Raw genomic sequence first — 57,671 nt, 5'->3', positions numbered from 1 at the left:
TCCATACAGTCGAGGATATCGCCTATACCGAGGCTTGGTTGAAAGAGGCCGGCTGGGACGACGAGCAGAAACGTTAGATTTATCATGACGAAACAGCCCCATTATCTGGTGACCGGCGGTGCCGGTTTTATCGGCTCGCATCTGGCGCAGGCGCTGGTGCGCGATGGTTGCCGTGTGCGGGTGCTGGATAACTTAAGTGGGGGATCGCTCGATAACCTAGCGGAAATAAGTAGTGCTATCGAATTTGTAGAGGGCGATGTTCGCAATCCGGAGGTGGTTCGGGATGCAGCCCTTGGTATTGATGGCATATTTCATCTGGCGGCGCTGGTTTCAGTACCTCGCTCGCTTGAATATCCTGAAGAGAGCTTCTCCAATAATATCGCGGGCAGTTTTAATGTGTTCGAGGCGGCGAGACTGAGCGACAATATTCCCGTTGTGTTCGCCAGTTCTGCAGCCGTTTACGGTGATAATGATGCTTTGCCGCTCTCTGAGGATGCCACATTAAAGCCGCTGACGCCTTATGCCTGTGATAAGGTTTATGCTGAAACACTGGCTGCGACCTATGCCGAGAGCTATGGCCTGCCGTCGACCGGACTTCGCTTCTTCAATGTCTACGGCGAACGGCAGGATCCGGCATCCTCCTACTCGGGGGTGATCTCTATCTTTATCGACCGGATGCTGCAGGGGGAGCCGTTGCAGGTGTATGGCGATGGGGAGCAGAGTCGCGATTTCGTCTATGCCGGAGATGTGGCCGATGCGATGGTTCGGGCCATGCAATGTTCAACTCTCGGATTTTCACGCTTTAACGTCGGCTCGGGAACACGAATCACGATAAATGAACTGATCGAACTGCTTGGGCGGTTGCAGGGCAAGTCTGCCGAGGTGCGTTATCTTGAACCGCGCAGCGGCGATATCGTTCATTCTCAAGCCGATATTTCGGCGATTTTCAGTGCTATTGATTGGCGGCCTAAGACTTCAAACGATACTGGTCTCGCTCGTCTGATGGCCTGGATGAACGATGCCATCTGAGATTACGAAACAGGTGGATGCACTGATGCATCGCCTCTATCGCTATTCGGCTGGACAAATGATCCAGCCGCTGCTGGCCACCTATGCCGTGGCCGATCAATGGCGCCATCACCTTCAGCCCGATTATGCGGTGAGTGACAGGGCAATTGTGCGCATGGCGGAGAGCAGCTGGAAGATGTTACTGCCGCTTGGATTTGCCACGGCCCTGCGGCTGAATTTTATGATCTGGTTTTTCGTCGGGCTACCGCTGTTGGTTCGTCAGTGCCTGCGGATGCAGGAGCAGCTGTTTTCCGGTGAGCGGAATCGTAAAATCCTGTTACTGCGCACCGGCGTCTCCAACGAGCCCAATATCGCCGGCTGGCTGTCGGATAAGCATGGTGGCGAGGCCGTGTCGATGCTTGCCATTAACGAGCAGGCCGGAGCCAAAGTCGCTGCGCTGCGCCATCTTCCCGGACTGATATACCATTATGCCGGGCTTGCCCGGGCGCTGACGGGCTCGATTCTCGAAATGCAGCGAAATGGCGAGATGAATGATGCCATCTGCCGGGTGCTGCCGCCTGTATGGTTGGTTCTTCTGGCGCGCACAGCACCAAAGATGTGTATCTATCGCCGCTGGGCGGAACTCTATTTGCAGCCGCAATCGCAGCTAACGCATCTCTATTTCACCATGAACTCGATGCTAGAAGCGTCGTTTATGGCGGCACTACCGGATATTCAGCACGCCTATGTCGAGCATGGCTTTCCGCGTCGCGATATTCCGCCTTTGGCCTGCAAGCAGTATGTTTATGGCAAACAGTATGCTGATTATCTGCGCGCCTTTGATGCGACCATTGAGATCGAGGAGCTCGGTATCGACTACTTCCCCAAAACAGAGATCGGCGAGAAGCAGCGAACGATTGTCGTTGCCAGCTTGCAAGACTGGCCGCAGTGGGGTATCTCCCGCGTGGCGGATCGATTCAATGCCGCACTGGCCATGGCCAAAGCGCAGGGTTGGCGGGTCGTTTTTCGTGGTCGCAACTACGATGAGGATGCCTTTGCCCGGGGATTGCAGTGCGGCTGGGATGAGATGAGCATCCCGAAGCAGGAGACCTTCGCTGAATGTCTGAGTCGCCTGAAGCCGGCCATGGTCTGGACGTCATGGTCCACGGCCGTGCTTGATGCCGAGGCGATGGGTGTGAAAGGCGTCTGCTTTATCGACAGCTCTCTGTATGATTATTTTATTCCAGCCTTTGGAAGTTCTACTATCGCCGTGTCATCCGAGGAAGATTTGAAATGCATCCCGCTGACCTGATGAATATCAACCTTCTGGCTGCCGCCGGAATTCTGTTTTTGCTAATAGAGCTGGGATTGCGCATGGTTCTTTATCTTTCACGTAGGGGCACTGGAAGGTACAAGCTCGAGTATCTCCTGTACTGCCCCGTCAGCTGGACCAACAGATACTCAAAAACCAACTACTACCAGTCCCACCCCTTCCTTTCTTATACAAAAAAGGATAATTGCGACTCGATCAGATACCCATCGAACAGCCTGGGATTTGCAGGCAGAAAAGAGATCGACCCGAAGAATCCCCGGGGATACCGGATTTATGTCTGTGGTGATTCGAGTGTAGAGCAAAACGATTACGATATGATCTCGCCCTTTGATCCGGAATTAACCTGGCCTTCTGTTATGGAGACAGAACTGGAAAAAATGACCGGAACCCCTGTCGAGGTTATCAATGCAGGAGTTAGCGCCTATACATCCATCGAAAGCCTGATCGACTTTCAGCTTAAGGGCCTGCCTTTGAAACCCGATATGGCGATATTCCACCAAAATCTTACCGATGCATGGCTTTGCCAGAGTGTTGCTGGATTTAAACCGGATTACTCGCACAATCGGAAATCCGTCTGTTTCGAGCAGGGTATACACCTTCCTGATATCAGGGTGTCATATGTGTATCAGTATCTGAAAATGCGCCTGTCATCAGGTAGCGGAGCTCTGATTTCATATCTAGTAAAAAATATGCATTTCAAAAGCAATCTTGAGCTGACTGAAGAGCATTTCTCGACATATCGAAACAATCTCCGATCCTTCTGTGCCCTGAGTGTTGAAAACGGGATCATTCCGGTTCTTTCATTGTATTGTTATGACAAGGATAACGTGACCTCTCCTCTTGGCCACGACCTTGATGATAATGAGATCATTAGATTCATAGCTCTTTTCGAAAAAAACAATGAGATCATTCGTGAGGTATGCCGGGAGTTTTCCCAGGCATTATTGCTGGATCCGGGGCGGTTCGATGGATCGCAATACAGAACTGGAGACTGGATGCACTGGTCTAAACAAGGAATCCAAGCCATGGGCAAGAGGGCAGCAGAAGGAATTGTTGAAACAGTTAAGGGCGCCAAGGAGCATGCGTTTCATGAAAGTACTAATTCCTAGGCTTGTCGATGAAAGCAACCATAATGCTCAAAATCTCAATGCTCGCGCATTACTAAAGGCGTGGGCTCCTTCTGATATCCAGTTTGCCGCTTTCGCTGACTCGGATGATATCCGGCCGGAGATATCGAGACACCATATTTTCCGGCTTATTGAAGGCCGTTTTTGGCAGTGGGATTGTCTAATACGATATCTCGGAAGTTACGACGCGATTTTTTACCCCGGACATCAATGGTTCGATGCATGGGGGATAAGACTAAGAAAACTGATCGCCAAAAAGGTGCCGGTGATTGCCACTCTGGAAGGTATTCCATGGATGCCGCCAGAGACAAAAATGGAACTTGAAAAAAAGGTAGGGCATGAGATTCACACTCTCTCATTCGAGGCTAGTAAGCACTATGTAAAAGTGCTCGCTATGGCAGATCATGTGGTTGCCATCAGTCCCTTCCTTGCTGAAATCGGGAAATTTCTTTTCGGGGATAAATTCTCGGTGATTCCTCTGGGGGTTGATACGGAGGTGTTTTATCCTGCTGTTGGTTCCCAGAAGAGGGAACGTATCACGGTCGTATGCGCTGGCACTGCTTATCCGCTGAAGCGCCCGGAGCTTTTTCTGGCCTTGGCCAAGGCTATTCCCGATGCCGATTTCAAGTGGTATGGCGGAGACCGCGATGGACTGCTCGAACGATTAAAAGCCGAGCAGCGGATGCAGCGGATTACCAACCTCGAATTTGTGGGTGGAGTATCACCTGAAGAGCTAGCCGAAGCCTTCCGTAAGGCCGATCTTTTTGTCTTGCCATCGCTCTCTGAAGGTGTGCCAAAGGTGGCGCAGGAGGCTGCAGCTTGCGACTTGCCATTGATTTTATTCGGGTTTTACGAGGCGCCGACTCTTATCGATGGAAAAAATGGTGTGGTTGTATGGGATGACGATGAGTTGATTTCAACGGTTGGAACGTTAATTAGAGATAGAGAGAAACTGAGTTGCATGGCCATGTCTAGCAGGGAGATGGCAAAGGCATGGGAGTGGTCATTGATTTCCGTGCAGTGGCTTGAAGAGCTTAGAGAAAACATGAGAGCCGGATCAGCTACATGAGCTCTCATATCACTATTGCCAAGCAATCATCCTATTTCCTGATTGGCAATGTTTTTACCCTTGTCGTCGGCTTTGCATTCCAGGTTTATCTCGCCCGAGTTCTTGGGGCGGAAGGCTTGGGCACATTCGGCCTGATTGAATCGTCGATAGCTATTGCCACAGCGATCCTTGGATTAGGTATTGCACCGACAGTTCTCCGCTTTCTTCCCGCCCATATACGAAAAAAAGAAACAGGTAAGGCGAGAGCGTTAATAAGAAAGGGATTGATCTATCTGTTTTGGGTGGGTGCTGGCGGTATGCTTTTTGTCTTGCTGCTCACGCCATTGATCACTAAATTGGTGCCGCAGTTGCAAGGCTACGAAGCTGAGATCCGCTGGATGGCGTTGATGATTCCATTGGGGTTGCTGATCTTCTGTTGCTCGCAAATTTTGCGTGGGTTCATGGATATTCGCTATTTCGTGATTGCCAACTCTTTTGTGCGCCTGATTGCCAAGGTTGTTGCCACAATCGGGCTCTTTTATATCGGCTACGGCTTGATCGGATATGTGTGGGCGGTGGTGATATCATCCATCGTCGCACTGCTCTGGCTGCTGTTTGGTGTCAGGAAATATTTGCGCAATTTGTCGATTGAGGACCAAGCACCGAAATCGACCCCATCCGAATGGAAAGCTTATGCGAAGGTGATGTATGGCAATTCAATGTTGATGTTTTGGGCCAACCCGTTGCAGCGCTTTGCTGCGGCGGCGTTTGTCGACAACAGTGCAGTCGGTGTATTGATGATTGCGCAGACCTTGTTTTCCCTGCCTGCGATGTTTTTGCAAATGTTTCTCTCTATCGCTGCACCTATGCTTTCGGCAGCGCATGCCAATGAAAACAAGGAAGAGATAGCCCACCTCTATCATATGACCACAGATTGGCTGGTTCGCCTCTCCTTCCCACTGCTGCTGTTTCTTGCCTGCTTTGCCCACGATGTATTGCTCTACTTTGGCGAGAAGTTTGCTGATGAGGGGACTCGGTTGCTGCAGCTGTTGTTGGTCGCGCAACTGGTAAATACTGTGTGCGGCCCCTTGGGGAATGTACTGAATATGTGCGGCCTGGAAAAAGAGAAGTTCCGGGCGACGATTCTTTCTACCATCGTGGGGGCGATTATTCTGTTGATTGGAACAAAATTCCTCGGCTTGGTCGGGGTTGGCCTGGGAATTGTTTCCACCATCTTTCTGGGCAATCTGTTCAGCCTTCTGATTGCAAGGCGGAAAATGGGTCTGTCCTGGTGGGATGTGCGATTCAAAAAATGGTTGCTGCCGATGTTGGTGTGCGTCATTTCAACTGTGGCGGTCAACCTGCTATCTTCCGGGCCTATTGATGCACTCTCTTTGATCGCGCTGCTTATAGGTGTTTATGTGCTGTTCCATGGTATCCACCTGTTATTGGGGATCCATGAAGATGATCAAATGATTCTGGATGCGGTAAGGAGAAAGCTTGGTGTCGTTAAATAACAACAGTCAGCATGGTCCGATATTCGTGGTGAGTGGATTGAGCCGTTGCGGCACGACACTTCTTAGACTGATGTTGACTGCTCATTCCAGAATTTCGATTCCCCCGGAATCTACGTTTATTCACCGGTTGTTGCAGAACAACTTAGATGAAAGGACGATTATCAATGACTCAAACAGGCAGTGTTTTCTTGATATTGTTTGGGACGAGAAGGATTTGAAGCTTCCAGAGTGGAGGCTTGATCGTAATGAAATTGATAAGAAGTTGCGCGCAATGGGTGAAATACCGCTTGCCGATGCGATTGCTGAGGTCTATTGGGCTTATGCCAAAAAGTGTCACCCTGATGCCGATGTCTGGGGTGATAAAAATCCGGCCTATCTGTGGGACATGGATGCGATCCGAAAAATTTTTCCGGATGCTCGTTTTGTTGTAATTGTCCGTGATATTCGGGATGTGTATCTCTCAATGTTCAAAGTTAATTCCAGCAATTGTTGGAATATTCGCAATATCACTAATGTATGGAATGAGGTGATTGATCTCATTGAGAATAGCGTAGCAGATGATCATGTGGCATTTCTAAAGTATGAGGAGTTGCTGACTAATCCCGAAACTGAGTTGCAGAAAGTGTGTGATTTTCTGAATCTCGAATTTGAAGCTTCCATGCTCCAATACCATACCATGAATAAGCAGAAGGAACTGGTTCCTCATAGTCGGGTTGAATGGGGGCATCAAAATACGCTTTCACCTGTAATGAAGAATAATTTCAATAAATGGGCGCGTGAACTTGCTCCCGAGCGAATTGAACTTATTGAATGTTTCTCAACCAAACAACTCGAACGCATGGGCTATCAAAAGCAATTCCAAGGTCGACGTCTATCTACCAATGCTCTAATTCTGCTAATGAATAATTTCAGTCGGTTAGCTTGGATGAGATTGACAGGGAAGAACGTAAGATGAAGTCGATGATTGAATTTTCGCTTCCTGATTCATTAAGGAGCCGCATCGCTGATATGCGAGGTCGAGGAGTATACAGTGGTTATGCCGATCGCCATCGATGCATTTTTATTCATATCCCCAAAGCTGCTGGTACCAGTGTGGCTCAAACCCTATTTGGTGAGGGTTCGCGACACTTGCGATACAGCGAATACGAGCAGGCTAACCCACGTAAGTTCAGGGAGTACTTCAAGTTCACCTTCGTGCGCAATCCCTGGAGTCGTCTATACTCTGCCTATAGTTTTCTCAAAAAGGGGGGGATGAATGAGATGGACAGAACATGGGCAGCTGAGCATCTGGCTGGACTCTCCGATTTCGATAGCTTCGTGAAAGAGTGGGTGACGCCTGAGAATATTCGAAGCTGGATCCATTTCTATCCGCAGCACTACTTTGTTTGTGACGATGCTTTGAATCTAAAAATGGATTTTGTGGGGCAATTTGAAAGCATGGACTGCGATATAGCTTCTGTTCAGGAGAGGTTGAGCTTGCCGATACAGCCTTTAAACAGGATAAACGTCACTCATAAATCAGAGTCGAGCAGAGTCCCCGTTTATAGTGAAGAAAGCGAGGAGATTGTTAGGCGTGTCTATGCCAATGATATTGAGCTGTTCGGTTATGAGTTTCCAGAGGGTATGAAGTGATTTCTTTAGCTGGGGATATTGATTTTGATGAGATGAACCGGCCGGTGATTGTTGCTTCTCATCCTAGGTCAGGCACTCATTTGACGATGGATCTACTTAGACGGCAGTTCTCGGCTTGCGAAGTAAATAAACGGTTATTCTCTTTCCGCGACACGCCATATATTAACTTGGATGAGTTTCTCTCTAAGAATACCAAAGTCGATTCCCGTGAAGTCAAATGGTTTAATAGAGCAAAGATTCCAATTATCAAAACGCATCGGTTGCCCTCATTCGATGAGCCTTTCCAATATTTGAATCCTATCCCAGAGTCTCGTGCTGAACTTTCCAAGTATCTTGAACAGCATGCATTTAAAATATTTGTGCATCGAAATATCAAAAGTACGATGGTTTCGTTGTATTATTTTGTTCCTGAATCAGATCGCGGTGGATCAATTCATGAGTTTATTAGACAGGTGCGAGGCAAACGGCAATTAAGCCGGATCGGCTTCTGGGCCTACCAGATGGCACGGTGGCTGGAACGCGATGATGTATTGTCGCTAGATTATGATGAATTGCTAAAGAGTCCCGAGAGATTTTTGCCCAGTATCGGCAGTTTTATCAATCAAAGGCCACTGTTGAGGATGCCGTTACTACCTGAAGCTCCTAAAAGTCTGCTCTCCCGAAGAGGTGCGATGTTCTTTTCCAGAAAGCCCACAAGTACTGCGATTATGTCCTATGAATCCAGACGCTATACAGTGGACAGTTTTAACAACGAAGATGACCAGTTTATACTTAAAGAAGTTGAGAAAGTTGCCCCCGGCTTAAATAGTCAAATCAAACTCTTTTGATTGATTATACAGCCTCTAAAGCTTGAGCTAGTGTTGATGAAAAACGAATTCTCATTATTGTATTCATGCTGCAAGAATCGGCCGTTGGGAGGGCTATTGTGTTGAAATTTCTCAATAAGTTGAGAGGAAATTACTTATTCTCGCTGGTGTCATCTACTTTGCTGCTTCCTGTGCAGTGGCTATGTAGTACTTTGGATCGACAGATTCGCATGAAAGTATGGGTTAATGGACGTAAAGTCGTTTATGACAATGTTCCGCTTAAGTTTCCTCAGGATGTTGGTTTGTATATCTCAAGTGGTGTCTATTGGAATGGTGTACAGGGTTTCGAACCACATACTTGGAAAACGATGAGACATTTTCTTGAAAGGGTTGATGCCTTCGTGGATGTTGGATCAAACATAGGTTTCTATTCAGTATTGGCTAGTAAGGTGAATTCCGGGCTTTCTATTGATGCCTTTGAACCAATCCCTCAGATATACTCTAAGAACCATGAGTTTATGAAAGAAAATCACTCCAGCTACGAACTGCATCATGCGGCACTGAGTGACAAGAATGGCGAGTTTGAAATTTTTCTTCCGGTAAGATCTTCCGGGATAGAAGAAGAGGCAACTGCAACGCTTCGGGAAGATTCGTGGCAACAAAGGTCTGCATCCAAAATATCCATGACCGTTAAGACAGTGACACTAGATGAGTTTGGTCTTTCAAAGTATACAAAAGGTGACAGAGTCTTGATTAAAGTAGATGTTGAGGATTTTGAGGCCTCGGTGTTTTCAGGAGGAAGGGCCTTTATGAGGCAACTTCGCCCGATTGTGATATGTGAGATGCTAAGGCGGGAACACGGAAATCAGGAGACGGTTAACATTATTGAGGAACTGGATTACGCTATTTATGCAGTTACACCTGCAGGGTTGTTCAGATTCAGTCGAGATGATTTCTTTAAGCCGAGACCTTTCACAGATTTTCTGTTTGTGCCCAAAGAGCAGTTGAAGGGGATTCCGAACTTTCTCAGTTATGCCTCATTGCAGAACGATGTGCAGTTCGTCTCCCTCACGAAGGTGGATGGGTGACAATGCAATGAGTGGAATCTTCAATGTTTTAAGTGCGATCTTAGAGGGGAATAGAGGATTTGACTGTGTGGTCTACCTCATTAAGGGCATGCAGTGGCAGCTTCGCAAGAGGCTTGGTCACAGCTTTGTCTGTAATTTGGATAATGGAGCGGCAGTGCAGGTTCACCCTTCAACGGCCTACAGCGGCATCTTCTACGCCCGTAATCCGGAAGGCGATGATATGCTGTTTCTCCGCAAGCATTGCGCCCTGACAGACACATTTGTCGATGTTGGAGCCAATGTCGGTCTTTTTTCAGCCAGTCTGTTCGATTGCTTCAAAAAGGTAATCTGTTTCGAACCGGCACCATCATCCTTCAGGGCACTATCGGAGACCTGCGCGCTCAATCCGCAGGTGGCGTGTGAACTGCACAATATCGGTGTTGGGGCGGAGCCGGGAGAGCTCTATTTCGATGATCAGTATGATTTTTCCACCACCAGTCGTTTTGTGCCTGAGGCCGGAGAGAATACCATCCGTGTTGCCATTGATACGCTGGACAACGTACTTGGTGTCGATGGCGAAAGTCTGGTAATGAAGATCGATGTGGAGGGGTTTGAGGAGCAGGTGTTTGCCGGAGCGGATAAACTGTTTGCCGCACAGCGGGTGAAACTGTTGATGTTCGAGCGCTTGGGACGAACCAATCTCGAAAGTGTGCGCGGCTTTCTTGAACAACGTGGCTATACCATTTTCCGTGTCATCAGCGGTCTCCATACGACAACCGATGAGGCGGCGATTGCCGAGCCCTGTATCAATCTCTTCGCCTGCCCTGCAGAGCTCTATCCGGAACTGGCTTCCTGATATCCGATGGGCAGGGAGAAGCAAGCAATAGCCGATAACGGCTGGCATCAGGTTGATGCCAATGCGTGGGATCACAGGTTGGCAAGACTGTCCGGTCACCCTCTGCAGTCGGCCGCCTGGGGCGAAGCCCGGCAGCATGTGGACAGGCTGGAGAGCATCTATCTGATCAGTGAGCAGAATGGGATGCCGCACGGCATGGCGCGAGTGGAAACCCGGCGCCTGCCATTGCTCGGTAAGGTGGCCTGGATTCCGCGCGGTCCTGTCGTGGCTGGTGATGCTAGTGAAGCGATGCAGCAGTCGCTGTGCAGGGAGCTGAAACAGCGCGGTTTTGCAGTCGCCATTTTCGATCACTACCGGCCGGCCGAATCCGAATCGTCGGTGCATACGATCTGGATCGACCTGACACTCGGCACCGATGGCCTGAAGAGGCGGATCGACAAGCAGTGGATGTACGGCGTGCGCCGGGCCGGGCGCGAAGGTGTGGAGGTGGTGCGAGCCACAACGCCCGAAGAGGTAACCGAGTTCTTTCGCATGTGTGCACAGATCAGCCAGGACAAGGACTTTGAGCTTCCCGGTTCTGAAGTGTTAATGCAGCAGCTTCTCCTTTCGCCACAAACCGATGGTTGTGAGATGCAGCTGTTCCTGGCCAAACACGAAGGCAAGATCGGTGCCGGTGCATTTGTTGCCCGTTCTGGTGAACATCTGCACTACTTCTGGGGCGCATCTGATCGCGAACTGTCGCGTCAGCGTGTCGGTGAGGCAGTACAGTGGGCGGTGATCGAGTGGGGCATTGGTATGGGCTGCAGCCGCTATGACCTTGAGGGGATCGATCCAATCAATAATCCGGGCGTTTACGCCTTCAAGAAGAAGATGGGCGGCGAGGAGGTCTCACTTGCCGGAAAGGAGTACATACCGTTGAATAGGGTTGGGGGATGTGCTCTGAAAATTGGTAAAGTTTTGGGGAAAATATGAAAGATTTATTGAAACGCTTCTGCGGTGTAACCGGTATCCCGACATATTTTCTTCGGAATCTGTTTTTTGAAGTCAGAATGATGTTCATTCGACTGTACGGTTGGCTGCCAATGTTCAGGAAACGCTTGTCCACGGCCATGCTGAATGACGAGCCGGCAATCGTGTTTGGCTGTGGCGATACAAGTTATCCGGGCTGGACCCACATGGACTGCTTTTTTGCTGACCATGTTGATCTGGTGTTTGATTTAAGGCGCAGGTTGCCGTTTGAAAACCAGTCCATTGCGCGCTGCTATTCAGAACATTTCATGGAGCACCTGCTACCGGTTGAGGCGAAGCAACATCTGAGCGATGTATATCGCGTGCTCAAACCTGGTGGGGTTTACAGGGTGGTGGTGCCGGATACGGGTAAGTTTATGCGTAAATATGCTGAAGGCGACGTCGATTTTATTGCGTTGGCGCATCCGTGGGAGGAGCACGCCATTGACGCGATCTATTCGATTGTGAACTGGGGCGGAGATCACAGAAGTATCTATGACTTTGAAACCCTGGAGCGTTACGGGCGTGCTGCCGGTTTTGAGAAGGTGGTGTTATCGGCAGTAAACAGCAGTGATGATGCATCGTTACATATTGACAGGGATGACGAGCACCGGATTGCCGAGAGCATTTATGTCGAAATGGTCAAGGCAGGCTAATGCCGACCCTTCTGGTGGATGCAACTACGCTTAGCGTCAACCCCAAAGGTGTTGGCAAGTATGCTTATGAGGTGATTTCTCGCCTGGATCGCATGTTGCCGTCATCATGGATGATCAGACTGATTGTGTTTCGGGAGGTTATGCCGCCCCTGAACTGGTCGGCGCGGTTAACGAAAATCGAGGTTGAGCATCAGTCAGATTTGCAGCTTGGTTTGATTACGGTTCCCGCAGTGCTACGGAGCGGTGGAGGCGATCTGTTCCTGAGACTATGCGATTGCGTAGGCAGAAAATATCCTGTTCCGACAATCACCGTTTGCCATGATATCAATGAGTTGATTGCCCGGGCTCAGAAAACGCCTTTGTCGATACCGCGAAAAGTGATCTATGGCGTTAAGGAGCATTTTCGGATTAGAGCTATTCAGGCCAGTGACTTTGTTGTCTGCAACTCGGAATTCACCAGACGTGAATGCGTTTCGCGCTATGGCATCTGTGATGAGAAGAGTGCAATCGGTTACTGTGGAATTTCCGGCGAGTTCTATGATGTCTGCAGAGCAGAAGCAGTGGTGAATATACGCAACCTGTTCGGTTGCGAAGATTATATACTGAGCTTTGCAACCGGGGACCCCAGAGAAAACTATGCGGTGCTGCCTGAAGTGATTGCGGCCACCAGACAGCAGGGCATGACGATGCCATTTGTTATCGCCGGTGTTCGAGAGAATCATGCCTACGTGCGAGAGCTCAGAGAGAGGTTGACTCAACATGCGCTGGTTGAAGGCAGTGACTTTATCTTTGTCCCGTTTCTCGGTGGTGAGAATCGGCAACGGTTATGTGAATTGTATGCTGCGGCAAGTTTCTATCTGGAGCTGTCGTTGCATGAAGGTTTCGGAATGCAGTTGGCAGAGGCGATGGCTTGTGGCGTACAATGCCTTGCCCCCAATCACTCGGCTTTAACAGAGGTGGGAGGGGCATTCGTCTGCCATATTGATCCCACTGATGCAGTCAGTATTGCCGAAGTTCTTGTTGATGCCGTCAATCAGCAGTTGCATTTACAGGATCATGGCGATCAGATTGAGTATACCCGTCAATTTTCGTGGGATCATACTGCAAGCGTGATCGCTGCGCAGGTTGAAATGCTAAGCGGTAAAGTAAAATGAGAGATGAGGTGCAGGATTTGCGGGTGTTGATGATCTATATTGAACCCGCACCCTATATCCTCGATCTCATCCGGGTGCTGCGCGAAGAGCATCCCGGTTTGCTGTTGCATGTCCTGTTTATCAGCGAGAATGCATCCCAACCTTGGGGCGAGATGCCTGAAGATGAAGGACTGGAGCTGCTGCCGTCCGGACGGTTGGCAGTGTTGAGGCGCATTGCCAGCCTGATTCGAAGCGGCCAGTTCGACTGGCTGCATTTGGCCGGATGGGGGCATCCGTTATTAACCGCAGCATTGCTGATCGGAGCTGCACATGGTCGCAAAATCAGTATGGAGAGCGACACTCAGTTGCCTAGCCTGGCCGCACAGGTCAGGGGACGGCGGGATGCAATCAGATCGGAGTTGGGGGTGGCTGAATCCGCCTGCCTGTTCGTCTATGTCGGCCGGCTGGAAGCCCACAAAGGTCTCGCGCTGCTGCTGCAAGCATTTGAACAGCTGGAGCAGCCCGGTGTCGGTTTGCTGATTGTCGGCGATGGTACATGCCGTAGTCTGGTTGAGGCGGCTGTCGAACAGGATGCTCGAATCCGTTATGTCGGGCGCAGGGATTTTGCAGGCGTGACTGAGGCATTTGCGATATCCGATGTGGCTGTGGTGCCCTCTGAGTTCGAGCCGTGGGGACTGGTGGTCAACGAAGCAATGGCGGCTGGATTGCCGGTGATCGCCAGTGATCGGGTGGGAGCTGTTGACGATCTGGTTGTCGATGGTGAAACCGGTCTGGTTGTTGATGCAGGTTTGATAACCTCCTTGCAGGATGCCATGCATAAGCTGGTAGATGACCGGGATCTGTGTCTGAGCATGGGGCAGAACAGCCTCGATCTGATCAGGAAGTGGGACTTGTCGGCCGAAGCTGAAATTATGGTTGAAGGCTGGAAAGATGCTTGATTATCGCCTGAGTCAGCCTTCAACATGGATGCTGCCGTTTCTGTTTGTGGCACTGTTTCTGTGCACATCACCATCGCTCTCCTTTCTGTTTAATGGCACTACCCGCTGGGGGTTTGTGTTATTAGGGTTCCTATGGGTTCTATCACGAAATCAGTGGGGAATGATCTTCAGATCGCCGCTGGCTTTGGTGACCATGCTGCTGTTTGCCTGGCCCTTCATTACCGTTATCTGGTCGATTGAAACGAGCCTGTCGCTGTTCAAGGCAACGGGCTTTATCGTGATCTCGTGTACCATGTTTGCACTCGGTGCTGCCTGGGCATGGCGGCAAGGTGAACGCGCCCTGGATCTGCTCTTCCCCTTTATGGGTATTTTTTTCCTCATTCTGGTTACGGCAGGTATTCCTACCGAAATTGCATCCGGTTATGGGCAGCTATATGAAGGTGCAGGCAATCCTAACCTCACTGGCATTGCCGCAGCCTTCTGTGTGCCGCTGGTGCTGTATCGAATGTTTGTGCATGGCGGATCGCATCGGTTGCTATGGTGGACGGTTTTGCTGGCGCTGATCTATGTGTTTCTGGCAGCACTTTCGCGCAATGCCATGTTGGTGGCTGGCATTACCGGCTTTGGCTGCCTGATCGGCATGGGTGCCAAACGCAAAACGATCGTGATGACCTTAGCGGCACTATCAGCTCCAGCAGTGATCATCATTACACTACTTCTGCCGCAACTGATCTCGAACGCGAGTAACTTTGTTTACGGTGCGATTATTATGAAGGGGGCGCTGGAACGCGCGGAGTTGGAGGATAGCCCATTGGCATCACGAGCTATTCCGTTTCTTGAGCAGGCCAAGGCGGCGAAAGAGGGGGGGATTCTGGGCGGAGGTTATGGCGCGCAGATCGAGGTGGGCCACTATGTTATCATTAATAATCAACCTAAATATTTCAAACCGGGTAGCTATAAGCGAGAAAAAGCCAATTCTGCGCTGGCGATTATGGAGGAGCAGGGGCTGGTTGGTCTGGCGATTACTACTATCTGGTTGTTCATGCTATTCCGGCTGCTGATTCGCCAGTATCGGCGCTCGCCACCCGGAAATGCGCGCCTGCTGCTGGGCATTATGACGGCATTCCTGTTCGCCATGCTGCTGCACTCGATGTTTGAGGCGTGGTGGGTTTCGCCCGGTTCGCTGGAGGCGCTGGTCTTCTGGGCCATGGCCGGGCTCACCTACGGCTTTGGCCAAAGGGTTAATGCTGTATATCTGACCGACTGGAATAGAAACCTGGGAAGGTCAGCACAATCGGAGCAATATACATGAACAGGAAAACAGGCAGCCCCCTTAATTCGATGGCTGGCATACACCCAAACCGTCGTGTCCTCCTTCATGCGACAGGCGACAGGATGCTGACTAACAACATCGATCAGTGTCGCCAACAGATGGATTTCCCGGTTGTCTAGCAAACTGTCGAATGATCCCGGATTCCTTTGCCCCGCATGCAAATCGGGCTGCTGGAAGCGTTCCGGAAATAATTGTACATGTATTTCTTGCGGATTCGATATTCAGAGCACTGACTGGGGTGGGCTGATATATACAGAAGATGAATCGATCGTCGGAAGCGAAGTGGCAGCACGAGATGAAGCCGCGAAGAAATCTCTGAGGCACAAAAAACTTCCAACGCAAGTTGCTTCAATACAGGAATTCCTCTCCTCCGTTCCTGCCCATCTTAAACAAGAAAAAGCTTTTGATTTGGGATGTGGAGCGGGGCCGGCAACGACTATGTTATGTGATGCCGGTTTCGAGAATGTGACGGCAGTAGATTTTTCACTTGAACGTATACGCCTTAATTGTCTCAACGTGCCCCATTCCTGCCATTATGACTTTGTCAGAGGTGATTTGAATCAATTCTTGTTCAAGCCGGAAAGTTGCGGAGTGCTGTTGATGGCTGATTTTATTCAGCATATTGGCAACAGAGATGTTCAGAAACAATTTTTGTCGAACGCATCGGAATCCTTGATCCTTGGAGGGCGATTCTACCTGTCCTGCTTTAACCTCAATATAAAAAATTATATAAAGGGTGACATACAGGGCGCATATGCCAATGGATCAATTCCTTATGAAAGAATTCATCATCTGGAGTTGCATCAACTGTTTCCTCAGCAGTTATCGATCGAGAATATCTATCCGATGAATATATTTCATACACCGCTGTTGGATCGTATAGCCAGAAGCTTTCCTTTCTCCGGTTTCTTAGGTCGAATGACCGTGGTAACAGGAAGAAAGGTGCAATGATAGAACAGTGTTATGGAATCGCGGATATTTTGGTTGATAGAAATGGGACGGTTGACGGATGGAACGATCGAGTTTTTTGTTTCTGAAAGCATGAAAGAGAGTGGTAAATGAAAGTCGTAATAACAAATAGTCTGAAATGGAAACGTCGCCTTGGCCGTATCTACACCCTACTTGGTTCCCGCAGCGCTGACAGACGGGTGATTCTGATCTATCACTCTGTGGGTGGCGGGGAGCTGGCTACCGGGGTTGAGCAGTTCCGCCAACAGATGACCTGGCTTGCAGAGCATACGGATGTGATGGCACTCGATAATCTGCTGGCGCAGAGGAGTGGCGATAATAATGGTCGCCCGAAGGTAGCGCTGACCTTTGATGATGGCTATCGCAGCGTTCACGATACGGCCGCACCGATCCTGGCTGAATATGGATTCCCTGCGACGGTCTATCTCAACAGCGGCCATATTCGCGATGATGGACATGAAACCTCCGATGCCGGGCAGGGGCACTATCCCGATGAAGAGTTCATGAGCTGGGATGAGGTTCTGGAGTTGCAGCGTCAGGATTGGACGATCGGATCGCATGGCGTGCTGCACCTGGATCTAACTCAGCAGACCGAGTCAGTGATTTCCAAAGAATTGATTGATTCCAAAATGGATATTGAACGGCGCATTGGAATGCCCTGCGACCACTTTTCCTATACTTGGGGGCATAATAATTCGTTAGTCAGAAATACAGTTCGCGATACGGGATATAAAACGGCCACTGCGTGTATTCATCGCGCACTCAATACCAATGCAGATCGATTTGCCTTACCTCGACTTGATATCAGGCAGGACTATTCGATTAAGGATTTTGCTTCTGTTGTTATGGGGGCTTGGGATTTCTTGTATTGGACAAGCCGATTCAGACGAGGTGTTTATGATAAATAATGAACTGATGCAAATCGTGCAGTGTTCGCGGTGTGGCAGCAATAAGTGGCGATTTGGATCGAATGAAATGGCGTGCGAAAGTTGCAACAATACTCTCGAAATATTCGAGGATATTATTTTGTATACTCCTGATTCTAGATTGGTTGAGAAGCCTGAACATGTGATTCGTGACAAGCAGGCCAACGGTTATCTTCAGCATTGTAAGTTCGGGAGCCATAGGGAATCGCTATCAACATTTATTAGTTTATTACCAGAGTTTGCCAAACAACGGCCGATTCTTGACCTTGGTTGTGGCCCAGGCCCTTCCACTGAGATATTGCAAGACTATGGATTTGAGAAGCTTGTTTCGATTGATTTCTCTACACAGAGTTTATTGTTGAACAAGAGTCAGTTAGACATTATCCATCCAAAGTTTGTTAGGGCCGACCTGAACGAGGTGAGCTTTGTAGAAAAAAGTGTTTCTGTAGTGTTGATGACTGATTTCCTGCAGCATCTCGGAGATTGGGATGTACAATATTCATTTATGCAGAAAACCCTCCGCGCATTGATCCCAGGAGGTCGCTTTTATCTATCCTGTTTTAATATAAATATAAAAAACTACCTGAAGGGTGATATCCATGGTTCCTTTAGCAATGGGAATATCAGATACAGTCGTTTGCACCACAAGGAATTATGTCAGCTGATTCCTGAAGGTTTTGTTGTTGATGCCATTAAACCGATGAATATCTCCATGAATTCACGAGTAGATAAATTGCTATGCAAACTACCTTTAGCCTCTTTCCTCGGCAGGTGGAGTGTTGTGACTGGCTTTCGAGTACCCGAATGATTGTCCTGATTAATGCCATTTCGATCAAGGAGGGGGGCTCACTAGTGGTGTTGCAAAACCTTCTACTTCATATGATCAAGTTAGATGATTCAATCCGGTGGCATGTAGCTGCTCACGGCTCGATTGCTGATCTTGAGGTGTTCTCACACCCGCGTGTGACAGGACATTTTTTCTCCAATATTGGACATTCTCCTTTGCATGTGCAGTGGTGGTACAATGTCACCTTGCCTGGACTTGTCCGGCACATCGGGGCGGATCTGCTTTTCTCTCAGACCAACTACCTGCCGCTGCGTAAACTGGCATGCCCGACGTTGCTGCTGGAGCAACATGCGGGGCACTTCTCCGATATCTTTGATCAACGCATGCAGGCCAGCCTGTCGACCATCTCAAGATGGATATGGCGTGCCAAACGGCGCTGGATTATCCGCTCCTTGCAGCAGGCTTCAGCCGTAACCGTGCAGACTGCTGCGCTGGCTGATGCCATTGCCGGGGCTGCAGGCATTGAACGGCGGGGGATCCATGTTATCCCGCACGGCTGCGGTCTGGCCCGGACAATTTCACCGCTGCGTAGCTGTCAGGAGAATCGGCCGTGGCATATCGGTTATATCACAAAGTTCGGGGTACAGAAGAATTTCGAAGTGCTGATCGAGGCTGCACGGATATTAAAGCAGCGTGGCGATATCGATTTCAGATTGCACCTGACCCTGAATCCGGGCCTGCCCGAATGTCAGTCGATTCTGGCCAAAGTTGAGGCGGTAGGTATTGGCGATGTAGTGATTAATCACGGCGAGTTGAGCCAGGATCAGGTGCCCGGCCTCTACGATCAACTTGATCTGTTTGTGTTCCCCTCCTTGTGCGAATCGTTCGGATTTCCCTTGTTGGAGGCGATGGCTCATTCGCTACCACTTTTGATTGCCGACGTACCGGGAAACCGGGAGGTTGCAGGCTCGGATGCGCCGCGGTTTTCGCCGTATAATGCAGCGGAGTTGGCCGATAAGCTTGTCGGGCTGACAGATTCGGAGCGATATGTGGCCCTATCGCAAGCAATGCGGCAGCGTTCTGAACGGTACAATTGGTTCGAGGCGGCACAGAAAACGCTGCGACTGGTCCGAGGTATGGTCGCTGAAGTATCTAAGGAGAGTTGATATGAGCGATAGTGTTCAGCAGCAGTATGGATGGCAGGATACCGAACTGACCGAAGCCAACAATATGCTGATTCCGGAAATTTTGAAGCTGTTGCCGCAAGAATCGGTGCGGGTTCTCGATCTGGGGTGTGGCAATGGCACCCTAGCTGCGGCTTTGCAGGCCAGAGGGCACGACGTGGTTGCCGTGGATGCATCGGCCGATGGTGTTGAGCTGGCCAAAGAGCGCTTTCCCGGTATCCGTTTCGAAACAGTCTCGGTTTATGACGATGGCTTTGCCGATATTGTCGGCACTGATTTCGATGTCGTGATCTCGATGGAGGTGATCGAACACCTCTATTGGCCGAGAAAGCTGCTGGAAGCTGGATATAGCGTACTTAAGCCCGGCGCGCGGATGATCTTAACCACGCCATACCACGGTTACCTCAAAAATCTGGCTCTCTCATTGGCTGGCGGCTGGGATAAACATTTCACCGTCGACTGGGATGGTGGTCATATCAAGTTCTTCTCCCGGCAGACATTGACGCAATTCATGCAGGATCAGGGATTTCATAATATTGATTTTCGTGGCGTTGGCCGTATCAGCGGTTTGTGGAAGTCGATGACTCTTTCCGGTAAGAAATGAAGCTCTGCATTGTTTCATCCTGCGGTGGTCATCTGACAGAAGTGCGCTGTCTGATGCCTTCCTATGAGCAGTACGAGCACTTCTATGTGCTCAATAATCATGCCGAATTGCCGCCGGATATGGTTGGGAGGACTGATTTCATCGTCCACTCCGAGCGCGACTGGAAGCAGCTGATTAATCTCTGGGAGGCCTTTCGTATTCTGCGTCGTGAAAGGCCGCAGGTGATTCTCAGTACCGGTGCAGGTCCAGCTGTGCCGTTCGCCATCATTGGGCGTTATCTGTTCGGTTGCCGTATCGTCTTTATCGAGACGATCACGCGTATCTCCGCACCCTCAATGACCGCCAAGATCATGCATCTTTTGGCGCACGACTTTTTTTATCAATGGAAATCGCTGGCTAGATTTTTCCCCAAGGGTAAATATGCAGGGCCGCTGCTGTGAGCACGTTTGTTTCTGTTGGCAATGCCAATCAGCCGTTTACGCGCCTGCTTGATGCTATCACTGCTTGCGCAGATTTGCTGCCCAAGCCGATTGTAGTGCAGCATGGACATACACCGTTCAATGATCCGCGTTGCGAAGGCCACGCATTTTTGAGTATGGATCAGTTTGTCGAACAGATCCGTAGTGCCGAAGTGGTGATTGTGCATGCTGGCGCAGGTTCAGTAATACATACCATTCGAGAAAGGAAGGTGCCTGTCGTAATGCCCCGGCGAGCAAAGTATGGTGAACATGTAGATGATCATCAGCAGGAGTTGGCATTGGCACTGGCTGAAGAGGGAAAGCTTGTTGTCGTTGATGATGTAGCGTCTCTGCTATCGGCTGTCGACAAAGCCCGGGCAATGCAGGAAAAATCTGGCAGCAAAGATATTGAGATTCCGCCAATGGTGAAGGTCGTGGAAAATCTACTTACAGCATTGGCTGCTGATTCCTAATGCTAATGCGACGCCCTGGTTATAAGAACGGCCAGCCATGGTTGATCTCGGTATGATTTCCAGATTCAAGCAGCTTTCGCAGATGAATCCACGCTCCTATCTGGTTGCATTGGCCAGTAACTATGCAGTGATGGTGGTTGCGGCACTGGTTCAATTGATTCTGGTGCCGGTCTATCTGAATACTATTGGAACCGAAGGTTTCGGTGCGGCTACTATGATTTTCTCGATGGTTCATGTCGCTTCGGTCGGCTTGATCTGGATTGATGGCGGCAGTGCCAGAGTGATGGCGGAGCACGCAGCGCATGAAGAGTGGAGTGAAGCTTCGAATGCATACAGTCTGGCAGGATCCATCTATATAATTTATGGCTGTTTCGTTGCAGCCCTGTTTATGGCAACTGTTGCGGCTGTGGATTCTCCGCTGTTTCTGTTCCCTGAGAAGATGGATGCCGAAGCGGTTTGGATATTGGCACTATCGGTCTCATTGTACATCGTGTTGCAATACGACTTCAATTTTCAGCTGCTTGCTTATCAGGCTGCAAAATATCACTGGGTCGGGAATCTTCTTCAGATATTCAATTCAGTGTTTTTTTTCATTCTGGCCGTGCCCGCGTTGATGTTGTTCGGCGAGCTGTACTGGGTCTTTATTTGTATGGTGCTTAGCACCCTCTGCACACGTTGGGCCAGTTGGTTTGGATGGCGCTATACAGCACGCAGAGGTGCTGAGATTCGGTACCGTTTTCCCAACCGAAGCAGCATGCCTCTGTTCCGGCGTCTGATCGGCCGGATGGGCGTGAAGTATGCAATATACGGATTGTTGGCCAGAGCAGGTCAGATGGATGCTATGCTGGTGGGGTGGCTGGGCGGTACGCAAGCTGCTGGCCTGTATGCCCTATTGGTGAAGATCCCTTATCTCTGTGTACAGGTGATCTGGAGAATCGCTTCGACTGCAGAACCCTATTTCATCCACTGCGACTCCCGAGGAGAGCATCAACGCCTGGTGCAGATATACCATAAGGGACAGTTGATTACCGCTGCTGCCAGTCTGGCAATGGGCTTGGGGTTCGCACTCTTTGGGCACTGGGTTTTGGCGTTCTGGGTGGGAGAGACAAATATTCCTCAAGCCCACGAAGCGTACTGGCTGGCTGGTATGATGATTGTATGGATCGGCGCCACTCGGTGGCCTGTGCGATGCGCATATGCGCTTCTGAAATTGCGTAGCTTGTGCATCGTAACCTTTTTCGAGAGCGCGGCCAAAGTATCCCTGATTATATTAATGTTTGATTCGGTGAACTATTTGGCACCGGTATGGGCTATCAATATCGAATTTATTTTCGGTGTCCTGTTTCTCTATATTTGGCTAGGCAGGCAGTTGGCGACTAAGGATGTGAAGGCGTAATGGAAATAACAGCTCCAAACCTGTTTATCATCGGTGCCCCCAAGTGCGGAACAACATCGCTGTTTCACTGGCTTGCCGAGCATCCTGATATTTGCGGGGCATCCGAGAAAGAGACCTACTACCTGCTTGATCACGATTATCCGATGAAACGGGATGACTGGCCCAATTATCTCGAGCAAGGCATCGCAGGATATTCAAGATACTTTACTGAGTGTTCTTCGGAGCATTATCGTCTGGAGGCGACTCCTGATTATCTCTATCAGAGAACTGCGCTCGAATTTATCTCCCAACTGGAGAAGAAGCAGATTATCGTAGTGCTCAGAAAGCCTTCCGAGCGTATCTATTCACTGTATCAGTTCGCCCGCAACAATCTTGGTACCCTTGATTTCTCTGTCTCCTTCAGGGAATTCGTCGATGCCATTCAAACGCAGGGCGGGCTACTGGAACATCGGCCGATTCTCCGTATGGCGATCGCGCAGAGTCGTTATGTCGATTATATGGAACAGTGGCTTTCCGCTATAGGCAGAGAGTCGATTCATGTGGTTCTATTTGAAGAACTGGTTGCCGATCCTCTCGGCACAGTTCAGCAATTGACCAAGGCTTTGAATATTGATGATTCGTTCTACGAACATTTTGATTTTGTGGCCTACAATCAGTCTCGGCCGGTAAGAAATAAGATATTGCATCGGCTTCGAGGCAGGACGCATGGTGTTCTTAGTCAATATGCTGCCAAATATATTCCGGGTAGGATTAAACAAGCCGTTCATGCGCTGTATTCTCTCGTAAATCAGAGTTCTAGGCCCATAGAAAGGGAGGCTAGGGATCGAATGGTGATCGAGGAGTTGGATGGCTGTTTTGAGCCCTATAATCGTCGACTGGAGGCACTACTGAATATCGATTTGTCACCTTGGCGGGAGTGATATCTCGTTCGATCTGTATCGATGTGCTCACTAGCTTTGAGTGGCTAGGTGGTTGCTCCATTTACAGAAGAGCCTTGTAATTGATGTTCCCACTGACCTGTCTGCTCTGGTGTTGGTTATATCGGAAGATGTTGTACAGCATTTGTTGAGTGTGTGGCTGCTAGCATGGAATGAATGCGTGCTATGATCTAGTATTGCGGTGCGTGAGTTGTATTTAGGGAGAAGGTGAAACATGAATATTCTCGGAATCAACGCCTATCATGGCGATTCGTCAGCCTGCCTAGTAGTCGATGGCAAACTGGTGGCAGCTGTCGAAGAGGAACGCTTTCGTCGTATCAAACACTGGGCCGGTTTTCCTAGTGAATCGATCCGCTATTGTCTGGAGGAAGCTGGCATCTCGCTGGGCGATGTTGCGGTGGTTGCGATCAATTCTGATCCGAAAGCCAATCTGATGAAGAAGATCGGCTTTACCCTGAAGAAACGACCTGAGTTCGGTCTAATCATGGATCGCTTGAAAAACCAGAAAGAACGCCGATCCATCGAGCAGGAGCTTGCGCACGCCTTTCCTGAGCAGTCGTTCAATGGCGAGGTGCGGCATATCGAGCATCACCTGGCCCACCTGAGTTCGGCCTTTCATGTATCCCCGTATGACGAAGCGGCTGTGGTATCCGTCGATGGCTTCGGAGATTTTGCCAGTGCATCCTGGGGGATCGGTCGTGGTTCTGAGATCAGCATTGACGATAAGGTCTATTTTCCCCATTCGATGGGCACCTTCTATCAGGCACTGACACAGTTTATCGGCTTTCCACACTATGGCGATGAGTACAAGGTGATGGGGTTAGCGCCTTATGGTGAACCAGCCTACATGGATCAGATGCGCCAAATTGTGCTGCTGCAGGATGACGGCTCCTTCAAACTCAATCTAGACTACTTCCGCCACCACAGGGAGAAGGTCGATTATGAATGGGAGAATGGCATCCCTTCCGTTGGTCGACTCTTCTCGGACAAAATGGCAGAACTTCTGGGACCGGTTCGGGAGAAGGGGGAGGAGCTCACCCAGCGGCACAAGGATATCGCACACTCGGTGCAGAAGATGTACGAGGAGACCTTTTTCCACCTGCTCAACAAACTGCATGCGCGTCACGGCAGCGATAACCTCTGTATCGCTGGTGGTTGCGGCATGAATTCCGTTGCCAACGGGAAAGTGCGACGGAACACTCCCTTTAAGCAGGTCTATATTCAGTCGGCAGCAGGAGATGCCGGCGGTGCCATAGGTGCGGCTTATAGTGTCTGCTGCGATCAGCCTGGCTTTGCACGTTCATTTGTTATGGATCATGCCTATTTTGGCCCATCATTCGACAATACAGTGATTGCTGATCTGCTCGACTCAAAACGTAAGAAGATTATGGCAGAGGGTTGCTCTGTTGAACTGATCGAAGATGAATCGCTGCTCTGTACAAAGACAGCTATAGCAATCTCTGAGGGTAAAGTGATCGGCTGGTTTCAGGGGCGCATGGAGTGGGGGCCACGTGCGCTGGGGAACCGTTCCATTCTCGGTGATCCACGTCGTGACGATATGAAGGATATTCTCAATCTGAAGATCAAGCGGCGTGAATCGTTCCGCCCGTTTGCCCCCTCGATTCTGCGCGATGCGGTGGCCGACTGGTTTGAGGAGGATGACGAAGTCCCGTTTATGATGAAGGTGTTCCAGATTCGCGAAGAGAAGCGTGGAGAGATTCCGGCCGTCACCCATGCTGATGGCTCCGGGCGATTACAGACGGTGTATGAACATACCAATCCACGTTACCACCAGCTGATCTCCGCATTCGGTGAACAGACCGGGGTTCCAATCTTGCTCAATACCTCGTTCAATGAGAACGAGCCGGTGGTCTGCAGGCCGGAAGAGGCACTGGACTGTTTCCTGCGCACCAAAATGGATCTGCTGGTTCTTGGCGATTGGTTTATAGAACGAAAATAACCATCTATAAATGAAAATATCAATCATTACAGCTGTCTATAATGGCGCAGCAACCATAGGTGATGCGATTAAATCGGTTCTGGATCAATCACATCCTAATATCGAACTGATTGTGATCGACGGAGCCTCAACTGACGGCACTCTGGCAGTTCTGGAGTCCTATCGTGACAGGATCGATATTGTGATCAGCGAGCCGGATTCGGGGATCTACGATGCCCTGAATAAGGGCATAGCGCGCGCCAGCGGTGATGTTGTCGGTTTTCTGCATGCCGACGATCTCTATGCCGGTAACGATGTGCTGGCAACAGTTGCGGAAGCCTTCACCGATCCGGCTGTGGATGCGGCGTATGGTGATCTGGTCTATGTCAGCAAGAGTGAGCCGGATCGGGTGATTCGCTACTGGCAGGCTGGTGATTTCAGAGCGGATAAACTGAAGCAGGGTTGGATGCCACCGCATCCTACGTTTTATATGCGCCGAGAGTTTTACGAGCGACTGGGCGGATTCGATACCGGCTTTCGTATCGCGGCCGATTATGACTGCATGTTGCGCATGCTGGGGCAGCCGGGGTTTTGCTGCCACTATATTCCGCAGTTGATGGTAAGAATGCGCGTCGGTGGCGAGAGTAATCGTTCGCTGCTCAATATCATCAGGAAGTCGCGTGAAGATTACGATGTTCTGAAACGAAACGGCGTCGGCGGTATCGGAGCGCTGTTGTGGAAAAACTTCAGCAAATTGCCTCAATTTTTTCGACGAGGCGAGTAACGATCTTCCTAGCAAGATCAGGTGGTGAAGAAGTTGGCGAAAATACAGAGGGTGTCGCCATCCATCAGGTTAGTGTGGATAGGCTCTGCTTAATCTAGTTCTATACTGATGCATGAATAGGACGGTCTCTGTAGCGATTCGACCAACTATTCGGGATGAGCTAGCTCTTTTTTGCCATCACCACCAGTTGTGGGCGCATCGGAATGAGTATCCGGTGTAATAAATCTACAACAGCTCCACGAGAACTTCTTCCCGGCGAGGAGTATTGAACACAGAGATCCGTGAAACCGGCAAATTTGAGCAGGCTTTCCAACTCCTTCGCGGTATATTCGCGCACATGCCCCATATGGCCTGCTCGCCTCAATTTGAGATATTCGTTGAGGGGGTGGTTCATTGGCCCCTTGCCCAGAAGGATTCTGGCGATATTACCCAGGCGATAAAAGTTGGGGGTGGTGAGGTAAAGTGTTCCATCTGGTGCCAATACGCGGGCCATCTCTTCAAGTACAAAGATAGGATCGATCCTGAGGTGTTCGAAGGTATCGGTGAAAACAATCAGGTTTACAGATCCATCTCTGAGTGGAAGCCCCTCCTGTTCCACATCCACTTGTATGACATTCAGATCATGCTTGCTGATGAATGGCTGCATTCTTTCAGGTGCAAGATCAAGGACAACGGGATCATAGCCAAGTTTCTTAAGGCAAAAGGAGAAATTGAATGGAAAGCCACCGACCTCTAGGGTGATGCCATGAGGGGGGAATCTTGACAGTTCCTTTAAATGCTCCAAATAGGAAAAACGAAGTCCATTAAAATAGTCGCTCCACCCGGAGTCCATCTCTTTAAGCTCGGCACTTAGCGATTCCAGTAATGCTTGAAAATGTTCGGTCACTTTAATCACTCCCGCTTTTATGCTGAAATACTGATGATGCAGGGAATTGGTGTTGATGAAAAGGGGGGATCTCGAATCGATGGCACATGGGGGCTGAAAAGTGGATGTTGGCATATGATGAAGTGATATGTGTTCTCGCTGATCGCCGCTCCTTGTTCCGGCATGTTGCGTCTTTTGTTGAAAGTTAAGGTAGAGTACCACTACATACATCCACAGGTATTAGTAAAATTCACTGTGGGGGGAAGCAATAGCTCTATTGCCAATATTATTCAGAAATCGCGTGAGAGTTATATCTCCCTCAGACGTAACCATATTGGTGGTATCCTGAGTAAGCTACAGCAGTTTTTTCAGTGCAAATAGTGCTAATATTTCTTTATTCAATTATAGGTGCAGGAGTGATAAGTTCCGACTCCTTAATAAGTAGATTAGGATGAAATTATGAAAAGAGCATTGATTACGGGTGTTACCGGGCAGGATGGCTCATATCTGGCAGAACTTCTGCTCGAAAAAGGATATGAGGTGCATGGCATCAAGCGCCGTGCTTCATCATTTAATACCCAGCGTGTGGATCACATCTATCAGGATCCCCATGTGGAGAATAAGAACTTTGTATTGCATTACGGTGACCTGACCGATACTTCAAATCTGACCCGGATCCTGCAGGAGGTTCAGCCAGATGAGGTGTACAATCTAGGTGCACAGTCGCATGTGGCAGTAAGTTTTGAATCACCTGAATATACTGCCGACGTGGATGGCATTGGCACATTGCGCCTGCTGGAAGCGATTCGCCTGCTTGGAATGGAGAAAAAGGTGCGGTTCTACCAAGCCTCTACCTCAGAGCTGTATGGTAAGGTCCAGGAAACCCCGCAGAGTGAAACCACACCATTCTATCCGCGTTCTCCCTATGCTGTAGCAAAGATGTATGCCTACTGGATCGTGGTGAATTACCGAGAGTCCTATGGCATGTACGCATGCAACGGCATTCTGTTTAATCATGAGTCACCACGACGAGGTGAAACCTTTGTGACACGCAAGATTACACGCGGCTTAGCCAATATATCTCAGGGCCTCGAGGAGTGCCTCTATATGGGAAATATGGATGCACTGCGTGACTGGGGCCATGCCAAAGATTATGTGCGCATGCAGTGGCTGATGCTGCAGCAGGACCAGCCTGAGGACTTCGTCATAGCCACAGGTGTGCAATATTCTGTACGGCAGTTCATTATCTGGTCTGCTCAGGAACTAGGCGTTACGCTGCGTTTTGAGGGTGAGGGCGTAGATGAATGTGCTGTGGTCGTGTCTATAGAAGGAGATAAGTCTCCGGCTCTCTCCGTAGGGGATATCATTGTACGCGTTGATCCGCGCTATTTCCGCCCTGCAGAAGTGGAGACCTTGCTTGGAGATCCGAGTAAGGCCAAAAGCAAATTGGGTTGGACTCCTGAGATCTCTGTGCAGGAGATGTGTGCTGAGATGGTGGCGGCAGACCTGAAGTCTGCTCAACAGTACTCACTGCTTAAAAAGCATGGACATGATGTGGCTGTGGCACATGAATAGAGGCATTTGATGGGAAAAAAATCAAAGGTATATGTGGCTGGACACCGCGGCATGGTTGGGGCAGCAATATTACGGCAGTTAGAGGCTAGAAAGGCTGCCGGAGAAGCTCTTGAACTTGTAACGCGCACACATTCGGAACTTGATTTGATTGATCAGTCTGCTGTCCGTAATTTTTTTGAAGAAGAGAGCCCTGATATCGTGATTGTTGCTGCTGCGAAAGTGGGTGGTATACACGCCAATAATAGCCTCCCTGCCGAGTTTATTTACGAAAATTTGATGATTGAGTGCAATCTTATTCACCAGGCGTGGAGGGGCGGAGTTAAGAAGTTACTGTTTCTCGGTAGCTCCTGCATCTACCCGCGCCTGGCCGTTCAGCCGATGTGTGAGGATGCACTGCTCACAGGCACACTCGAGCCGACCAATGAGCCCTATGCTGTGGCCAAGATTGCCGGTATCAAGCTTTGTGAGAGTTACAATCGCCAGTATGGTACCGACTACCGTAGTGTGATGCCAACCAACCTCTACGGTCCCGGTGATAATTTTCACCCCGAGAATTCGCATGTGGTACCGGCTTTGATCCGCCGTTTTCACGATGCGGTGGAGAATGGGTTGGAAGAGGTGGTGATCTGGGGTAGTGGTAAGCCGTTCCGCGAATTCCTGCATGTCGACGATATGGCGGCTGCCTCACTGTTTGTGCTTGATCTGCCGGGCGAGATCTACCAGGCCAATACCGAGCCGATGCTCTCGCACATTAATGTCGGCAGTGGTAGTGAAGTGAGCATTGCTGAGTTGGCTTCTCTGGTTGCAGAAGTAACAGGGTTCGATGGACAAATCGTTTTTGATGGCGATAAGCCGGATGGTGCTCCTCGTAAGCTCATGGATAGCTCCCGTCTGGCTGCGATGGGATGGCAGGCATCAATCGAGCTCAAAGAAGGGTTGCATAATGCGTATGAGTGGTACCTTAATTCATGTGTGTTAAATAGCTAATAATAATTAACTATTTTTATTTTCATGGAGAGAGTATGAGTTTGCAGATGGATAATGTTATTCGCCGTAATCCGGAGATAGTGCACAGCGATATGGATGGTGAGACGGTGATGATGAGCGTCAACGAAGGCAACTACTATGGCCTGAATGGAGTAGGTTCTCAGATCTGGGATCTGCTCGAGCAGGAGATGAGCGTGGATGCGATCTGCACAGAACTGCTCAGTCGTTTTGATGTGGAAGAGGAGCAGTGCCGCAGCGAGGTGCTCGCCTTTCTTGATGAGATGGTCAGCAGTAAGGTAATCGAGATCGCCTGATCGTGAACGCCCTGCTGCGCAAATGCGGAACCTTCTTGCGCATGCCGATCAGGGAGAAGTTCTGGTTCTTCTGGATATGGTTAATCAGCGGCCCGATCCGGGCGGCTTTGCTGCTGTTGCCGTTTCGCAAGATGGCACCGATGCTCGGCGAGCATTGCAGCAACCTGCAGCTGGCTGCTATCGCAAGCGATGAGCAGAAACAGCAGGCCTGGCGTATCGGTCGTATTGTTGAACTCGCGGCATCTTATACGCCGTGGGAGTCTAAATGCCTTGTGCAGGCCTGTATGGCCAGCATACTGCTTCGTCGATACGGCATCCCTTATGTGATCCATCTGGGGGTGACAAGAGGTGATGGGGTGCAGGATGCATTGAAAGCACACGCCTGGCTCTCTGTGGGGCCATGGATAGTTACCGGTCGTGATGGTCATCGCACCTTCACGATCGTTTCCACTTTTGTATCGCCGGGCCTGTTCGCGACAATCAAAGATCAGGAGATTGCACATGCATCTTGATCAACGGCGGGCATTGAAGGCCGCAGTCTCAGCTTTTTACCGTTTCTCTCCTGCCCGTATCTCGCTGCTGTTTATGCTGATGCTGGCACAGCGATTAACCGCTGGTGTCGGGCTGCTATTGTTGATCCCGTTGCTGCAGTTGGTCGGGCTGGATGTAGGATCAGGGATGACGAGCGAATTTTCCGGAATTATTTCCCGGATTTTTACAGCAATCGGAGTAGAGCTGACACTGCCCTCAATTCTGCTCTGTTATGTGCTGATCGTATCGCTGATGGCGGCTATGAATTACTGGCAGAATGTCGCGACGGTGGCAGTACAGCAAGCCTATACCTGCAGGCTTCGTCACGATCTCTACGATTCGCTGCTACATAGTCGCTGGCAGTTCTTTATCAGCCGTAAAATGAGTGATTTCATGTATAGCCTGCTGCAGCAGGTCTCCACACTGGGGCAGTGCGCCAACACGATCCTTGGGCTGACAGGTCAGTTGATCCTTGTTGCCGTCTATGTCGGTCTGTCACTGCTGCTGTCATGGCATATGACCCTGCTTGCCATCACCTGTGCACTGGCGCTGATGGCACTTCTGCTGCCGCTGAACCGGCTTGTGTTGCGTTCCGGCCAGATGCAGTTGGGTGGTGGCAAGAATCTGATGCAGATGTTTGCCGAGCAACTGGGCAGTCTGAAGATGATTAAGAGTTATGGTAGCGAATCGCTCTATCTGGCCCGAATGGACGAAGAGAGCCGGATGATGGAGGCGCAGTCGGTACGTATGACGCGGATCAACGGCACAACTCAGCTGGTGACCACAATCGGTGGTGTGATCTCCTTCTCGATCTGCTTCTACTTTGCTCTGGCGTGGTTTTCAGTCTCACTGGCTACGCTGTTGTTGCTGTTACTGATCTTCTCGCGCCTGATGCCGCAGCTGGCATCCATTCAATCCTCCTATCAACGTCTGCTGCATCAGCTGCCCGCATTTGAGGATGTGCAGCGCCTGATGCAGGCGTGCGATGCGGCTGCTGAAACAAAGCCTGGTGCCGATCTGCAGCCGCCTAGGCTGGAGCGACAGATCAGGTTGGAGCATATCTGTTTTCGCTACGAAAGGGGAAACCGGCAGGTGATTGATAATCTCACGCTGGATATTGCAAAGAATGCTACGGTTGCACTGACCGGCCCATCAGGAGCTGGAAAATCGACGCTTGCAGACCTGATTGCCGGCCTGCTGGTGCCCGATTCCGGTACAATCTATTGTGACGATACCCCCCTGAGCGGCGAGCAACGTATGGCATGGCGGCGGGGTGTTGCTTATATCACCCAGGAAGTGTTTCTCTTCCACGATACGATTCGCGCCAATCTGGAATGGGTAGCGGATGGCGTTCCAGAATCAGAGATATGGCAGGCACTGGAAATGGCTGCTGCGGCTGATTTTGTGCGCGCACTACCGGATGGACTGGATACGGTGATCGGTGATCGCGGCATTCGCCTCTCCGGTGGTGAACGCCAGCGACTGGCGCTGGCACGGGCACTGTTTTCTAAACCTCAGCTATTGATCCTCGATGAAGCGACCAGCGCGCTCGATCATGACAACGAACAGAAGATTCACCAGGCACTTCTGCAACTCGATGGTAAGCTGACCATATTGATCATAGCCCATCGTGAAACCACCATCGCCCATGTGAAGCAGCGCATTGTACTGAGTGGTGGTGACGTGCCCGCCACATGAGCCGCTGGCAGACACTGAAACAACGGGTATTAACACGTCGTCTGCCGCACTGCCTAATCAGCTGGCGATTTCTACTGCCGGGGCAGGGGCGGGCTGTGCAGCTGCATCGCAAGGTGTTGCTAGGCGCCTGGCCGGTTCTGCCGCGCTGGCAGTGGCTGCTGATCTTTCTTTACAGTGCAGGGACATGGTGGCTTTTTTGGGGCTGGCTTATGCTCTACCGTAATCTCAAGAGGCAGTGGAGGCGGGCTGCTGAATCGGAAGGCGTCACATTCGGCAGGCAATTGCTTGGTTTAATGTTGGCCACCTTTGCACATGGCATCGCGCCGCGCGACTACTATCGTTATGGCCTCTATAAACGGCCTGAACGGCAGTGGCTGTTATACATCTACGAGCAGGAACTGCCGCACTGGCACTGGCTGATGTCTCCGGAACTGAGTGAACAGAGCCTGCATCTGATGACCGATAAACACGATTTTGCTCGTGCAATGGTCGAGCAGGGCATCGCCACGGTTGAGACCATTGCATTACTGCAGCAAGGAGATGAGGTGAGTGAACAGCAACTTTTTACGGATCGTTCACTGTTTCTGAAACCGAGATGTGGCGCCAGGGCACAGGGATGCATGGTGCTCGATTATGATGCTGATAAAGAGAGATACAGACTTCAACTTCAGGTTGGCAATGAACGCATCGAAGGACGATCTGCGATAATCGATCATGTACGGGGTTGCCTGACTGCGGTCGACTATCTTGTCCAGCCGCTATTGCAAAATGCCCCGGATCTGACGGCAATTACCGGATCGGATCAGCTGGCCACGCTGCGGGTGATTTCAGCCCTGATTGATGGCGTTCCAGAGGTGTTGATGGCCAATCTGGAACTGCCTGCTAAGCAGGGTGGTGTGCGCATGCTGATGGTCGATGTAGGGCAGGGCTCTCTAATGGCGGCACATCCATCGGTACGGGATGAATTGAGCGACCTTATCGGCTGGTGCTTGCCGCAATGGTCCAAAGTGGCGAGTTTATGCACTAACGCGCATCATCACTTTGAGGATCTGAACGCTATCGGCTGGGATGTAGTGATCAGTAATGGGGATGTGAAGCTGCTGGAAGGTAATATCAATTGGGGTGTCGCCGCCCATCAGGTGGCAACCGGCACGGCTGCGCTGGAAAGCGATTTGATTCGGGCATACGGATAGGGAGATAGAGTGGAAAGCTACGTAGGAACCAATGTGATCGATTTCGCTGCCAATCACGGCATGTTTCGTAATCCTGACTACCGTTTCGAGGTCTCGTCGCGCAAGATTGTTCCGGCAGCCGATGCGATTGATTATCTCAAGATTTACTATCCCTATCTCGATATCGACCAGATCGATTCGGTATTCGGCAATGCAGTATACCCTTCGCGCTTCTATGGCGGCCGCAGTTACAACCTGGAACATAGCCTTACCGATCATCAGATCGAGACTCTGAACAATCATGGAAAAGGGGTGAGTTTTACGCTGACCGGCCACCACTTTGATGAGGAGGTTTTTCTAGCCAATCGTCATTTCCTGAAACGTTTCCATAGGCCAGGCAACGCCATTGTCTGCACCAATGACGAATTGGCGAAGAGAATTCGCCAGGAATTTCCCGACTATCTGCTCAAGGCGAGCCTGATCAAGCATCTCAATACGTTGGAGAAGGTGGAGCGGGCGTTATCAATCTATGATCGTGTCGTGATTCCGATGGATAAGAATGACGACGATGCCTTCCTCGAAAGCCTGCCGGAGAAGCATCGCATCGTGCTCTTCGCCAATGCCAACTGTGCCTACAACTGTCCGGCGCGCACCTGTTATGCGGCGATTTCGCAAACCCACTGGGGAAAGGACTACTCCAAATCCTGCTCGAAGGCGTGGATGCCCAGGCCCGATGTCGGCCACACCTTTTTCGATGTCGACAAGCTGGCAGCCATGGGCTTCCATCACTTCAAGGTGGTGCCGAGCAACAGTGGCGATCCCGACCGTTTTCTACGCAACCGGGCGGCGAAGGTTGCTGTAAACAGTGTTCTACCCGAGCCAAGACCTGCAGCAACGATCCACTCCTTTCCCAAGTGCGGCCGTACATGGCTACGTACGCTGCTGGCGAACTATTTCAATCGACACTTTTCACTGCATGTACAGGTGGATATGCAAAGCCTGTTCACGATCATCCCCAATGCGCATGCCGGTTTGAAGGGGTGTGAGCACTACCAGTTCGGCCATATAAGCGATATGCCGCTACTGTTGGCCAGCCATGCTGTGAACACCCAGTGCAATGAAGGCGATATCCTGTTGCTGCGCTCGATTCCCGATGTGGTGGTCTCCGACTATTTCCAGCAGCAGAAGCTGGGGGCTTTTGATGGCGATATGGACGCCTTTATCGATGCCGAAAAGGGTAGCCTGCAACGCTACTGCCGTTACCTGAATCGCCGGACTGAAGATGGCGGCTGGCGGCGCAGGTATCTGCTCAGCTACGAGGGATTGCACGGTGATACGGCGGGTGAGCTCAAGCGCTTGCTGGCGCATCTGAATCTCTATGCCGACGATGCGGATGTGCAGGCTGCCGTTGCCGATTCCAGCTTCGAGAAGATGCGGCAGGCCGAGAAGGTGGCCGGGCATGCCGGTATGCCGAAAACGGTAGGCAACCCCGAAATGATGAAGGTGCGCAAAGGGAAGGTTGGTGGCTATGCCGATTACCTGTCTGAAGCGCAGATCGAACGCATGAAGGGGATTGCGCAGAAGCTGCTCAGCGATGAGGCAAAGGCGATGCTGGCGGAGTGCCGATTAAGTGTGGCATGGAGTTTGGATCGTGAAGTAGTGGAACCATCTGCCTGGTGAAAGCACTGTGGTACAAACTCAGAAACAGTCGTGCGCTCTATAATCGCCAGCCCTTCACCATGGTCAGCTGGCGTTTTCTGCTACCAGGGCAAGGCCGTGCTGTGCAGTTGCAGCGGCATCTCTTCCTGAATGCCTGGCCGCATCTGCCTCGCTGGCAGTGGGCACTGATCGGCCTCTACAATTGGTTGTCGTGGCTGCTTTTTTTCGCCTGGAAGATGAGCTATCACCGCCTGAAGGGGAGGGAAGCGGCCTACCGGACCTATCCGTGCGAGCTGCCGTTGTGGCGGCAGGTGGTCGATCTACTGAGTCTGATCATTCCGCACGGCATCCCGCCGCGCTACTACTATATGTACGGCCTGTGGCGGAAGTCGCGTAGTCAGTTGATGCACTATATCTACTCCAATACGGCCGAGAACTGGCATGCCGTGTTTGCAGCGGGTGTCAGCAGTGAGACGATCGACCTGCTGTGGGATAAGCATGCCTTCACCAAGAAAATGGCAGCAGCGGGCATTGCCACGGTGCCGACAGTGACGTTGTTGCCAAGAGGGAAGAGGGTCGATCCCGAGTTTCTGTTTCAGGAGCGCGCGCTGTTTCTTAAACCGAATGCTGCACGCAACAGTGTCGGCTGTATGGCGCTGCATTTTGACCGGAATACTGGTGAGTACCAGCTCCATACCGATCGAAATGTGAGCTTGATCGAGCCGGAATTGATCCTGGCCGAGGTTGGCCTGCGTCTGCTTGATTACGACTACCTGTTGCAACCGATGCTGCAAAACCATCCTCGGATTTCATCCCTGTGCACTACCGGACGGCTGGTGACGCTGCGTCTTGTCAGCGGCTTGCTGAAAGGACAGCCCGAGGCAATGTTCGCACTGCTTGAGGTGCCGTACAGCGATGTGCCAAGGGCCAGCTACTGTATGAATATCCAGCTGGCATCGGGCAAGCTGTTCAGTCGTCATCCGGATCAGTCCGGTGACTATCGTCAATTGATCGACCGGCTCGAAGGCAAGGTTCTGCCGTTCTGGCAGGAGGCAGTCGATCTTTGTTTAGAGGCCCACTCTCTTGTTCCGGATCTTCCCGTTTCCGGATGGGATGTGGCGGTTACGCCGGATGGGCCCTGTCTGCTGGAAGGTAATCTGCAGTGGGATGTGGAGAAGCATCAACTGATCATGGATGCCCCGGCACTGGATGGTGACCTTTTTTCAACTTACGGGAAAGTTGTACGCACTGGTTGTTAAACCCAGCCGGAATCCGGGGAATAGTCAGAATATTGATCCGCAAAGGGCTCACTGGCAGCCATGCATGTACTCTCCTGTAGCCATCGGCATTGATGAAGTTCCTCGCTTTGTGTGCATTGAAACGACTGGTTATTGACTACCATTGCGAGCGTTTAGACTCGTTCACTCCACTATTCTCACCGGAATAATTTGTCGCCATTGCTCGCCTCCATAGTGAACCACTGTATAGAACAGAGGGTCTATAGTGGATGATAAATCAGGGTAGCGCCCCATGCTCATTCAGTTGAATTCATCGGGTACGGAAGGAAAGTTCTTTAAAACTGCAACCGAAAGCCACACCAGTGTTTCAGGTAAAGAAGCATCCTACGGTCCCTCCTAGGCTGTCGTGCCTGCTACCTCAGAATTGATTCATACAATCACATCTAATCATAAATGATGTAGCGGTGGTTTGCAGAGAGTCCTTTATATTCGGTTGTTCCACCATAAGGCCAGCGTATCACCAGCTTTGCAATCGATTCTCCATCTGCAATGCCAAAGTGCAGTTGTTGCGGCTGCATGCTGTCCCACACCCCACCCACAGCCATTTCGCGCAGCTGTATACCGCGGCTGGTATGCAGCTCCACGCGACTGCCGATACCATAGTAGTTGCCGTGGCGGGATCGCAGTTCCACCTTGATGGCATCACCGCCAAAACGGTTTTCGAGAAAGATGGGGGCCGTATAGAGATTCATCACCACCAGATCGCCATCGCCATCGCCATCGAGATCGGCCGCAATTACCCCGCGTCCCTCATCCATAAAGTCAACACCGTAAGAGGATGCTTTGTTAATCAGGGAAGGTGTTCCGGGCCTGCTGTAATTCATGAGCAGGGCTGATGGTTCCTGGCCATTGATGATTGCCATGCCCGTGGTGATAAAGATGTCCTGAAAACCATTATTGTCGAAGTCGAAAGGGTAGGCCGCCCATGACCAGCCGGTCAGGGCGGCGTTATCATTGCCCAGTACATCTCTGTAGCGTCCCTCAGTATCCAGTTTGAGCAGAATATTCTTCTTTACTTTGCGTGGAAATAGCTCGACATCGCGTTTGAAACGGGCGGGGCTGGCAATGGCATAAGCGGGGTTATTCACCCGGTAGCGGCAGAAATAGCGGCGTTCCATATTGACGATGCTGTCGCATAACTTTCTATTTCCCGATCGCTTGGCATGCGCGCCAACCAGAATCTCTTCGCACAGTGCACGGTCGGTCGGCAAAGCGAAGCGGTTGCAGTTTTGCTCACCATTGAGGAATGCGCGCTCAATATTTTTAACAGCCACAGTACCATTCAGCGTATTGAATGCTGAAGTGAACAGCTCTCCATAGCGGGTCCGCCGCAAGAGTACGTCGCGGGAAATCGTGTTTTCCCATATTTCCAGCTTGCCGTCATTGTCGGCATCGATCCCCATATAGCCCATACTGTTGAAAGCATTGTATTCGATCTGCTGTTTCGGAATCAGGGTAAAATGGCCGGATCCATCCATCCGGTAGCTCAGGTCGGGCTGGAGGTCGTTGCCGAGCAGGAAGTCGGGGTGTCCATCGTTGTTCAGGTCGGTGAACATGGCGGTCATGCTTGCATGCTTTTCGTCAGGCTGAGGAAAATAGTCGGTTTTTTTCTCCTTCCATCCATCCGCACTGCTCACCCAGAACTGGTTGGGCTCACCATCGGACTGCATGAATGCAAAGGGAGGGTTTTCCTGTTTGTGCCAGTTGTGTGCTATTGAGATATAGAGATCGAGAAAGCGGTCATGGTTGATGTCGATCAGGGCATATCCGCCAATGGTGGCGTGCACAGGGCTAGGGAAGGTTGTACTTGCTTCGAAATGTTTGCTATCGGGGTTGAAGCGATAGATTCGATTGGGAGGAGCGATTCCGGCTTCATACGGGTTGAACGAGAGTATCAGGTCGAGATAGCTGTCGGAATCAACATCGGCCAGTGCTATCTGGTCGATGGAGCCGTGTGGTATCTTATCGAAGAGCTGGGCCGTGGCATCGAAAAATGTTCCGTTGCCACGGTTGATCAGAATCGTCAGGGACGTGCCTGTGGTGGCCAGAGCAAGGTCGAGGTGGCCATCGTGATTGATATCACCCGCGCTGACCGGAGCATGGTAATTAAAGTCAAAACCGAAGTGTTTACGTTCGACGTTCGGAATCAGTTCCGGCAGAGCATTTCCGATTCTGATAAAGCCGTGATCGCGCGGCTGTGGTGTCAATGGAGATGAAACCAGGTGTGGTTTATCCCAGCTTTTCTCATGCCACTCGGGATGTTGGTCCCAGGTAGCCTTTTCAGTCGCAGCCGGATTGATGGGCACAGCTGCCGAGGGTGTCCCGTGTTGAATTTTAGCGGAGGCTGTGGGGAGATGATTCAGGGTATTCAGGGGTGAGAAGGCGACCACGGCGATGCCTGTAGCAAGTGCTGCCAATAGATGTTGCCATATATAAGACTGTTTCTGTTGCCCAATGCGCATAAGCGGGACAAAAAGACTGACAATAAACAGGGCTAGAAACATGGTGATATCGCGGGCGCCTAACATCAGTTCCAGTAGAATGGTCAACGTTGCAATCGAGGTGGCATAGAGGATCTGGTATCCCGGACGATCCGGCGTGGTACGGGGGTCGGTTAGCATGAAATAGATAAACAGCAGGAAGCTGCCCGAGATCAATGTAGCCATGATCTCAGTAGGATTCTTGGTGATGAAGGTATAAGTCAGGATGAGGTAGGAGATAGTGAATGCAATTGGGATTAACACCCGGCCTACGCGCATGGTGATCAGCAGACCCAACAGGGTCATTGCCGCCCCAAGCCACCACATGCCACCCCACTGTTCGGGAGTAGTATAGGTCTCATAAGGGAAGAGGAGCAGGCCAGCCACCACGGCTACATTGGAGGGGTTGAGAAAATGGCGCCCATTGATGCGCAGCCAATGTTTCTGGGCAATCGCCAGAGCGACTACAAGGATATAGATAGAGAGGTCTGTGGCGCGTAGCAGAAAGATGACGCCGAGCGCAGTATTCACCGCTGAATAGGAGAAGAATTCGACTTTTCTGTGGGCGATATAGATCAGAAGATGATCGATGCAAATAGCAAAGGCTAGGATTGTAGCAATCTCCAGCCAGCTGATTGGAAAGTTGAGAAGTACCTTCCCGATGAGGAATAGAAAGATCAGGTTCAGCAACTGGTGGCGTTGGATAATAGCCGGATTGAGTGAAAAGAGGTTTCCCTTAATCTTTACGGCAGCAGTTGCAAGTTTGGTTACGATCATCAAGTGACTCTCTATATTTCAGGGTGTGTTGAGGCTGCTTAATTGACTTAAGTTATTCAACGTGTGATTACGCTTGGGTGGTGAATCGCCCCTAGATGGTGACCTAACCGGGTAGGCTATCATGTAGTCAGGCGAACCAACTCAAGCCTCCTGCCGAGGGGGCGGTAGAATAGGTGTTGGCCTTAGCGTCCTGTCTTCAGATTATTGAAGTAACTGTTGACTCAATGTTTGAAAGGATCAGAGTGAAAAGCAATAATGATTACATCAGGAGAAAAGAGTATGGCTGATCTGAAGAGTACACCCACTTTGCAATCGAAGCTTGGGCAATGGGAACAGCCTCGGCTTATACTGCTGAACTCCGCGGGTACGGAAGGAAAAACCTTCGTTGATCCAACAGAGAGTCATTCCTCCTTCTCTGGAGGAGGAGGAAAGAATTACGGACCCTCCTAGAGTGCACGAACACAAGTGCGCCCTGTTGTCATGCAAGGTCACAAAATTTGTTCCACTTCCTTCAGCTTTCGTTCGAGCTCATGCGGCAGTTCAAGCGATCTCAGTAAACTTTTGGGAGGAATATCGCCCGCTATTTGACGAAACTTCTCCTCATCGAAGTAGGTCTGCACCAGTTTGCTATCCAGCAGCTTATCAAAATTCACTCGCAGCTCACGTTTCTCATCACGCTTCTGGTGACCGCTCCTAGGGTGCTGTCCAGCTGATTTGGCAAGCCAGGCTGTATCGGCCACAGGAACCGGCATCGCTCATAATAATATGCAGCCATCACTGGTGATGCGCTACTGCATCTGTATCGATGGTGAATATCCGACCCGGCCATGAACTCTATTTTGTGGTAATCAAACTTCATGGTTGACGCCAAAAAAAAAAACAGATTGGATTGCGTTACCATGCGGAGGGTATGATGAAAACTGATCAAGCAACTGATTTGCAAGAGACCAACTTACAGTCGTGGGATACGCCGGTCATGATTCGCCTTGATGGCTCAGAAACCCACGGTAAGCCCTATGTCGACGCCACTGAAAGTCATAGGTTTCTTTCAACTGGTGGTGGGGCGTCCTACGGTCCATCCTGATAGCTTCAAAAAATTGCAGAATGAGCGTGCTGATAGTGCACCATTATCGCCCTGTTCTATGAAGCTTTAGTGATCTCCATTTCCCCTGATTGCCGTTGTTCTTCAATTTCAAGTAGCAACTCGATGCCTTTTTGAAGTCGTCTGGCTTTCGCCTGCTTTGATCCATCCAAATCAAGGTAATCTCTTACCAACGCACTATCATCTGTTTGATCTTTAATGCTCTCTCGACTTTCTGATCTGTTATTGTTGTCTATGTGATCATACCTGGGATGTTGCACATCAGCCTTTACCCGCCAGCGAATACGCTCGGTTGTGACACCCTCAAGAATCTTCCTGTACATATAGCGTTCGATACCCTGATATACCTTGAGGTGCGATGGCATATTGTAGGCCAGCTCAACAAGGCGAACATCAAGCATAGGATATCGATACTCAATTCGATAAATACGGCTGCACAACTCGGACTCCACCAGACGAGGCTCCACACCGACATCAAAAAGCTCACGTTGATGGTGCGCTTTTACTGAGTAGCGCTCATACTGTTTGAGGAACTCTTGCTGCTTCTGCATAAGTTGATAGCGCTCGACATGGATTCGCTTTAAAGGGTGCGAGTGTGCGAGGTGATGCTGACCATCGACCAAACCACGTTTTCTGCGCATCAAACTGCGAAAGAGGGGGGGGATAGCATGTTTTAACAGTAATCCAGCCCATGCTTTCGCAGGTTTACCACTGCGCCCTCGAGCTCTTTTCTCCCGCAACAGTCGATGCAAGGTGATGAATTTTCCCTGATTCAATAGTTCACTTTCGTAAAAATCACCATAGGTGGAGACACAGTGATCACCACCCCAGCCCGAGAGCAGGGTTCGAACACCTTTCTTAGCAGCCAGCCGGCCATAGGAGATATGGGCTCCATCCTTCACAGGCATAGGAACTCCTGCGTGCCGATTCAGCGTCTGCTGCTGTAGAGTAAGCGAATTGTTTTTTTCCTGTTTGCGCCAGATCGGTTGAATGTTCGCATGCATGGCCTGCATCTCGTAGATGTCCTGATAGGTTGCTTCCCAAATATGTCGGTTGTCATCATCCAGTTCGATGCAGCCATAGGAGAGTGTATAAAGCGGCTCTTCTCCCAGAGCTCTGGCGGCAAAGCCTGTGATACCGTTCGAATCGATGCCTTCGCTCAGCTCAGAGGCGAGCGGATATTCGCTGTTCAGGCGTGATCTGACGGCCTGTTCAAATCGTCTCTTCAGCTCATCAATCAGCGACGCATCATCCCAACCGTTCCAATCATCTCTCTCTTCAAGATCCCAGTAGCGGCTGATGCTGGCATTACCAGTTCGGTCCAGGGTGATGCTGTGAGCTGCAGGAAGTGTTTCAATTCCGTTAACAGGTGATTCAAAGCGATTGCTTCTCAATGCCCATAGTTGCTGTACCAGCCATGACTCCTTGATCACTTTCTTAACAGCTCCGGATGTAAAGAAAGCATTGTGCTCGTTGCTGAGAAGCCACTCTGATTCGGTTCGGGTATAGAACAGAACCTTGACGCCGAAATGATCCCGAGCCGCAAAAACCTTATCCTGCACAGCATCATAGATGACAAACGCAAAATCACCGAGCAGCTGTTTCGGGCATGCCTCTCCCCAACGTTTATAGGCCAGTAAAATCAACATGCCATCGGCATGCTGCTCAAGCTCATTCGCCGGGATTTCGAGCTGCCCGGCCAATTCATCCCGATTATCAAGGCGTGCATTGGCAGTGATCATATTACCCGATGAATCACGGTGCACACTCTCAAGCCGGGATTGCCTGGTATTAATCAGAGAGGCCCTCGCCATCCGGCACGCATGATCGCAACTACTCAGTTGATGCGTGGCGTCTGGCCTCCAGTAAGCCGATGCCTCAAGCATCTTCTCAATTCTTTCACAACCAGCAGGCTGTTGATCAATCAGGTTAAGAGAGGCATGGATCGTACTCATTTTCTACAGTTCACAGCTTCTTTTTTCTCCGAGGGGCAATGGCATTAAGCAGAGGAAACAGTCGTGCTCCAATCAGATAGAGCGGCGCATATTTCTTTCTCATACCTACCTGTTGCGCTTGAGACATGCCATTCAAATGCAACTCTCGGCGAATCTTGAAAATCGATTGTGATGCAAATTCCGGATAAGCCAGACAGGCTACTGAAAACTGCTCCCTGAGTTTAACTGCCCGGCTAACAAGATCATTGGCTTCGCTCAGATCACAACGCCCATTTTTGATATCGCGAATCGGTTGACAGAAAAAGGCACCACAAATATTGGGGCGCTTCTCTCCATAAATCGTACACTTTGAACTGAAATGGTGGCAGGGAAGTTCAAATGTATCTCTGCCATTTTTCTGAAGCGTATTGAGCCCAAGCGATGATGCCAGTTTAAGGTCATCATCATTTTTGATATTGGCATGGCCAAACAGCGTGCCATCACAACACATGCCGCAGGAGGTGCAGAGCTCTGAGACTGCATCCCAATCCATCAGACTAACTGATCCAGTGGCAGTGCAGTGACCGGTTGACCGGTAGCATCGAGATAGCCGAATCGTTGCATCACTTTATGATGATCGGCAACGACACGTTCGATCTGTTCAGGCGTCAGTGTATCCTGCCAGTCGCCCACCTTGCCTTTGCGAAAGAAACTTTCATGGTGGGGAGCTTTCTCGGAGAACCCTTTCTCCTGCTCCTGCTGCTTAAGCTTGTCGAAGGCGCATTTGTCGAGTGCGGTCTGCACTGAATGCTCATCGGCAGGTAGATTTAGAAACCGACAGATACGGGTGAATGTGGTTAGTGAGTCATTTCGCATATCCTCGTAACGCACAATCAGTTTCTCGATCTTCTCTGCATTCGCCCAGCTCTCCACATGCGCGGACCAGGAGAGCAGCTTCTGACGTAGCTGGTTGGTCATACGGCGGGTGTTACCACAGAAGAAGAAGTCTGGCCTGCCCATGTTTTCGATTGACTGATCGATACTGCAGTTGCTGTGATGGGCAAAGGAGATCGCCACATCGAGCGGGTTACGCATGATATAGAGAGCCCCGGCCGTGGCATCGGCCGGAATCAGTGCCTCGCCATTGGGTAAGAGTGTGTAGGCATCATGTACCTTGTGATAGCCGCCATCATCTGCTTGCTGCGCATGCCAGCGGTAAATAGCAGGGCGCAGGAGATCGACCTCGTCATGGCTGAGATCGGCCGAGTCGAAGCCCAGCACCTCATCAATCCAGCCGCGGCAGCTGGCGATGGCACCGGTATGCAGGGCATTGATATCGACCTCCTCCTCGGGCTCCTCGCGGCGGATATTGGCGATAAAGGCGCGTGTCCAAGTGTTGCCCGATTTTGGATAGGAGGCAAGCCAGAAGATACCTTCGCTCATGCAGCAACAATCCCCTTTTTCTGCAGATCGATCGAGATCATCTCGATCAGCTGCTCCAGTTTGAAACCATGATTCGGTCGCGTGATGCGGGCCAGATCCACCCGACTGGCTAGTCTGCTGCACAGGCCGAGATGCTCCGCCTTCAACCCCAGCCCTTCGAGAATACCCATGCGATAGGTGTTGTTCTTCAGTGGATTGAACTTCTTCATGCCCTTGATCTGCTGAATCTCAAACTCATCGAGGTTATGGCTGGAGAGGATATAGATCGCTGCCACCGGCAGCTGTTCGGTTACCGGCTGCTTCAGGGGGAAAGTGTATTTCTCTACCTGCAGTCGAATGCGATCAAGTTCAGCTGTATCGATCTCCAGTTTATTGGCGGCATCCTGCCAGAGCTTCAATTGTGGCAGCCCCGGCGCTACGCGCCCTTGTGCATCAATGGCGCAGACATCATCGGCCAGAATCTCATGACCGCGTTTATGGAAGGCCGCCGCCAGTGTCGACTTTCCGGCCCCCGAATGACCGGCAAAGATCACGCACTTCTCACCGAAACGGACGGCATTGCCATGCATTACCAGCGTTTTACGCTGGTGCAGGATGGTGCCGATACAGGAGCCGAGCAGATAGAGTCGTATGCTCTGCTCATCACTGCCGGGGTAAGGGTCGACGAGGATGCTGTTGCCGTCGGTGACCAGGAAGCGGGCGATATCGGGAACATTCAGCCACAGGGTGTTCTCAGAACTCTGGTAGAATGGGGTGGCCTTGTTCGGATTATCCAGTCCTTCAGTCGATACAGAGCCAGTATGGATCCGGACATCTGCAGAGGCATCGTCTGTTGCCTGTGGCAGTGCAGGCAGTTCGAAATGGCTGTCGATATTCAGACCGAATGCGTGGTAATGGAATGGGGTCATGGGGTAGCTGTTCCTCGGGGGCGTTGGGACTTCGTCCGCCTGGCAAGCAGGGAGAATGGACGGATGAGATAGTAGAGAAAGAAGAGGCCGTTGGGTAGTCGGATACGTTCAAAATCACCGGGCTGAATGAGAATGTTTTTCAGCAAATTGCGCATCGCTTTGGTTTTCGGCGCGTGGCGAAAACTTCTTCTGGCTGATTCCATCGGGGATGGCAGTTGCATACGGGTAAGAAACAGTCGGGCCTCTTCGATCTCATTGCCGATCTGCACGGCCTTGCCCTGTTCCTCGATCTGAGAAGGGAGCGGCAAGTTGTAGACCGAGGCTGCAAGTGTGACTCCTTCGATCAGGCTACGTCGGGTGCCGAATTCACTGGCCTGTTCCAGCAGGCTATCCCAGTCAGGCGGGTAATAGATCAGTAACATGGCGATATCATTGATCCAGCGAAGTCGATACCAGCCTGATTCAGCACCATGTTGGCACTGATAGAGCCATAGCAGATTCATCGGCAGGGTGTGAAATGTCTGATTAAGTTGAAGTTCTGCTTTTATTGTGCTCTGCCATAGATCATGAAACGATCTGTTGATCGGGTGCTCCACAGCGGTAAAACCCCAATGAACCTCCAGGATTATTCTATCCTGTTGATGGAAATAGCCGCGATCCTTACGCACAGAGTCTATGAACTCTTTCTGACGTGCTGTCGCTCCTGAAAATGGAACGCCCTGTGAAAAATTAAGATTTTCAATCAGGATGGATTCAACCTTTTCAACATCACGCCGATCAATCAGAATATCAATGTCGTTGGATTGGCGCTGAGCACTATCGTTATATATGAGCTGGGAAAGTGCACTGCCTTTTAAAACAATAAAACGGATTTTATGCTTGTCTAATTGATTTGAGATTTTACTCAACATGGCAAGGTGTTTTAACGCTTTTCTACGAATTCTGTACTCTAGCTGATTCATCTCTGAACTGATTCCTGGAGAAGGTTTGTATTGCAACTGTTTTAATTTGCTACAAACTTGTGGGACAAGTCGATGCCATTTGGCCATTTTAATAAAACTTGGCATTTTGATCCCAGAAGCTAGTAGGCGTTCAGCCATCTTCTTGCTGATTTCAGGATTTGGGTGCGTGAGTGCTAAAAGAAGCTGAAACTCAGAAGAAGTGTTCAATTTAAATCCTTTTTGATTAAAGTACCATTTGAGACATTAAATCGATCTGATTGAGATGTATAGATATAAAGATGCCATGCTACATTGTTAGCAGAACAGGGTGTTTTAATTTAGACTATCCCTCAATTTTGTAACCAGTTAAAGGAGAGGGGATGCCTGAATCTGACTCACTATTGTTTTATCTTCTTCCCTTGGTATCTGCTACAGTTTTAACTTTGCTACTTATGCCCAGTGTTGTACTTCTAGCTCAGAGAATTGGAGCGATTGATCAGCCGGATGAACGTAAGGTGCATGCCAATGTTACGCCACGTATGGGTGGATTGGCCTTTCTGATCTCTTTGCTGCTGATTCCATTCACGATGATCGATATTTCGCCAATCACGCAGGGATTTCTATTGGGCCTGTTTATCATCGGCTGTACTGGCATTGCCGATGATATCTTTGATATCTCTCCCAGATATAAATTTTTAGGTATTATCGCTGGTACAGGCGTGTTCATTATTATGAGTGGAACTGCTATAACTGATCTGGGTGATCTGTTTGGCGTTGGCAATATTGAAACCGCCTGGTTTGCCATACCATTAACACTGATCGGCATGGTCGGTTTTATTAATGCACTGAATCTATCAGATGGCCTTGATGGTCTGGCAGCAGGCATTACCCTGATTGCTGCCTATTTTCTGGGTAGCTTTGCCTTATCCATCGGTGACCAAGCCAGCCTGATGATTGCCATTGTTCTGTTTGGATCCATGATCGGTTTCCTCTATTTCAATTCGCATCCCGCCCGTATATTTATGGGCGATACCGGCAGTCTTATCCTTGGTTATGTATTGGCTTGCCTCTGCCTTATGCTTTTACAGTCAGGGGAGGGGGCCGTTATATCACCGATAAGTATGGGCATTCTTCTCGGGCTTCCACTTTCTGACACGCTCTATGTCATGACAAAACGCGTCATGAATGGAAGAAGTCCTTTTCTTCCTGATAAAACGCACTTTCATCATCGCCTGATTGAGCTTGGACTCTCCCATAAAGGTGTGGTGGCCACATTTTACGGCCTTATTTTTTTCTACGCTTCTGTAGCAGCACTCTTTGCGGGAAGTGCAGAATGGATACAGTCTCTGGTGCTGCTCGGGCTGGTGGCTGGCACATATTTATCATTGTCGTTACTGGAGCGCGGTTCCTTCTCTTTTGCTATGCCTGCCGATGAGGAGGTTTCAGATTCGCCTGCAGCTCACCACAGCTCGGCCTACTACAGCATGACCCATATTCTGGGGCGCTCTATCCCCGTTGTTACATGGTTGATTCCACTGCTCCTTCTGCCTGTCGTGATGATTGAGCGATCGGTCACGATGACTCTCTGCATGGCTGTGATGATGGTTTTGGTCGTTATTCTCTATCCCTGGAGAGAAGGCCGTGATGCCACCTGGTCTCAAGGGCTTATCTACCTGCTGATTTTCGCACAGCTGTTTCAGATCAATATGAGTGAGCAGTCGTGGGTGTTGAATTACATGGTTGTGATGACTGGATTGCTGGCACTCTGGGTGGTTCTTAAACTCTACTTCAAAAGGAATATGCGCGTCTTTTTAACAACCGGTCTGGAAAGTCTACTGCTTGTTTTTTCATGGGTTACGCCCTGGCTGATCGGCAGATTCAACCTATTTCCGGAAGATATACAGGCCTCACTGTATGTTGTTTGCATTGAGGCGGTGGTCTTTCTTGTTGCTGCTAAAATTGTTTTGAGGCGACAGCCTAAAAGGAACCAGCAGATTCTGGCCTCGTTACTGATTCTTTCAGCAATCAGTCTCTTTTAATCACGCTCAGGTTCAGTGACCACTTTATTTGAAGCTTGATAGGCTTCTTCTGCACTTTCCTGAACAACGAATCTAACCGATCTGAAATTCTTCCAGAATTTATATAGTGGTGCGATAAAAGCTCCGGCCATGACAAACCAGACAAAGTCTTCCATGGGAACGTGAAGAATAAAGGTGCCGGAGAGGTTCTGGAAAGACCAGGTTGATTCAACCCACCCGGCCGTTAACAACTCGGGGATACCGAAAAACAGAAAAGCCAGAAAGGCGGCAAATAGGGCGCCAAAAATGGAGTTGGGAATCAGATCCTTTCTCTGACTTAACAGATATAAAGTACTTATTCCGAAGGTCAATACTGTAGCGCTGAATGAGTGGAAATTAAAAATTAAGGCGCTACCGAAAAACAGGGAGCAGACAGTCAGGGCAATATACCTGAATCTAATGGGAAATCTGGGAGCCTGATCCCGCTCTTTATATGTTTTATTGAAAACTATTTCATAGAAAACCGCTGCCGATCCAGAGAAAAAGAAGCCGAACAGGAAGTCTTCAACACCGATGGTTGTGCCCGTAATAAATTGCGGTTCCCACCAATCATGGCCATAGACAAAAAAGTTGGAAAGAACGCCGCCAATGCCAAACAGAAAGGAGAGGATCAGCATGGCAGGCCGCAAGTCAGGCCTGACAATAAAGCAGTATAGCCAGATCGGGACGAAGGCGATAATTCCATAGAGATAACTGTATTCGTACATAAATAACTATTTAAATCCTTAATGTTAGAATGAGGCTGTATATATTCTAGTCTAATTCACCGACAGCGCAAAGCTTACACATGAACAACTATTTATCGCCAACTATATGCATATCTTGAATCACATCATTGGACGTTATCATCCGCATTATGCAATATGCCACGATGTCTTTCCCTATTAGATCAGAAGGCGCTTTGCCACAAGTCCGATTAGCTCTTATCGGTTTTTCACTTTTTATTTCAGTGCTTTTCACACTGCCTCTCTTTGCCTCTGCTGAAGAGGATGTTTCATCCATTGCTACCGTGCCGGCAAAATTCCGCTACACCTACGACAATGTGAGTCTTCCAGCTGGTGAAAAAATGGGATTTCTTGGTAGCACGGCGCTATTTGATGTGAACGACTGGTTGTCCCTTGGCCCTGCCGCATACGGTGCCCTTGTCGGCCAGCGAGGCGGTTTTATCACACTAGGCATGGCAACTGAGCTCAGAAAAGAGCTTCTGGATAATATTGAGGTCAATGCCGGCATGTTTGTTGGCGCCGGCGGTGGGCGTGGAGGCTTCCAGCTTGCCGGCGGCGGACTCATGTTGCGCTACCATATGGGCGCCAAACTGAAGACCTTTCTGGGCGGTTTTGGCGCTGGCATCAGCTATATCGACTTCCCTGACGGTACAATCCATAGCAGTCAGCCCTATTTCTCCTATGAGTATCCTTTTACCACGCTGATTGCTTCTGGCAGGCGTGATCTTCCGGAGTGGGAGGGGACAATGGTTGGTAGCGGCCACATGGCCGAGCAAGAGCTTGCAACTGTCTACCGTACCTATCAAATCCCCGCTGGCGTACTGACAGATAGTGGTGCTGTGCAGTATAAGACAATTAATCTGATGGGTATTGAGTGGAACCGCTATCTCGATAATAACCTGTTTGTGAAGATTGAATCCGAAGGTGCCATGGGCGGCAAAAGTAATGGTTATATGCAGATTCTGTTTGGCCTCGGCTATCGTTTTGAACTTCTGGATGGCACATGGTTCAAACTCTCATCATCACTGGGCGTGGCCGGAGGCGGGGGTGTTGCCACTGGTGGAGGCCTCATCATTGATGCCGTTGGCTCCCTGCAGCAGAGGTTGGGAGAGAACCTGTTTGCCGAGGTCTCTGCCGGTTATGTAAAGGTCCCTGAAACCTCATTCAAAGCTATCAGTTATGCGGGTAAAGTAGGTTATCACTTCTTTACCCCGAACGTCCGCAGCCAGAGGGTTAATCTTTCCGATCTCAGTGGCTTTGATGCCTCCCATATCCGCATGCGAACGACGCATCAAACCTATTATAAAGCTGCTGCCAACTGGCGCAGTCATCATGCCAATCTCAATGTTGATCTTCTCGGTATGCAGATGGACTATTTCCTTCATGATAACTTCTATCTGACCGGGCAGGGGTTGGCTGCCTACAAAGGTAAGGCTGGCGCTTACATGACAGGCCTTGTTGGCGGTGGTCTCTCTCTGCCAATGTTTTCTACACCGCTGTTTATCACTGCTGAACTGCTTGCAGGCGCTGCCGGTGGTGGCGGTCTGGCTGTCGGTGGTGGTCTGGTATGGCAGACTAACGCAGGCCTTGGATATCAGCTTTCAGATGAATTCAGTTTGATTGCTCAATATGGTTATATGGCGGCACCCAAAGGGGATTTCAGGGCCAGAGTTCTTAGTCTCTCACTTGGTTATAATTTCACTCTGTTTTCCAGGTAGGTCAAAGAGTATTCTTAGTTATTTCTCCTCTGTTATTCACTATTAACAACCTTATGTTAAGGTTCCTTGAAATATCTGGGTGACCTTCTGAAATAAACAGTGCCGTGCTCCATGCATCTGCCTGCATCGCAGATTTGGCGATGACCGTAACGCTTTGCGCTGTATTGGCTGGCCATCCACTCTTTGGATCGAGGATATGATGATAACGTTTGTCCTTAAAGATATAGAAACGCTCGTAATCACCAGAGGTTACCACCGCCACATCACCCTGTAGCTCCAGCGACTGGATCACTTCACCTCTGTTGCGGGGATGGCGGATGCCGATGCGCCACGGCTGATCCCCGTGCGAACCGATGAGCCGGATATCGCCACCGGCATTGATAATCGCGTTTGCAATACCGTGATTGCGCAGTATCTCAATACCGCGATCGATAGCATATCCTTTGGCAATGGCACCGAAATCCAGCATGCATGTCTCATGCAAACGTGCCCAGCCCGAATTGCGTTTTTCAATGCAGGTCGCTGGCGGCATAGCCTGTTCGATCGCCCGGGACGATGGAGGGGACGTTGGTGCTTCCGGTAGAGAAAAACCCCAGAGCCGGTTGAGTCTGCCCAGTGCCGGATCAAAGGCACCGTTACTCTCCCTTTTAATGGTCAGCGCAGTTGCAAGCAGTGTGCTGATCTCTTCGGGCAGTTGAACACTCGCTCCAACCTGACTGCGATTAAATCGCTTCACACTATTATTCTGATTACCATAGATCGTGAACGCATTTTCGATGCGCTGCATCTCATTGGCTGCGGCTGTAATCGCAACGGTCGAAGCAGCCTCATCTGCGCCAGCAACGGTAAACTCCACCAGCGTCCCCATAATAAAGCGGCTATCGCGTATATCGGCAGGTGCAGAGCAGGCGGCAAGAAGAAGTGCCATAATGGATATGCAGAGGCGAATCATGGCGCCATTGTTGTCTCAAAACAGGCGTAAGCAAGAGACAATAATTCTTCTGGGTTTGATATCCTGACTGAAATAACCGAGATTTCCGCTCAGATATCTGGATGAGAGCTTTTGCTGATCCGTTTGTGAGGTGAGTATATGACAGTCACGCTAAGCCAGGCTGCTGCCGATAAGGTGCAGGGACTGCTGGATAAAGAGAATAATGATGAGCTGAATCTGCGCGTCTTTGTCTCCGGTGGCGGCTGCTCCGGTTTCCAGTACGGTTTTACATTTGATGACCAGATCAATGACAACGATACCATTGTTGAAAATCATGGCGTTAAACTGCTGGTTGATCAGTCCAGTCTTGATCTGCTCAATGGTGCCGAGATCGATTATCAGACCTCGATTCAGGGTGAATCCTTTGTCATCCGCAATCCCAATGCCGCATCCACATGCGGTTGTGGCAAATCCTTTACACCATCGGATTCCGGTGGCGGTTGTGCGAACGCCGGTTACTGATAGTTTTTTTGTTACGACAGAAGGCGGGGCTATTAGCGCCGCCTTTTTGTTTATGTCACATTTGGGAGTAGGATTGCCTGCATGAGCGCGCTTGAAATAAATGGTCTGACCAAAACCTACGCCAACGGTAAAACTGCCTTGAACAATGTGACACTGACGGTGCCGCAGGGAAGCTTTTTTGCACTGCTTGGACCCAACGGCGCGGGTAAAAGTACCCTGATCAATATGCTGGCCGATATCGTTCGCTCTACCTCCGGAGAGGTGAAGTTCTTTGGTCGCAACCTGTTTGCGGAACGGGAAGAGTGTAAAAGGCGTATGGGTGTAGTGCCCCAGGAGATCGCTTTTGATCCCTTTTTCACACCCCGCGAAGTGCTGCGTTTCACCTCAGGACTATTTGGTTGCAAACCTGATGAGGCCTGGATTGATGAACTTTTAGAGCGCCTGGAACTGACACAGCATCAGGCTAAGAATACCCGCCAGCTCTCAGGAGGCATGCGGCGCAGACTGCTGGTGGCTCAAGCACTCGTACATCGCCCTGAGCTGGTTATTCTTGATGAGCCGACAGCTGGTGTTGATGTGGAGCTGCGCAAGCGTCTATGGACCTTTATGCGTGAGCTTAATGAGAAGGGCATCACCATACTGCTCACCACCCATTATCTCGATGAGGCGGAGGAGCTGTGTGACCATGTGGCTATTATTGATCAGGGCAATCTTCTGACGGCGCGTCCAATGCAAGAGATGATGTCTGATATTGCCTCTTCACACCTCTGGCTGAATTATGGCAGGGAGATTCAGCTTACGGCTGATGATCAACAGGCTCTGGCTGGATTTGAGCCCAGAGGTCATGACGATGGGGTCTGTTTGAAACTTGGACAGCTGGAAGGGGGGAAAACAACCTTTCATGATGCCTATCAGGCGGCTGTAGGCCGCTTTGGCCCACCCATTGATGCGGGTGTGCGCTCTGAAGATCTGGAGGATGTCTTCCTGCGTCTGACAGCCAAACAGAGTAAGGATCAAGAGCGATGATGCCTGTTAACCCGCGTGGTACCTGGACACTGTTTCAACGAGAGATTCGCCGTTTTCTGAAGGTGAAAATGCAGACCATTTTCACCCCGGCACTTACAGCGATACTCTATCTGGTGATTTTTCGTTATGCGATGGGAGAGAGGCAAGTGCCGGGCATGCAGATCGATTATTTCACCTTTCTGGTGCCCGGTCTTGCGATGATGGCGATGATGCAGAATGCCTTTGCCAACACCTCAAGCTCGATGATGATGGGTAAGGTAATGGGCATGCAGATCTATCTGCTGATGGCACCACTCTCCTCTATTGAGGTCGTTGCTGCTTTCCTCGCTGCTGCAGTGGTGCGGGCTGTGGTTGTGGCTACGGTATTCCTTGCTGTGCTCTACCCCTTTGTTGATCTGCAGCTGCTGCATCCGGGTATCATTCTGCTCTATGGTGTTGCTGCCAGTATTATTATGGGTGGTCTGGGGCTGATTGGCGGCATGTGGGCCAAGGATTTTGATAATATCGCCATGATTACCAATTTTGTGATTATGCCTCTGACCTTTCTCTCCGGTGTTTTCTATTCGGTGAAGCAGCTGCCTGAGATTTGGCAGCAGTTTAATTATGCCAATCCATTCTTCTACCTTACTGACGGATTCCGATATGGATTCCTTGGTATTGGCGATACTGATCCCTTTGCATCAATTTCTATTGTTATTGGCTCGGTAGTGGTTACGGTTCTGGGCTGCTGGTATTTGTGGCAGACAGGCTGGAGAATGAAGGAGTAAACCTCAACAAAGCAATGGGTGTTGCTTTGTTGAGGTGCGCTAGTTAAAGCAAAAACAAAGCAATGGGGTTGCTCTGTTTGGTGCGATAGTTCAATAATAAAAGTAACTATTCAATATAGTTACAAAAAACATAAAATCGAACCACGAATGCACTCGAATTAACACGAATAAGAGATGCAGTGCTGGTTGAGTGTCTTTTCATTCGTGCTCATTTGTGTCTATTCGTGGTTAAGGTGGTTTATGGGATTCAGTTCAAAGAGTAAAGCTGCGCGAAAAACCTCTGCCTGGTTTCAGCGCCACGCTAATGATCCGCATGTGAAACGGGCCCAGAAAGAGGGGAAGCGTTCACGTGCCGCATTTAAACTGACCGAGATTCTAGAGCAGAGTCAGCTTGAGATCAAAAGGGGTTCGGTGGTGGTTGATCTCGGTTGCGCGCCGGGATCATGGAGTGTTGAACTTGCCAAAAAGGTTGGCCCTGAAGGGTTGGTGATCGGTATTGATCTGCTGGAACTCAGCCCGATTACCGGTGTAACACTGATTAAGGGTGATTTTGATTCACCTGCAGGTCAGGCTGCTCTGGAGCAGGCTCTGGGTGGCAGGAAGATCGATGCTGTGGTTTCCGATATGGCACCCGAGATGAGTGGCAATAAGCTGGTCGATCAGATGCGCATGATCGGGCTTAATGAGATGACCCTGCACTTTGCACGCCAGCATCTGCGCCCGGGTGGCGATGTGCTGATGAAAACCTTTATGGGTGAAGGTTATGACACCTTCAGACGTCAAATGGGTATTTCATTCAAACGCATTAAAAATATCAAACCTGCTGCCAGCCGCAAAACTTCGCCTGAATTCTTCATTCTGGGACTTGATTTCAAGGGCGATAATTAATTACCACAGAGAACACGAAGGGCACAGAGAAAAACTATAAAAAGTGACACTAATGCGCACTAGTGCAAGACAAAGCGCCTTGGAGTGAATCTTTAGTTCAAACTTTTTTTCGACGGGATTTGAAAAAGGACTTGAGCAGTTCGCTGCTCTCCCCAGCCAGGATGCCTGCAGTGATTTCAGGCTGATGGTTTAGTCGTTTGTCTGAGAGGATCTGGTAGAGAGACTCCACAGCTCCGGTTTTAGAATCACTGGCTCCGTAAACAACACGTCCAATACGGGCATGCACAATGGCTCCGGCACACATCAAACAGGGCTCCAGCGTCACATAAAGCGTACTGCCGGCAAGACGGTAGTTTTCGCTCAAGCGACACGCTTCACGAATCACTCGCATTTCGGCATGGGCGGAAGCATCATGAAGATCGATCGGAGCGTTGTGGGAGGCAACTTCACTGCCATCGGCAAGCAGGAGCAGGGCGCCAACTGGCACCTCTTCCATTTCAGCTGCAATTTCAGCCTGTTGCAGCGCTATGCTCATGTAGTAGTTATCGTCTTTCATTATGATTTCAACTTGGGGTCAAAGTAATCCCTCAACCCTTCACCGAGCAGATTATAACCCAGCACTGTGATCAGGATAGCCAGACCGGGAAACATCGAGAGCCACCAGGCGATCTGAATATTGTCTTTACCCTCAGTCAGAATATTGCCCCAGGAGGCATCGGGTGGCTGCACGCCAAGCCCGAGAAAAGAGAGACCTGATTCCACCAGTACGGCACCGGCAATGCCCAGAACAGCTGAGACAAGAACAGGGCCCATGGCATTAGGCAGAAGATACCGCCACATCATACGGATCGAAGAGACACCTAGACCTTGCGCAGCCATGACAAACTCACGATGACGCAGAGAGAGAAATTCGGCACGCACCAGACGGGTTACACCCATCCATGAGGTGAGTCCGATGACAATCATGATATTCCAGATCGAAGGCTCAAGAAAGGCGATCACAGCAAGAATAAGAAAGAAGGTAGGAAAACAGAGCACCATATCGGTCAATCGCATCATTACGCCATCAATACGACCACCACTAAAACCGGCAACAGCACCAAGAATCAGACCTATAACCAGTGAGATGCCGACGGCGACAAAGCCAACTGCCAGAGAGACGCGTGCGCCGTATAACATGCGTGAGAAGACATCACGGCCAAGGGTGTCAGTGCCGCACCAGTGCTCCCAGGATGGTGGCAGTAAGATCACTTTGACATTGATCTCTGAGGGGTCGTAGGGGGCTATCCAGGGGGCGAGAAGCGCCAGCAAGGTAACGCAGGCTACAATGAGGCCACCGATAAACATCAATGGAAATGATCTGGCAAAGCTGATCATCCGTTTCTCCCGTGGCGAATGCGCGGATCAGCCCATGCGTAGGAGATATCAGCGATCAGATTGCCCAGCAGGGTAAGCACTGCGCCAATCACGGTAATACCCATCACCAGCGGGTAGTCACGCGACATCACCGCTTCAAAGAAGAGTAGCCCCATGCCAGGCAGTGAAAAGAGCTGTTCAACAATCACCGAGCCACCAATCAGGCCGGGAATAGAGAGGCCGAGCAGAGTGATGATCGGTAACATCGCATTCTTAAGGGCAAGACGATACCGGATGCTCTGTTCAGGTACGCCCATGGCGCGGGCTGTTGTAATGTAATCGGAGCGGATTACCTCAAGCATGCCTGAGCGCATAAAGCGACTCATGCCGGCAAGTCCACCTATGGCAGATACAAAGATCGGTAGCACCAGATGGCTGAGAAGATCCATCTGCTGTTGCCAGAAGCCCATCTGCTGCCAGTTGTAATCATGCAGACCGGAAATAGGTAACCAGCCCATATTCACGCCAAGTCCGATCATCAGCAGCAGCCCCAGCCAGAAAGAGGGGATGGCAAAACCGATAAAAACGAATACCGTCATACACTTATCCAGCCATGAGTCACGTTTAACTGCACTGATAATGCCGATGGGGATGGCAATGGCGATAATCAACAGCATGGCGAGGATATTGATCCACAGGGTAACGGGGATGCGTTCAGAGATTTTATCGATCACATCGCGCCCATCTGCGGAGAATGATTTGCCGAAATCAAGGACAACCAGTCGATTCAGCCAGTTCAGGTACTGTTCATAAAGAGGTTTGTCCAGGCCGTAGTAGGCACGCAGTCGTTCGATATCCTGGGCTGAAACCTTAGGGTTAAACTCCTGACCAACCACAACAGGTTCGCCCGGCGCAAGGTGCATCATGCCGAAAGAGATAATGGTGATGCCGAACAGCAGGGGAATCATGCCGGCAAGTCGTTTCAACAGGTATTGGGTCACGGGTGGACTATACTTAGCCGCATTAAAAAAAACAGGTCTCTCTGGTGTGGGGTTTTTGACGATTTTGAACGGTAATCGCTGCGCAACTTGACATCAAAGCGCAAGATTGCTCTTATCCACTCCCTTATATTTTAAGCGGGAAGGGGAATTTCTGTGAAGAGACATTTAATTGCAATGACATTGGCGGCTGCATTTGCTTTGACAGCACCACTAAGTTTGTCAGACACCGGTTTATCCACGGGCTATCAGCAGACTGTAGCAGCTGAAAGCTCAGTCGATGGAATGAAGCGTCTGAATCTTATTATCAAAAAACTGCGTGACGCCATGGGTAGCATGAAAGATTTTGATGAACTGGAAAAGGCAGGGTTGAACAAAAAAGATGTCGATCGCATGCGCCAGGCGATGGAGTCTAAAATCCGCCAGATGATGGAAGATGCTATCTACGCAATCCGTAGTCTGTAGGAGGTCGTTTTGAGCAGGTTAACACTATTAACAAGAGCCTTTTTGATCACCCTGGCAGCAGGGATTGCTATGTTTTCGACAGAAGTAGAGGCTGGTGATGTCCGAAATGTGAATTTCGCTGCCTTTCAGAAGGTTGATCCGAATTTTGAATTTGATCCGATTGTGCTGGGTAAATTCAGTGATTTCATTTCGGTGATGGATGGCGCACAGATTCTTATTCTCTCCCACACGGCTGACTCGATCAATAACGATGTGATCAATATTCAGCAGGATGTGTTAAGACAGGGCAAAGAGGGGCTTGGTGATGTTGGCATCAACTGTCAGCTCAGCTATCTTGATGAGAGCACTCCTGAAAGCACTTCCTATGAGGTAGGCGGTTTCTGTAAGATCCTTGATGTTGGTGACGGGCGTGAGAATAAACTTCTGGCGATTATTCCCATGACAGGGCTTCCTGACACGGCACAGGGTGTTGATGCCTGGATTATGCTCTATGAAGATGAAGCCAGCGGTATCGCATTTTACGCCAACGTAAGCGTTCACTAAATAATTCGCTGGCAATAAGAACTGGCCGG

The 57,671-nt window shown here is 50.1% G+C and carries 57 protein-coding genes (1 of these 57 only partly in view); 44 read left to right on the top strand and 13 right to left on the bottom strand.

Translation table 11 applies throughout. The features are described from left to right. The 27 genes from F3F93_RS02225 to F3F93_RS02095 form a co-directional block, all read left to right on the top strand. Window positions 1–77, top strand: partial view of a CMP-N-acetylneuraminic acid synthetase gene (locus tag F3F93_RS02225; RefSeq protein WP_176957531.1) — the 3' end only. The gene continues 652 nt to the left of window position 1, outside the view; 77 of the gene's 729 nt are visible here — the last part of the coding sequence; its start codon lies off the left edge, out of view; its stop codon occupies window positions 75–77. Window positions 78–84: 7 nt separating this feature from the next. Next, window positions 85–1,029 carry an NAD-dependent epimerase/dehydratase family protein gene (locus F3F93_RS02220; protein WP_176957530.1) on the top strand — a complete coding sequence of 315 codons (945 nt, stop codon included), beginning with the start codon at window positions 85–87 and terminating at the stop codon, window positions 1,027–1,029. Beyond that, on the top strand, window positions 1,019–2,320 hold the full coding sequence (locus F3F93_RS02215) for a hypothetical protein (RefSeq protein ID WP_176957529.1): 1,302 nt from the start codon (window positions 1,019–1,021) through the stop codon (window positions 2,318–2,320). Before F3F93_RS02220 ends, F3F93_RS02215 begins: the two co-directional genes overlap by 11 nt. Then, complete coding sequence (locus tag F3F93_RS02210) at window positions 2,320–3,450, top strand: hypothetical protein (RefSeq protein ID WP_176957528.1); 1,131 nt, start codon at window positions 2,320–2,322, stop codon at window positions 3,448–3,450. Before F3F93_RS02215 ends, F3F93_RS02210 begins: the two co-directional genes overlap by 1 nt. Next, the gene (locus F3F93_RS02205) at window positions 3,431–4,537 is read left to right on the top strand and encodes a glycosyltransferase family 4 protein (RefSeq protein WP_176957527.1); all 1,107 of its coding nucleotides are present in this window, start codon (window positions 3,431–3,433) and stop codon (window positions 4,535–4,537) included. Before F3F93_RS02210 ends, F3F93_RS02205 begins: the two co-directional genes overlap by 20 nt. Beyond that, window positions 4,534–6,033 (top strand): oligosaccharide flippase family protein, encoded by a 1,500-nt coding sequence (locus F3F93_RS02200; RefSeq protein ID WP_176957526.1) that lies wholly within the window; start codon window positions 4,534–4,536, stop codon window positions 6,031–6,033. The genes F3F93_RS02205 and F3F93_RS02200 overlap by 4 nt, the downstream gene beginning before the upstream one ends. Continuing rightward, on the top strand, window positions 6,020–6,988 hold the full coding sequence (locus tag F3F93_RS02195) for a sulfotransferase (RefSeq protein WP_176957525.1): 969 nt from the start codon (window positions 6,020–6,022) through the stop codon (window positions 6,986–6,988). The genes F3F93_RS02200 and F3F93_RS02195 overlap by 14 nt, the downstream gene beginning before the upstream one ends. Continuing rightward, a complete protein-coding gene (locus F3F93_RS02190) occupies window positions 6,955–7,665 on the top strand; it encodes a sulfotransferase family 2 domain-containing protein (RefSeq protein WP_176957524.1) in 711 nt (236 codons plus the stop codon). Before F3F93_RS02195 ends, F3F93_RS02190 begins: the two co-directional genes overlap by 34 nt. Continuing rightward, on the top strand, window positions 7,662–8,492 hold the full coding sequence (locus F3F93_RS02185) for a sulfotransferase domain-containing protein (RefSeq protein WP_176957523.1): 831 nt from the start codon (window positions 7,662–7,664) through the stop codon (window positions 8,490–8,492). The genes F3F93_RS02190 and F3F93_RS02185 overlap by 4 nt, the downstream gene beginning before the upstream one ends. 98 nt (window positions 8,493–8,590) lie before the next feature. Continuing rightward, on the top strand, window positions 8,591–9,559 hold the full coding sequence (locus F3F93_RS02180) for an FkbM family methyltransferase (RefSeq protein WP_176957522.1): 969 nt from the start codon (window positions 8,591–8,593) through the stop codon (window positions 9,557–9,559). 67 nt (window positions 9,560–9,626) lie between these two features. After that, the gene (locus F3F93_RS02175) at window positions 9,627–10,394 is read left to right on the top strand and encodes an FkbM family methyltransferase (protein WP_176957521.1); all 768 of its coding nucleotides are present in this window, start codon (window positions 9,627–9,629) and stop codon (window positions 10,392–10,394) included. Between the two features lie 6 nt (window positions 10,395–10,400). Next, on the top strand, window positions 10,401–11,366 hold the full coding sequence (locus tag F3F93_RS02170; RefSeq protein ID WP_176957520.1) for a GNAT family N-acetyltransferase: 966 nt from the start codon (window positions 10,401–10,403) through the stop codon (window positions 11,364–11,366). Continuing rightward, the gene (locus F3F93_RS02165) at window positions 11,363–12,058 is read left to right on the top strand and encodes a methyltransferase domain-containing protein (RefSeq protein ID WP_176957519.1); all 696 of its coding nucleotides are present in this window, start codon (window positions 11,363–11,365) and stop codon (window positions 12,056–12,058) included. The genes F3F93_RS02170 and F3F93_RS02165 overlap by 4 nt, the downstream gene beginning before the upstream one ends. Further along, window positions 12,058–13,212 carry a glycosyltransferase gene (locus tag F3F93_RS02160; protein ID WP_176957518.1) on the top strand — a complete coding sequence of 385 codons (1,155 nt, stop codon included), beginning with the start codon at window positions 12,058–12,060 and terminating at the stop codon, window positions 13,210–13,212. The genes F3F93_RS02165 and F3F93_RS02160 overlap by 1 nt, the downstream gene beginning before the upstream one ends. 29 nt (window positions 13,213–13,241) lie before the next feature. Further along, window positions 13,242–14,150, top strand: a complete 909-nt coding sequence (locus F3F93_RS02155; RefSeq protein WP_241696919.1) for a glycosyltransferase family 4 protein — start codon at window positions 13,242–13,244, stop codon at window positions 14,148–14,150. Beyond that, window positions 14,143–15,462 carry a hypothetical protein gene (locus F3F93_RS02150; protein ID WP_176957516.1) on the top strand — a complete coding sequence of 440 codons (1,320 nt, stop codon included), beginning with the start codon at window positions 14,143–14,145 and terminating at the stop codon, window positions 15,460–15,462. Before F3F93_RS02155 ends, F3F93_RS02150 begins: the two co-directional genes overlap by 8 nt. 132 nt (window positions 15,463–15,594) lie before the next feature. Next, complete coding sequence (locus tag F3F93_RS02145) at window positions 15,595–16,434, top strand: class I SAM-dependent methyltransferase (protein ID WP_176957515.1); 840 nt, start codon at window positions 15,595–15,597, stop codon at window positions 16,432–16,434. Between the two features lie 107 nt (window positions 16,435–16,541). After that, window positions 16,542–17,360 carry a polysaccharide deacetylase family protein gene (locus F3F93_RS02140; protein ID WP_176957514.1) on the top strand — a complete coding sequence of 273 codons (819 nt, stop codon included), beginning with the start codon at window positions 16,542–16,544 and terminating at the stop codon, window positions 17,358–17,360. Then, window positions 17,350–18,186 carry a class I SAM-dependent methyltransferase gene (locus F3F93_RS02135; protein ID WP_176957513.1) on the top strand — a complete coding sequence of 279 codons (837 nt, stop codon included), beginning with the start codon at window positions 17,350–17,352 and terminating at the stop codon, window positions 18,184–18,186. Before F3F93_RS02140 ends, F3F93_RS02135 begins: the two co-directional genes overlap by 11 nt. Next, a complete protein-coding gene (locus F3F93_RS02130; protein ID WP_176957512.1) occupies window positions 18,183–19,331 on the top strand; it encodes a glycosyltransferase in 1,149 nt (382 codons plus the stop codon). The genes F3F93_RS02135 and F3F93_RS02130 overlap by 4 nt, the downstream gene beginning before the upstream one ends. Before the next feature lies 1 nt (window position 19,332). After that, entirely contained in the window at window positions 19,333–19,953 is a 621-nt protein-coding gene (locus tag F3F93_RS02125; protein ID WP_176957511.1) for a class I SAM-dependent methyltransferase, read from the top strand. Then, window positions 19,950–20,393, top strand: coding sequence for a PssD/Cps14F family polysaccharide biosynthesis glycosyltransferase (gene pssD / locus F3F93_RS02120; protein ID WP_176957510.1), 444 nt, complete (start codon window positions 19,950–19,952; stop codon window positions 20,391–20,393). The genes F3F93_RS02125 and pssD overlap by 4 nt, the downstream gene beginning before the upstream one ends. Continuing rightward, window positions 20,390–20,884 (top strand): glycosyltransferase, encoded by a 495-nt coding sequence (locus tag F3F93_RS02115; RefSeq protein WP_176957509.1) that lies wholly within the window; start codon window positions 20,390–20,392, stop codon window positions 20,882–20,884. The genes pssD and F3F93_RS02115 overlap by 4 nt, the downstream gene beginning before the upstream one ends. A 52-nt stretch (window positions 20,885–20,936) precedes the next feature. Then, window positions 20,937–22,280, top strand: a complete 1,344-nt coding sequence (locus F3F93_RS02110; protein ID WP_176957508.1) for a hypothetical protein — start codon at window positions 20,937–20,939, stop codon at window positions 22,278–22,280. Further along, on the top strand, window positions 22,280–23,200 hold the full coding sequence (locus F3F93_RS02105; RefSeq protein WP_176957507.1) for a sulfotransferase: 921 nt from the start codon (window positions 22,280–22,282) through the stop codon (window positions 23,198–23,200). Before F3F93_RS02110 ends, F3F93_RS02105 begins: the two co-directional genes overlap by 1 nt. A gap of 232 nt (window positions 23,201–23,432) precedes the next feature. Beyond that, on the top strand, window positions 23,433–25,178 hold the full coding sequence (locus tag F3F93_RS02100) for a carbamoyltransferase C-terminal domain-containing protein (protein WP_176957506.1): 1,746 nt from the start codon (window positions 23,433–23,435) through the stop codon (window positions 25,176–25,178). Window positions 25,179–25,188: 10 nt separating this feature from the next. Next, the gene (locus tag F3F93_RS02095) at window positions 25,189–25,941 is read left to right on the top strand and encodes a glycosyltransferase family 2 protein (RefSeq protein WP_176957505.1); all 753 of its coding nucleotides are present in this window, start codon (window positions 25,189–25,191) and stop codon (window positions 25,939–25,941) included. 160 nt (window positions 25,942–26,101) lie between these two features. Here F3F93_RS02095 and F3F93_RS02090 read toward each other — a convergent pair whose 3' ends face one another. Further along, complete coding sequence (locus F3F93_RS02090) at window positions 26,102–26,827, bottom strand: class I SAM-dependent methyltransferase (RefSeq protein WP_176957504.1); 726 nt, start codon at window positions 26,825–26,827, stop codon at window positions 26,102–26,104. Between the two features lie 438 nt (window positions 26,828–27,265). On the opposite strand from F3F93_RS02090, the gene gmd reads away from it, so the two are divergent. The 8 genes from gmd to F3F93_RS02050 are packed head-to-tail and all read left to right on the top strand — an operon-like array spanning window position 27,266 to window position 36,001. Continuing rightward, window positions 27,266–28,381, top strand: a complete 1,116-nt coding sequence (gene gmd / locus F3F93_RS02085) for a GDP-mannose 4,6-dehydratase (protein WP_176957503.1) — start codon at window positions 27,266–27,268, stop codon at window positions 28,379–28,381. A 9-nt stretch (window positions 28,382–28,390) separates the two neighbouring features. Continuing rightward, entirely contained in the window at window positions 28,391–29,368 is a 978-nt protein-coding gene (locus F3F93_RS02080; protein WP_176957502.1) for a GDP-L-fucose synthase, read from the top strand. A gap of 35 nt (window positions 29,369–29,403) precedes the next feature. Then, window positions 29,404–29,682: a lasso peptide biosynthesis PqqD family chaperone gene (locus tag F3F93_RS02075; RefSeq protein WP_176957501.1), complete on the top strand. Its 279-nt coding sequence runs from the start codon at window positions 29,404–29,406 to the stop codon at window positions 29,680–29,682. Window positions 29,683–29,684: 2 nt separating this feature from the next. After that, window positions 29,685–30,194: a lasso peptide biosynthesis B2 protein gene (locus F3F93_RS02070; RefSeq protein ID WP_176957500.1), complete on the top strand. Its 510-nt coding sequence runs from the start codon at window positions 29,685–29,687 to the stop codon at window positions 30,192–30,194. Beyond that, on the top strand, window positions 30,184–31,911 hold the full coding sequence (locus tag F3F93_RS02065; RefSeq protein ID WP_176957499.1) for an ABC transporter ATP-binding protein: 1,728 nt from the start codon (window positions 30,184–30,186) through the stop codon (window positions 31,909–31,911). Before F3F93_RS02070 ends, F3F93_RS02065 begins: the two co-directional genes overlap by 11 nt. Beyond that, entirely contained in the window at window positions 31,908–33,104 is a 1,197-nt protein-coding gene (locus F3F93_RS02060) for a sugar-transfer associated ATP-grasp domain-containing protein (RefSeq protein WP_176957498.1), read from the top strand. The genes F3F93_RS02065 and F3F93_RS02060 overlap by 4 nt, the downstream gene beginning before the upstream one ends. Before the next feature lie 9 nt (window positions 33,105–33,113). Continuing rightward, the gene (locus F3F93_RS12700) at window positions 33,114–34,763 is read left to right on the top strand and encodes a sulfotransferase domain-containing protein (RefSeq protein WP_176957497.1); all 1,650 of its coding nucleotides are present in this window, start codon (window positions 33,114–33,116) and stop codon (window positions 34,761–34,763) included. Beyond that, entirely contained in the window at window positions 34,760–36,001 is a 1,242-nt protein-coding gene (locus F3F93_RS02050; RefSeq protein WP_176957496.1) for a sugar-transfer associated ATP-grasp domain-containing protein, read from the top strand. Before F3F93_RS12700 ends, F3F93_RS02050 begins: the two co-directional genes overlap by 4 nt. 422 nt (window positions 36,002–36,423) lie before the next feature. Here F3F93_RS02050 and F3F93_RS02045 read toward each other — a convergent pair whose 3' ends face one another. Both F3F93_RS02045 and F3F93_RS02040 read right to left on the bottom strand, forming a co-directional pair. Further along, entirely contained in the window at window positions 36,424–39,297 is a 2,874-nt protein-coding gene (locus tag F3F93_RS02045; protein ID WP_176957495.1) for an FG-GAP-like repeat-containing protein, read from the bottom strand. A gap of 488 nt (window positions 39,298–39,785) precedes the next feature. Further along, window positions 39,786–40,049, bottom strand: a complete 264-nt coding sequence (locus tag F3F93_RS02040) for a hypothetical protein (protein ID WP_176957494.1) — start codon at window positions 40,047–40,049, stop codon at window positions 39,786–39,788. A 161-nt stretch (window positions 40,050–40,210) separates the two neighbouring features. Here F3F93_RS02040 and F3F93_RS02035 point away from each other — a divergent pair, with 161 nt between their 5' ends. Continuing rightward, complete coding sequence (locus tag F3F93_RS02035; protein ID WP_176957493.1) at window positions 40,211–40,381, top strand: hypothetical protein; 171 nt, start codon at window positions 40,211–40,213, stop codon at window positions 40,379–40,381. Window positions 40,382–40,437: 56 nt separating this feature from the next. Here F3F93_RS02035 and F3F93_RS02030 read toward each other — a convergent pair whose 3' ends face one another. Genes F3F93_RS02030 through F3F93_RS02010 form a run of 5 tightly spaced genes read right to left on the bottom strand, consistent with a single transcriptional unit; the run spans window position 40,438 to window position 45,751 of the window. After that, window positions 40,438–42,354 carry an asparagine synthase-related protein gene (locus F3F93_RS02030; RefSeq protein WP_176957492.1) on the bottom strand — a complete coding sequence of 639 codons (1,917 nt, stop codon included), beginning with the start codon at window positions 42,352–42,354 and terminating at the stop codon, window positions 40,438–40,440. Window positions 42,355–42,364: 10 nt separating this feature from the next. Then, the gene (locus F3F93_RS02025; RefSeq protein WP_176957491.1) at window positions 42,365–42,886 is read right to left on the bottom strand and encodes a YkgJ family cysteine cluster protein; all 522 of its coding nucleotides are present in this window, start codon (window positions 42,884–42,886) and stop codon (window positions 42,365–42,367) included. Then, window positions 42,886–43,776: a sulfotransferase domain-containing protein gene (locus F3F93_RS02020; protein WP_176957490.1), complete on the bottom strand. Its 891-nt coding sequence runs from the start codon at window positions 43,774–43,776 to the stop codon at window positions 42,886–42,888. Before F3F93_RS02020 ends, F3F93_RS02025 begins: the two co-directional genes overlap by 1 nt. Then, window positions 43,773–44,684 carry a hypothetical protein gene (locus F3F93_RS02015; protein ID WP_176957489.1) on the bottom strand — a complete coding sequence of 304 codons (912 nt, stop codon included), beginning with the start codon at window positions 44,682–44,684 and terminating at the stop codon, window positions 43,773–43,775. The genes F3F93_RS02020 and F3F93_RS02015 overlap by 4 nt, the downstream gene beginning before the upstream one ends. Next, entirely contained in the window at window positions 44,681–45,751 is a 1,071-nt protein-coding gene (locus F3F93_RS02010) for a nucleotidyltransferase family protein (protein WP_176957488.1), read from the bottom strand. Before F3F93_RS02010 ends, F3F93_RS02015 begins: the two co-directional genes overlap by 4 nt. 326 nt (window positions 45,752–46,077) lie before the next feature. Between F3F93_RS02010 and F3F93_RS02005 the strand changes: the two genes are divergently transcribed. Further along, complete coding sequence (locus tag F3F93_RS02005; protein WP_176957487.1) at window positions 46,078–47,664, top strand: MraY family glycosyltransferase; 1,587 nt, start codon at window positions 46,078–46,080, stop codon at window positions 47,662–47,664. On the opposite strand, the gene F3F93_RS02000 is transcribed toward F3F93_RS02005, so the two are convergent. Further along, on the bottom strand, window positions 47,661–48,410 hold the full coding sequence (locus F3F93_RS02000; RefSeq protein WP_176957486.1) for a lycopene cyclase domain-containing protein: 750 nt from the start codon (window positions 48,408–48,410) through the stop codon (window positions 47,661–47,663). The genes F3F93_RS02005 and F3F93_RS02000 overlap by 4 nt on opposite strands. A gap of 242 nt (window positions 48,411–48,652) precedes the next feature. Between F3F93_RS02000 and F3F93_RS01995 the strand changes: the two genes are divergently transcribed. Then, window positions 48,653–50,146, top strand: a complete 1,494-nt coding sequence (locus F3F93_RS01995) for a hypothetical protein (RefSeq protein WP_206675355.1) — start codon at window positions 48,653–48,655, stop codon at window positions 50,144–50,146. A gap of 1 nt (window position 50,147) precedes the next feature. Here F3F93_RS01995 and F3F93_RS01990 read toward each other — a convergent pair whose 3' ends face one another. After that, window positions 50,148–51,074, bottom strand: coding sequence for an FAD:protein FMN transferase (locus F3F93_RS01990; RefSeq protein WP_241696897.1), 927 nt, complete (start codon window positions 51,072–51,074; stop codon window positions 50,148–50,150). A 162-nt stretch (window positions 51,075–51,236) separates the two neighbouring features. Between F3F93_RS01990 and erpA the strand changes: the two genes are divergently transcribed. From erpA to F3F93_RS01970, 4 genes are all read left to right on the top strand, one after another. Further along, entirely contained in the window at window positions 51,237–51,599 is a 363-nt protein-coding gene (erpA, locus tag F3F93_RS01985) for an iron-sulfur cluster insertion protein ErpA (RefSeq protein ID WP_176957483.1), read from the top strand. A gap of 81 nt (window positions 51,600–51,680) precedes the next feature. After that, window positions 51,681–52,625, top strand: a complete 945-nt coding sequence (locus F3F93_RS01980) for an ABC transporter ATP-binding protein (protein WP_176957482.1) — start codon at window positions 51,681–51,683, stop codon at window positions 52,623–52,625. Then, window positions 52,622–53,392 carry an ABC transporter permease gene (locus tag F3F93_RS01975; protein ID WP_176957481.1) on the top strand — a complete coding sequence of 257 codons (771 nt, stop codon included), beginning with the start codon at window positions 52,622–52,624 and terminating at the stop codon, window positions 53,390–53,392. Before F3F93_RS01980 ends, F3F93_RS01975 begins: the two co-directional genes overlap by 4 nt. 240 nt (window positions 53,393–53,632) lie before the next feature. Then, window positions 53,633–54,280 (top strand): RlmE family RNA methyltransferase, encoded by a 648-nt coding sequence (locus tag F3F93_RS01970; RefSeq protein WP_176957480.1) that lies wholly within the window; start codon window positions 53,633–53,635, stop codon window positions 54,278–54,280. Window positions 54,281–54,377: 97 nt separating this feature from the next. On the opposite strand, the gene tadA is transcribed toward F3F93_RS01970, so the two are convergent. Genes tadA through F3F93_RS01955 form a run of 3 tightly spaced genes read right to left on the bottom strand, consistent with a single transcriptional unit; the run spans window position 54,378 to window position 56,637 of the window. Further along, the gene (gene tadA, locus F3F93_RS01965; protein ID WP_176957479.1) at window positions 54,378–54,836 is read right to left on the bottom strand and encodes a tRNA adenosine(34) deaminase TadA; all 459 of its coding nucleotides are present in this window, start codon (window positions 54,834–54,836) and stop codon (window positions 54,378–54,380) included. After that, window positions 54,836–55,657, bottom strand: coding sequence for an ABC transporter permease (locus tag F3F93_RS01960; protein ID WP_176957478.1), 822 nt, complete (start codon window positions 55,655–55,657; stop codon window positions 54,836–54,838). The genes tadA and F3F93_RS01960 overlap by 1 nt, the downstream gene beginning before the upstream one ends. Continuing rightward, the gene (locus F3F93_RS01955) at window positions 55,654–56,637 is read right to left on the bottom strand and encodes an ABC transporter permease subunit (protein ID WP_176957477.1); all 984 of its coding nucleotides are present in this window, start codon (window positions 56,635–56,637) and stop codon (window positions 55,654–55,656) included. The genes F3F93_RS01960 and F3F93_RS01955 overlap by 4 nt, the downstream gene beginning before the upstream one ends. 153 nt (window positions 56,638–56,790) lie before the next feature. Here F3F93_RS01955 and F3F93_RS01950 point away from each other — a divergent pair, with 153 nt between their 5' ends. Together F3F93_RS01950 and F3F93_RS01945 are read left to right on the top strand one after the other, a co-directional pair. Continuing rightward, the gene (locus F3F93_RS01950) at window positions 56,791–57,099 is read left to right on the top strand and encodes a hypothetical protein (protein WP_347239169.1); all 309 of its coding nucleotides are present in this window, start codon (window positions 56,791–56,793) and stop codon (window positions 57,097–57,099) included. 69 nt (window positions 57,100–57,168) lie between these two features. Next, window positions 57,169–57,642 (top strand): hypothetical protein, encoded by a 474-nt coding sequence (locus tag F3F93_RS01945; RefSeq protein ID WP_176957476.1) that lies wholly within the window; start codon window positions 57,169–57,171, stop codon window positions 57,640–57,642. Window positions 57,643–57,671 lie beyond the last annotated feature (29 nt).

Origin of the sequence: Mariprofundus sp. KV (assembly GCF_013387475.1) — a bacterium.
Classification (GTDB): Bacteria; Pseudomonadota; Zetaproteobacteria; order Mariprofundales; family Mariprofundaceae; genus Mariprofundus.
Note: the sequence above shows the minus strand (reverse complement) of the source record. Positions and strands in the feature narration are given on the sequence as shown.

Coding starts and splice junctions, on each gene's coding strand:
- F3F93_RS02220 (WP_176957530.1), top strand. CDS start 85: ATGACGAAACAGCCCCATTATCTGGTGACCGGCGGTGCCGGTTTTATC.
- F3F93_RS02170 (WP_176957520.1), top strand. CDS start 10,401: ATGGGCAGGGAGAAGCAAGCAATAGCCGATAACGGCTGGCATCAGGTT.
- F3F93_RS02030 (WP_176957492.1), bottom strand. CDS start 42,354: ATGAGTACGATCCATGCCTCTCTTAACCTGATTGATCAACAGCCTGCT.
- F3F93_RS02130 (WP_176957512.1), top strand. CDS start 18,183: ATGATTGTCCTGATTAATGCCATTTCGATCAAGGAGGGGGGCTCACTA.
- F3F93_RS02065 (WP_176957499.1), top strand. CDS start 30,184: ATGCATCTTGATCAACGGCGGGCATTGAAGGCCGCAGTCTCAGCTTTT.
- F3F93_RS02095 (WP_176957505.1), top strand. CDS start 25,189: ATGAAAATATCAATCATTACAGCTGTCTATAATGGCGCAGCAACCATA.
- gmd (WP_176957503.1), top strand. CDS start 27,266: ATGAAAAGAGCATTGATTACGGGTGTTACCGGGCAGGATGGCTCATAT.
- F3F93_RS02015 (WP_176957489.1), bottom strand. CDS start 44,684: ATGACCCCATTCCATTACCACGCATTCGGTCTGAATATCGACAGCCAT.
- F3F93_RS02100 (WP_176957506.1), top strand. CDS start 23,433: ATGAATATTCTCGGAATCAACGCCTATCATGGCGATTCGTCAGCCTGC.
- F3F93_RS02125 (WP_176957511.1), top strand. CDS start 19,333: ATGAGCGATAGTGTTCAGCAGCAGTATGGATGGCAGGATACCGAACTG.
- F3F93_RS01970 (WP_176957480.1), top strand. CDS start 53,633: ATGGGATTCAGTTCAAAGAGTAAAGCTGCGCGAAAAACCTCTGCCTGG.
- F3F93_RS02150 (WP_176957516.1), top strand. CDS start 14,143: ATGCTTGATTATCGCCTGAGTCAGCCTTCAACATGGATGCTGCCGTTT.
- F3F93_RS02205 (WP_176957527.1), top strand. CDS start 3,431: ATGAAAGTACTAATTCCTAGGCTTGTCGATGAAAGCAACCATAATGCT.
- F3F93_RS02020 (WP_176957490.1), bottom strand. CDS start 43,776: ATGAGCGAAGGTATCTTCTGGCTTGCCTCCTATCCAAAATCGGGCAAC.
- F3F93_RS02140 (WP_176957514.1), top strand. CDS start 16,542: ATGAAAGTCGTAATAACAAATAGTCTGAAATGGAAACGTCGCCTTGGC.
- F3F93_RS02060 (WP_176957498.1), top strand. CDS start 31,908: ATGAGCCGCTGGCAGACACTGAAACAACGGGTATTAACACGTCGTCTG.
- F3F93_RS02165 (WP_176957519.1), top strand. CDS start 11,363: ATGAAAGATTTATTGAAACGCTTCTGCGGTGTAACCGGTATCCCGACA.
- F3F93_RS02080 (WP_176957502.1), top strand. CDS start 28,391: ATGGGAAAAAAATCAAAGGTATATGTGGCTGGACACCGCGGCATGGTT.
- F3F93_RS02110 (WP_176957508.1), top strand. CDS start 20,937: ATGATTTCCAGATTCAAGCAGCTTTCGCAGATGAATCCACGCTCCTAT.
- F3F93_RS02215 (WP_176957529.1), top strand. CDS start 1,019: ATGCCATCTGAGATTACGAAACAGGTGGATGCACTGATGCATCGCCTC.
- erpA (WP_176957483.1), top strand. CDS start 51,237: ATGACAGTCACGCTAAGCCAGGCTGCTGCCGATAAGGTGCAGGGACTG.
- F3F93_RS02210 (WP_176957528.1), top strand. CDS start 2,320: ATGAATATCAACCTTCTGGCTGCCGCCGGAATTCTGTTTTTGCTAATA.
- F3F93_RS02035 (WP_176957493.1), top strand. CDS start 40,211: ATGAAAACTGATCAAGCAACTGATTTGCAAGAGACCAACTTACAGTCG.
- F3F93_RS02025 (WP_176957491.1), bottom strand. CDS start 42,886: ATGGATTGGGATGCAGTCTCAGAGCTCTGCACCTCCTGCGGCATGTGT.
- F3F93_RS01975 (WP_176957481.1), top strand. CDS start 52,622: ATGATGCCTGTTAACCCGCGTGGTACCTGGACACTGTTTCAACGAGAG.
- F3F93_RS01960 (WP_176957478.1), bottom strand. CDS start 55,657: ATGATCAGCTTTGCCAGATCATTTCCATTGATGTTTATCGGTGGCCTC.
- F3F93_RS02200 (WP_176957526.1), top strand. CDS start 4,534: ATGAGCTCTCATATCACTATTGCCAAGCAATCATCCTATTTCCTGATT.
- F3F93_RS02005 (WP_176957487.1), top strand. CDS start 46,078: ATGCCCAGTGTTGTACTTCTAGCTCAGAGAATTGGAGCGATTGATCAG.
- F3F93_RS02135 (WP_176957513.1), top strand. CDS start 17,350: ATGATAAATAATGAACTGATGCAAATCGTGCAGTGTTCGCGGTGTGGC.
- F3F93_RS01980 (WP_176957482.1), top strand. CDS start 51,681: ATGAGCGCGCTTGAAATAAATGGTCTGACCAAAACCTACGCCAACGGT.
- F3F93_RS02160 (WP_176957518.1), top strand. CDS start 12,058: ATGCCGACCCTTCTGGTGGATGCAACTACGCTTAGCGTCAACCCCAAA.
- F3F93_RS02075 (WP_176957501.1), top strand. CDS start 29,404: ATGAGTTTGCAGATGGATAATGTTATTCGCCGTAATCCGGAGATAGTG.
- F3F93_RS02105 (WP_176957507.1), top strand. CDS start 22,280: ATGGAAATAACAGCTCCAAACCTGTTTATCATCGGTGCCCCCAAGTGC.
- F3F93_RS02045 (WP_176957495.1), bottom strand. CDS start 39,297: ATGATCGTAACCAAACTTGCAACTGCTGCCGTAAAGATTAAGGGAAAC.
- F3F93_RS02155 (WP_241696919.1), top strand. CDS start 13,242: ATGATCTATATTGAACCCGCACCCTATATCCTCGATCTCATCCGGGTG.
- F3F93_RS01945 (WP_176957476.1), top strand. CDS start 57,169: ATGTTTTCGACAGAAGTAGAGGCTGGTGATGTCCGAAATGTGAATTTC.
- F3F93_RS02040 (WP_176957494.1), bottom strand. CDS start 40,049: ATGCCGGTTCCTGTGGCCGATACAGCCTGGCTTGCCAAATCAGCTGGA.
- F3F93_RS01990 (WP_241696897.1), bottom strand. CDS start 51,074: ATGGCACTTCTTCTTGCCGCCTGCTCTGCACCTGCCGATATACGCGAT.
- tadA (WP_176957479.1), bottom strand. CDS start 54,836: ATGAAAGACGATAACTACTACATGAGCATAGCGCTGCAACAGGCTGAA.
- F3F93_RS02010 (WP_176957488.1), bottom strand. CDS start 45,751: ATGCCAAGTTTTATTAAAATGGCCAAATGGCATCGACTTGTCCCACAA.
- F3F93_RS02000 (WP_176957486.1), bottom strand. CDS start 48,410: ATGTACGAATACAGTTATCTCTATGGAATTATCGCCTTCGTCCCGATC.
- pssD (WP_176957510.1), top strand. CDS start 19,950: ATGAAGCTCTGCATTGTTTCATCCTGCGGTGGTCATCTGACAGAAGTG.